The sequence below is a fragment of the Burkholderia sp. Ac-20353 genome, from assembly GCF_017104785.1.
Taxonomy (GTDB): Bacteria; Pseudomonadota; Gammaproteobacteria; order Burkholderiales; family Burkholderiaceae; genus Burkholderia.
This window is the reverse complement of sequence record NZ_JAAGPL010000041.1, coordinates 1-56,402: the sequence shown is the minus strand read 5'-3', so window position 1 is coordinate 56,402 and position 56,402 is coordinate 1. Positions and strand designations below refer to the sequence as shown.

At 66.5% G+C, this 56,402-nt stretch carries 46 protein-coding genes and 1 pseudogene; 28 read left to right on the top strand and 19 right to left on the bottom strand.

From position 1 onward, the window contains the following. Positions 1-407 precede the first annotated feature (407 nt). A complete protein-coding gene (locus G3N94_RS14885) occupies positions 408-1,328 on the bottom strand; it encodes a pyridoxal-phosphate dependent enzyme (protein ID WP_205793230.1) in 921 nt (306 codons plus the stop codon). A 155-nt stretch (positions 1,329-1,483) separates the two neighbouring features. Between G3N94_RS14885 and G3N94_RS14880 the strand changes: the two genes are divergently transcribed. Next, complete coding sequence (locus G3N94_RS14880; protein ID WP_205793225.1) at positions 1,484-2,383, top strand: LysR family transcriptional regulator; 900 nt, start codon at positions 1,484-1,486, stop codon at positions 2,381-2,383. Between the two features lie 98 nt (positions 2,384-2,481). Here the strand turns inward: G3N94_RS14880 and G3N94_RS42965 are convergent, their stop codons facing one another. Then, positions 2,482-2,610, bottom strand: a complete 129-nt coding sequence (locus tag G3N94_RS42965) for a hypothetical protein (RefSeq protein WP_277398543.1) — start codon at positions 2,608-2,610, stop codon at positions 2,482-2,484. A gap of 885 nt (positions 2,611-3,495) precedes the next feature. After that, positions 3,496-4,518 carry a histone deacetylase family protein gene (locus G3N94_RS14875; protein WP_205793224.1) on the bottom strand — a complete coding sequence of 341 codons (1,023 nt, stop codon included), beginning with the start codon at positions 4,516-4,518 and terminating at the stop codon, positions 3,496-3,498. 175 nt (positions 4,519-4,693) lie between these two features. Between G3N94_RS14875 and G3N94_RS14870 the strand changes: the two genes are divergently transcribed. Then, positions 4,694-5,650 (top strand): LysR family transcriptional regulator, encoded by a 957-nt coding sequence (locus G3N94_RS14870; RefSeq protein ID WP_205793222.1) that lies wholly within the window; start codon positions 4,694-4,696, stop codon positions 5,648-5,650. 95 nt (positions 5,651-5,745) lie between these two features. Here the strand turns inward: G3N94_RS14870 and G3N94_RS14865 are convergent, their stop codons facing one another. From G3N94_RS14865 to G3N94_RS42960, 5 genes are all read right to left on the bottom strand, one after another. Next, on the bottom strand, positions 5,746-6,801 hold the full coding sequence (locus tag G3N94_RS14865) for a porin (protein WP_241021860.1): 1,056 nt from the start codon (positions 6,799-6,801) through the stop codon (positions 5,746-5,748). Positions 6,802-6,997: 196 nt separating this feature from the next. Continuing rightward, positions 6,998-8,431, bottom strand: a complete 1,434-nt coding sequence (locus tag G3N94_RS14860) for a cytosine permease (protein ID WP_205793220.1) — start codon at positions 8,429-8,431, stop codon at positions 6,998-7,000. Between the two features lie 330 nt (positions 8,432-8,761). Next, entirely contained in the window at positions 8,762-9,424 is a 663-nt protein-coding gene (locus G3N94_RS14855; protein ID WP_205793219.1) for an SOS response-associated peptidase family protein, read from the bottom strand. Between the two features lie 249 nt (positions 9,425-9,673). Continuing rightward, a complete protein-coding gene (locus G3N94_RS14850; protein WP_205793229.1) occupies positions 9,674-10,120 on the bottom strand; it encodes a phosphate-starvation-inducible PsiE family protein in 447 nt (148 codons plus the stop codon). Between the two features lie 144 nt (positions 10,121-10,264). Further along, positions 10,265-10,390 (bottom strand): hypothetical protein, encoded by a 126-nt coding sequence (locus G3N94_RS42960; protein ID WP_277398542.1) that lies wholly within the window; start codon positions 10,388-10,390, stop codon positions 10,265-10,267. Positions 10,391-10,806: 416 nt separating this feature from the next. On the opposite strand from G3N94_RS42960, the gene G3N94_RS14845 reads away from it, so the two are divergent. From G3N94_RS14845 to G3N94_RS14815, 7 genes are all read left to right on the top strand, one after another. Continuing rightward, positions 10,807-11,853, top strand: a complete 1,047-nt coding sequence (locus G3N94_RS14845) for a Dyp-type peroxidase (RefSeq protein ID WP_205793218.1) — start codon at positions 10,807-10,809, stop codon at positions 11,851-11,853. Then, entirely contained in the window at positions 11,846-12,658 is an 813-nt protein-coding gene (locus G3N94_RS14840) for a family 1 encapsulin nanocompartment shell protein (RefSeq protein ID WP_205793217.1), read from the top strand. Before G3N94_RS14845 ends, G3N94_RS14840 begins: the two co-directional genes overlap by 8 nt. 482 nt (positions 12,659-13,140) lie before the next feature. Then, positions 13,141-16,023, top strand: coding sequence for an AAA family ATPase (locus tag G3N94_RS14835; protein ID WP_205793216.1), 2,883 nt, complete (start codon positions 13,141-13,143; stop codon positions 16,021-16,023). 146 nt (positions 16,024-16,169) lie between these two features. Further along, entirely contained in the window at positions 16,170-18,449 is a 2,280-nt protein-coding gene (locus tag G3N94_RS14830) for an FdhF/YdeP family oxidoreductase (protein WP_205793214.1), read from the top strand. 782 nt (positions 18,450-19,231) lie between these two features. Next, on the top strand, positions 19,232-19,612 hold the full coding sequence (locus tag G3N94_RS14825) for a hypothetical protein (RefSeq protein WP_205793232.1): 381 nt from the start codon (positions 19,232-19,234) through the stop codon (positions 19,610-19,612). 13 nt (positions 19,613-19,625) lie between these two features. Continuing rightward, entirely contained in the window at positions 19,626-20,357 is a 732-nt protein-coding gene (locus G3N94_RS14820; RefSeq protein ID WP_205793212.1) for a hypothetical protein, read from the top strand. A gap of 476 nt (positions 20,358-20,833) precedes the next feature. After that, entirely contained in the window at positions 20,834-21,118 is a 285-nt protein-coding gene (locus G3N94_RS14815; RefSeq protein WP_205793210.1) for a hypothetical protein, read from the top strand. A 281-nt stretch (positions 21,119-21,399) separates the two neighbouring features. On the opposite strand, the gene G3N94_RS14810 is transcribed toward G3N94_RS14815, so the two are convergent. The 7 genes from G3N94_RS14810 to G3N94_RS14780 form a co-directional block, all read right to left on the bottom strand. Beyond that, complete coding sequence (locus G3N94_RS14810) at positions 21,400-22,491, bottom strand: type VI immunity family protein (RefSeq protein ID WP_241021854.1); 1,092 nt, start codon at positions 22,489-22,491, stop codon at positions 21,400-21,402. Next, positions 22,491-22,985 (bottom strand): VRR-NUC domain-containing protein, encoded by a 495-nt coding sequence (locus G3N94_RS14805; protein WP_205793208.1) that lies wholly within the window; start codon positions 22,983-22,985, stop codon positions 22,491-22,493. The genes G3N94_RS14810 and G3N94_RS14805 overlap by 1 nt, the downstream gene beginning before the upstream one ends. Positions 22,986-23,076: 91 nt before the next feature. Next, entirely contained in the window at positions 23,077-23,271 is a 195-nt protein-coding gene (locus G3N94_RS14800; protein ID WP_205793206.1) for a hypothetical protein, read from the bottom strand. A gap of 339 nt (positions 23,272-23,610) precedes the next feature. Further along, the gene (locus G3N94_RS14795; RefSeq protein ID WP_205793205.1) at positions 23,611-24,033 is read right to left on the bottom strand and encodes a hypothetical protein; all 423 of its coding nucleotides are present in this window, start codon (positions 24,031-24,033) and stop codon (positions 23,611-23,613) included. A gap of 107 nt (positions 24,034-24,140) precedes the next feature. After that, positions 24,141-25,061, bottom strand: coding sequence for a bestrophin family ion channel (locus G3N94_RS14790; RefSeq protein ID WP_205793203.1), 921 nt, complete (start codon positions 25,059-25,061; stop codon positions 24,141-24,143). A 141-nt stretch (positions 25,062-25,202) separates the two neighbouring features. Further along, a complete protein-coding gene (gene cydB / locus G3N94_RS14785; protein WP_205793201.1) occupies positions 25,203-26,210 on the bottom strand; it encodes a cytochrome d ubiquinol oxidase subunit II in 1,008 nt (335 codons plus the stop codon). Positions 26,211-26,213: 3 nt separating this feature from the next. After that, positions 26,214-27,614: a cytochrome ubiquinol oxidase subunit I gene (locus tag G3N94_RS14780; protein ID WP_205793199.1), complete on the bottom strand. Its 1,401-nt coding sequence runs from the start codon at positions 27,612-27,614 to the stop codon at positions 26,214-26,216. A 439-nt stretch (positions 27,615-28,053) separates the two neighbouring features. On the opposite strand from G3N94_RS14780, the gene fdhD reads away from it, so the two are divergent. The 5 genes from fdhD (at position 28,054) to moaD (ending at position 32,450) form a co-directional block, all read left to right on the top strand. Further along, entirely contained in the window at positions 28,054-28,932 is an 879-nt protein-coding gene (fdhD, locus tag G3N94_RS14775; RefSeq protein WP_205793198.1) for a formate dehydrogenase accessory sulfurtransferase FdhD, read from the top strand. A gap of 6 nt (positions 28,933-28,938) precedes the next feature. After that, positions 28,939-30,153, top strand: a complete 1,215-nt coding sequence (gene glp, locus G3N94_RS14770) for a gephyrin-like molybdotransferase Glp (RefSeq protein ID WP_205793196.1) — start codon at positions 28,939-28,941, stop codon at positions 30,151-30,153. 259 nt (positions 30,154-30,412) lie between these two features. Further along, the gene (gene moaA / locus G3N94_RS14765; RefSeq protein WP_205793194.1) at positions 30,413-31,519 is read left to right on the top strand and encodes a GTP 3',8-cyclase MoaA; all 1,107 of its coding nucleotides are present in this window, start codon (positions 30,413-30,415) and stop codon (positions 31,517-31,519) included. A gap of 56 nt (positions 31,520-31,575) precedes the next feature. Beyond that, the gene (locus G3N94_RS14760; RefSeq protein ID WP_205793192.1) at positions 31,576-32,142 is read left to right on the top strand and encodes a molybdenum cofactor biosynthesis protein MoaE; all 567 of its coding nucleotides are present in this window, start codon (positions 31,576-31,578) and stop codon (positions 32,140-32,142) included. 50 nt (positions 32,143-32,192) lie between these two features. Continuing rightward, positions 32,193-32,450, top strand: a complete 258-nt coding sequence (moaD, locus tag G3N94_RS14755; protein ID WP_205793190.1) for a molybdopterin converting factor subunit 1 — start codon at positions 32,193-32,195, stop codon at positions 32,448-32,450. Between the two features lie 63 nt (positions 32,451-32,513). On the opposite strand, the gene G3N94_RS14750 is transcribed toward moaD, so the two are convergent. The 3 genes and pseudogenes from G3N94_RS14750 to G3N94_RS14740 form a co-directional block, all read right to left on the bottom strand. Continuing rightward, positions 32,514-33,938, bottom strand: coding sequence for a PLP-dependent aminotransferase family protein (locus G3N94_RS14750; RefSeq protein ID WP_205793188.1), 1,425 nt, complete (start codon positions 33,936-33,938; stop codon positions 32,514-32,516). A gap of 393 nt (positions 33,939-34,331) precedes the next feature. Further along, on the bottom strand, positions 34,332-35,312 hold the full coding sequence (locus G3N94_RS14745) for an NADPH:quinone oxidoreductase family protein (protein ID WP_205793186.1): 981 nt from the start codon (positions 35,310-35,312) through the stop codon (positions 34,332-34,334). Positions 35,313-35,427: 115 nt separating this feature from the next. Beyond that, positions 35,428-35,640, bottom strand: a pseudogene (locus G3N94_RS14740) (acyl-CoA dehydrogenase family protein); the annotation flags it as partial. Positions 35,641-35,917: 277 nt separating this feature from the next. Here G3N94_RS14740 and G3N94_RS14735 point away from each other — a divergent pair. The 13 genes from G3N94_RS14735 to G3N94_RS14675 all read left to right on the top strand — a co-directional run bounded on the left by G3N94_RS14735 (position 35,918) and on the right by G3N94_RS14675 (position 53,071). Then, positions 35,918-37,303 (top strand): SWIM zinc finger family protein, encoded by a 1,386-nt coding sequence (locus tag G3N94_RS14735; RefSeq protein WP_241021853.1) that lies wholly within the window; start codon positions 35,918-35,920, stop codon positions 37,301-37,303. Further along, the gene (locus G3N94_RS14730) at positions 37,303-38,835 is read left to right on the top strand and encodes a DUF5691 domain-containing protein (protein WP_205793184.1); all 1,533 of its coding nucleotides are present in this window, start codon (positions 37,303-37,305) and stop codon (positions 38,833-38,835) included. The genes G3N94_RS14735 and G3N94_RS14730 overlap by 1 nt, the downstream gene beginning before the upstream one ends. Continuing rightward, positions 38,832-39,923, top strand: a complete 1,092-nt coding sequence (locus tag G3N94_RS14725) for an AAA family ATPase (protein WP_205793182.1) — start codon at positions 38,832-38,834, stop codon at positions 39,921-39,923. Before G3N94_RS14730 ends, G3N94_RS14725 begins: the two co-directional genes overlap by 4 nt. Continuing rightward, positions 39,923-42,241, top strand: coding sequence for a DUF5682 family protein (locus tag G3N94_RS14720; protein WP_241021852.1), 2,319 nt, complete (start codon positions 39,923-39,925; stop codon positions 42,239-42,241). The genes G3N94_RS14725 and G3N94_RS14720 overlap by 1 nt, the downstream gene beginning before the upstream one ends. 1 nt (position 42,242) lies before the next feature. Next, positions 42,243-43,403, top strand: coding sequence for a VWA domain-containing protein (locus tag G3N94_RS14715; protein WP_205793180.1), 1,161 nt, complete (start codon positions 42,243-42,245; stop codon positions 43,401-43,403). 1,031 nt (positions 43,404-44,434) lie between these two features. Next, a complete protein-coding gene (locus G3N94_RS14710) occupies positions 44,435-45,523 on the top strand; it encodes a hypothetical protein (protein WP_241021851.1) in 1,089 nt (362 codons plus the stop codon). 244 nt (positions 45,524-45,767) lie between these two features. Continuing rightward, positions 45,768-46,808 carry a substrate-binding domain-containing protein gene (locus tag G3N94_RS14705; RefSeq protein ID WP_205793178.1) on the top strand — a complete coding sequence of 347 codons (1,041 nt, stop codon included), beginning with the start codon at positions 45,768-45,770 and terminating at the stop codon, positions 46,806-46,808. Positions 46,809-46,862: 54 nt separating this feature from the next. Next, positions 46,863-47,891 (top strand): ABC transporter substrate-binding protein, encoded by a 1,029-nt coding sequence (locus tag G3N94_RS14700; protein ID WP_205793177.1) that lies wholly within the window; start codon positions 46,863-46,865, stop codon positions 47,889-47,891. Between the two features lie 16 nt (positions 47,892-47,907). Next, a complete protein-coding gene (locus G3N94_RS14695) occupies positions 47,908-48,732 on the top strand; it encodes an ABC transporter permease (protein ID WP_205793176.1) in 825 nt (274 codons plus the stop codon). A 10-nt stretch (positions 48,733-48,742) separates the two neighbouring features. After that, the gene (locus G3N94_RS14690; RefSeq protein WP_205793175.1) at positions 48,743-49,639 is read left to right on the top strand and encodes an ABC transporter permease subunit; all 897 of its coding nucleotides are present in this window, start codon (positions 48,743-48,745) and stop codon (positions 49,637-49,639) included. Between the two features lie 12 nt (positions 49,640-49,651). Next, on the top strand, positions 49,652-50,683 hold the full coding sequence (locus G3N94_RS14685; RefSeq protein WP_205793174.1) for an ABC transporter ATP-binding protein: 1,032 nt from the start codon (positions 49,652-49,654) through the stop codon (positions 50,681-50,683). 39 nt (positions 50,684-50,722) lie between these two features. After that, entirely contained in the window at positions 50,723-51,547 is an 825-nt protein-coding gene (locus tag G3N94_RS14680) for a phosphodiesterase (protein ID WP_205793173.1), read from the top strand. Between the two features lie 318 nt (positions 51,548-51,865). After that, complete coding sequence (locus G3N94_RS14675; RefSeq protein WP_205793171.1) at positions 51,866-53,071, top strand: MFS transporter; 1,206 nt, start codon at positions 51,866-51,868, stop codon at positions 53,069-53,071. A gap of 22 nt (positions 53,072-53,093) precedes the next feature. Here G3N94_RS14675 and G3N94_RS14670 read toward each other — a convergent pair whose 3' ends face one another. Continuing rightward, positions 53,094-54,332 (bottom strand): EamA family transporter, encoded by a 1,239-nt coding sequence (locus G3N94_RS14670; RefSeq protein WP_205793169.1) that lies wholly within the window; start codon positions 54,330-54,332, stop codon positions 53,094-53,096. Positions 54,333-54,828: 496 nt separating this feature from the next. Here G3N94_RS14670 and G3N94_RS42955 point away from each other — a divergent pair. Continuing rightward, on the top strand, positions 54,829-56,402 hold a 1,574-nt coding region (locus tag G3N94_RS42955; protein WP_205793167.1), incomplete at its 3' end, for a methyl-accepting chemotaxis protein.

Genomic DNA, 56,402 nt, shown 5'->3' with positions numbered 1-56,402 from the left:
TCCGCCCCCGCTCCGGCACCGGCGGCTGCTCCCGCTCCCGCTCCGGCGCCGGCCTCTGCCGCGGCGCCCGCATCCGCCCCTGTTTCCGGGCCCGCAGCCGCTCCTGCTGCCGCTGCTGTCGCAGCCGCCCCTGCTGCTACTGCTACTGCTACTGCTACCGCTACCGCTACTGCTGCAGTTGCCCCTGCCGCGCCCGCGTCGGCCGGCACGCCTGCACCCGCGAGCGGAACCGCGGCCGCACCGGTATCGATGGCGCCAACCGACATCACGCCGGCCCCCGCGTCCGACGCCCCCATCCAGGCCGCCGCATCGATTCCGGCCGGCGCGAGCGCCGCGCACTGAGCGTCATCGGAACGAAGCCCCACCGCCGCCGCGCGCGTGGTGCGGCGCGATCCTGACGCCCGCCTTCAACGCAGCCGCTCGTGCCACGACTGCAGGTTCCCGACCGTGGCCGTCACACCGCCACAGACGATCACCGCAATGCTCGACACGGCGGCCAGCGCCGGCACCGGTACGTCGAGCGCTGCCAGCGCGGCGCCGCACGCGGGCTCGACGACGATCCGGTGCTCATCGAGAAACCGCAGCGACGCCGCCACCGCCGCTGCGTCGGACACGACGACGTTGTGGATCGCGTGCCGTGTCGCCCACTCGACGGCCGCATCGCACGGGCGTTTCGCGCCGAGCGACGTGGCGACGCTCGTGATCTCCGCCAGCTCGACGGGCCGCCCCTGCGCGACTGACCGCGCGTAGCTGTCCGCCCCCACGGTCTCGACCGCGATAACGGGCACGTCGGCCCAGCCGTTGCGCGCCAGACCTTCCAGCACGCCGCACAGCAAACCGCCGCCGCCGACCGCGAGCACGATCGCGCCGGGCTTCGGTCCGGCCGCCGCCATCTCGTCGATCATCGTCGCGTGTCCGTGCCACAGCACCGGATCGTCGAACGGGTGCACGAACGCATCGTGTGGACCGACGATCGATTGCGCGTATGCGTTCGCTTCGGCCCATGACGCGCCGCGCACAACCAGTTCCGCGCCCTCGCCGCGGATCAGGTCCCGCGCACGCGCGGATGTGCTCTCCGGCACGACGACGGTCACCGGCACGCCGAGTTCGCGCCCGCACCACGCGACCGCGATGCCCGCATTGCCGCCCGACGACGACACGAAGCGTCGCGCCCCCGCTGCGCGCCGCGCGTCGCAAACCGCGCCGATGCCGCGCAGCTTGAACGAACCGGACGGCTGCATCGCCTCGATCTTGAGCAGGACATCCTTGCCGAGCCGGCGGGAGAGCGTCTGCGAACGGATATACGGAGTCTGGATATGGAGCGGCATGGGACGATGCATGTAGGACAGGACGACCGCCCGCGGCTCGCGCGGGCCGGCAATGGAAGCGTTCATCGTACGCCGCGTCAGCCATGCCTTCCAATACCATTGGATGCCATTTGCTATGCTTCTTAGGTATATCAAACCAACAGGAACGGCCGCGCATGCGACAAGTCGAATTGCGTCATCTGCGGTACTTCGTGGCGGTCGCCGAGGCCGGCAGCGTGATGGCGGGCTCGCGGGCGGTCGGGATCGTCCAGCCCGCGCTGTCCCGCCAGATCCGCGAACTCGAGGACGCGATCGGCACCCCGCTGCTGGTCCGCCGCGCGACCGGCGTCGCGCTCACGGCGGCCGGCGCAAGCTTCCTGCAGGATGCGCAGCGCATGCTCACGGACCTGCATGACAGCCGCGAGCGCGCGCTGCGCAGCGCGGCCGGCGAACTCGGCGAGCTGCGCCTCGGCGTGCTGCCGAACTACCTGCCGTTGCCGGTCGTGTCGAACGTGCTGAAGGCGTTCCGGGATGCCTGTCCGCACGTGAAGCTGACGATCGCGCCGATGCTGTCGACCGAGCAGGCGGCGGCCATCGCGCGCGGCCAGCTCGACGGCGGGATCATGGCGTGGCGCCACGAAGAAGCGCCGCATCTGTCGGGCGTGCGGCTGCTGCGCGACCGCTTCGTGCTCGCGATGCCCGCGACACCGGGCAGCCGCCTCCACGCACCGGGCGAGCTCACCGCGCTCGCGGACGAACCGTTCGTCTGGTTCGATCCGCAGCGGTCCGCCCCGCATCACCGGTTCCTGATCGAACAGTGCCGGCGCGCGGGCTTCACGCCGCGCATCGCACAGGTCGGCAGCGACATCCCGACGCTGATCGGGCTCGTCGCGGCCGGCATGGGCTGCGCGTTCGTGCCGGAAAGCGCGTCGCCATCGTGTCCGGACACGGTGCGGCTCGTCGCGCTCGACGCGCTGGCCGACCGCTTCGACGTCGAGTTCGTGTTCGACGGTGCCACGGTCTCGCCAGTGGTACGTCAGTTCCTCGCCGCGCTGCGCGCCGCGGGCCATGCGTGATGCGACCGGACGGGCGGCCCGGCGTCGTCCGCGCAGTCGCGCGGTTCGCCCGGTTCGCGCGGTTCGCCCGCGTGATCGCACATCGCCAAGCGCAGCCGTCAACTGACGAACATCATCATCAGGTGCCGCACCAATTCGGGGACCTCCTGCACGACATGCCGGACATCCACCCCCGACACGTAGAGCAGCACCGACAGCGGGGCGAGCCACAACAGTGCAACGACCATTTCCCTCATTCTCGTTCTCCCGACGGCGAGGCGACGCCCCCCGACATTGCGTCACCGCCGAAATTGCCCCGAATGCTGGTATCCGTTCTGTTCGATCGTGCCGACGCCCGGACTTGCGCCGGCATGCCTGTCAATGTCTGTTGCTCGCTGCCGCGCTACGCTGACGCGGTTGTGCCGTACCACGCGATTCACTGCCGCCCGATTGCGCCGTTCCACGCCTGTGTGGCCGGTGCGGGTTGCAAGGACGACCGCAGTCGCTACCGTCCGCGGGATGCGGACACGCCGAACCGGCACATGCCGTGGCATGCGCCGCTCGATACTTCTTCATGCACGTTGATCGTGAGCAGATTTCGTGCCATAGGTCCGGCACTCAGCATCGAAGCGCATCATCCGCCCCGCCCGCCCGGTGCAACTCGCCGGCGCCGGCCATTCCGTTTCCTGCCTGAAACAAGTCGCCGCTCGCGTCGCGACGGAATGCCGCGCGGCAGCACCCGATCGCGGCGGACGGCAACGGATCGCGCCCGCTCTGCCAATCCCGGCGGGCATTCCTGACAAACCTGACATTGGCCGCGTGCCGAGACGACGCGGACGGCGGGCACCGTAAGCTTTCCGAAACGTTGCATGAACGAAACGTAAGCGATCTCGCCGCGGTCGGCCGCGCGCCGGCCGACACCGTTCGCCATTCATGACAACTGGCCATGCAGCGCCAGTCGAGTGGAATAGACGCCAAAAACTGCCGCTTAACGTCGTTTGAAATCGTAACAAGTCGAAATATACTTCGCGCGCATCCAACCCTCGTGCCAAAGAGCGGATGCTTTTTTGCGCCTCGGTTACGACCCCCTCGTGACCGAGGCTTTTTTCGTTTACGTCCTTACGGCGAACCGCTCACCTCTCACCGCCGAAGCCGCCAAAGAACGCGCGCGCATTCGCGTCGAGACTGTCGAGGTGATACCCGCCTTCCTGCACGATCACCGTCGGCAACCCGAGCGCACCGATCGCGTCGCCGAGCCGGCGGAACCCGTCGGTCGTGACCGCGACCTGCGATTGTGGATCGTCCTTGTAGATGTCGAAGCCGAGCGCAAGCACGAGCGCATCGGGCTGAAACCGCGCGAGCGCGCGCAGCGCGTCGTCGAGCCGTTCGAAGAACGCCGCTTCCGGCGCGCCGTGCGGCATCGGCAGGTTCAGGTTGAAGCCATCGCCCGCGCCCGTGCCCGTCTCTTCCTCATAGCCCGCGACGACCGGATAGAAGTTGGTCGGGTCGCCGTGGATCGACACGTACAGCACGTCGTCGCGGCCGTAGAAGATCTCCTGCACGCCCTGCCCGTGATGCATGTCGGTATCGAGGATCGCGACCCGCCGATGCCGGTCGCGCAGCGCCTGCGCGGCGATCGCCGCATTGTTCAGGTAACAGAAGCCGCCCGCCGCGTCGCGCCGCGCATGGTGACCGGGCGGGCGGCACAGCGCGTATGCGGCGCGCGCGCCGTGGTTCACGTCCGCCGCGGCCGCCAGCGCGTCCTGCGCCGACCAGTACGCGGCCCGCCACGTATTCGCGCCGACCGGGCAACTGCCGTCGGCCAGATAGCGCGCCGCCTTCGCGAGCACGCCGCGCAGCGGGTTCGGATCGCGCACGTAGATGTTCGACATCACTTCGTCGCCCCAATCATCGGGCATCCGCTTCCAGTCGCGATGCGCGTCCTCGAGAAAGCGCAGGTAGTTCATGTCGTGCACGGCAGCGATCGGCGCCGTGCCGCGATCGGCCGGTTCGCACACGTCGAACTCGAGCGCGCGGACCGCCGCGACGAGCCGCGCCGCACGCTCGGGCACCTCCTGCGGCGCGCGCATCTGGCCGCGCGACAGATAGGTGCGCGGATGGTGCAGCAACTGTTCGGGGTGAAAGTAGGTTTTCATCCGGGGTCCTCGGTCGGTTGTTCTGTCATGCAGTGTGTGCGGCGCCGACGGGCCGCGCCGCACGGTGAGGCACCCCTCCTTTATCGGCGAGCGCCAAACATTAGTCAAATTTCAAGTTATTATTCGCCGTATAAATTCAGCTAATGCATGGACCGACGTTCCGTCCGGAGACACGATGCGCGCCGACCTCGCCCCCTTCCTGAACGACCGCCTCGACTGGAACCTGCTGCGCACCTACCTCGTGATCATGCAGGAGCGCAGCGTGAGCCGCGCGGCAGCGCGGCTGCACGTGACGCAGCCGGCAGTCAGCCAGGCGCTGCGGCGGCTCGAGGAAGCGCTCGAGCGCCGGCTGATCGAGCGCCGCGGCCCGCATTTCGCGCCGACGCCGGCGGGCGAAGCGGTCTATCGGATCGCCAGCGACATCTACGGCGGCATCTCGCGCCTCGAGACCGAGCTCGACGACCGTACGGCCGACCTCACGGGCTCGATCCGCCTGTTGTCCGTGAGCCGCATCGAATCGCCCGTCTACGACGAATTCCTCGCCGAGTTCCATCGCGCGTATCCGCGCATCGACCTGCAGATCGACGTGATGCGTTCATCGGACATTCAGTCGTCGCTGCTGCAGAAGACCGCGACCGCGGGCCTCGGCCTGTGCCGCACGCCGCACGACAAGCTCGAGATGCGCTGCTTCCTGCGTCAACGCTATGCGATCTATTGCGGCCGCCATCACCGGCTGTTCGGGCAGACGCAACTGCGGATGGAAGACCTGCTCGCGGAGAACTTCGTGTCGTTCACGAGCGACCAGATCGGCGACAGCCTGTCGCCGCTGACCGTGTTCCGCGATCAGAAGGGATTTACCGGCCGCATCGTCGCGTCTTCGCCGAGCCTCGACGAGGTGCGGCGGCTGATCTTCGCCGGCTACGGCATCGGCTGCCTGCCGGAGCACATCGTGCGCGACGACATCGCGCAGCAGCGGCTGTGGCGCCTGCCGCCGGACGACGGGCTCGTCGACGTCGACGTGTTCCTGCTGTGGCATCGCGACCGCAAGATGAACGCGGCCGAGCAGGCGTTTCTCGAGGCGATGGAGCGGTGCATGCAGCGCTACTCGCTCGCGGACCGGCTGGGGAAGTAATGCGGTTGCGCTCGCGTCGCGGGCGCGGCGCGTGATGGGATGAGATAGGTTGAGATGTGGCAGCTCCGGGCGCGCAGCCCGGAGCCGCCGCACCATCAGAAGCGATGCACGATGCCGAGTTGCACGCCACGGGCATTCGCGCCCGGATACGCGAGCGGCAAGCCCGGGTTCGCCGCACCGGCGAGCGTATAGCCGGCCTGGTTGCGGTTGCGCAGGTACGACAGCGCGCCGTAGAAGCTGGTGCGCTTCGACAAGTCGTACTCGTACATCAGGCCGAGCTGGTCCGCGTTGTTGCCCTGCGACGCCTGGTCGTGCAGATACGCATAGCCGAGCGCCACGTAGTTCGCCGGGTTCAGCTGGTATTTCACCGACAGCCCGTAGACCCGCGAGTCGATGCCGAGATCGTCCCATTTCACCGCCGAGAAGCCGCCATAGACGGTCGCCTTGCCGATCGCATAGGACGCACCGGCCATGATCGTGCGGTCCGTCGTCGTCGCGGTCGCGTTCTTCAGCCATTGGCCGGCGACGAACGCGGCGAACGGCCCGTGCTCGTAGGTCACGTCGAACTGCTGGCTCGATCCGGCGGAGCGCACGCCGCCCGCGTCGCCGAACCCGAAATACACGCCTGCCTGGAAGCCGGCGATCTCGGGGCTCTGGTACGACACGGTATTGCTCGTGCGGAATGCGAAGACCGTCAGGTTGTCCATGCCGGACGCCTGCGTGACGCCACCGAACGCATCCTGGCCGCCCTGGTCGTTGAACAGCGGCGAGTTCTGGCGGCCCGCGCGCACCTTGCCCCACTGCCCCGCGACGCCGACCCATGCCTGCCTGTTGAACAGGCTTCCTGATTTCGCAAGCGAACCGTCGTTCGGGTTGAAGCCGTTTTCCAGCGCGAACTCGATCTTCTGTCCACCGCCGATGTCTTCCCCACCCTTCACGCCGAAGCGGCTGCCCCACTGCCCGCCCGAACCGATTGCCGCCGTGTAGCCGTTGCCGGTGTTCACGTACTGCGCGAACTCGTCGATCACGCCGTACAGCGTGACACCATCCTGTGCGCGCGCCGCGCCCGAGCACGCGAGGACGGCAGCCGCGCACGCGCAATGGACGCCGATGCGCGCGAACGGCTGGCGGAACGACGGCACACGATTCATCATTAATTTAGTCATACTATTTATTTGAAAAGACAGCACTGCGCCGGGACGACACTGGCGTGCCGTCCTGCGGTCAGAGAAGTATGGGAGACCGGCCTATGCGCATTGCATTGCATCGCATCGCCGCGATGCGCACCGTTACGCGGTGCGGCCGGCCGGATCGGGCGGCTCCGCGCGCGGCGCGGAGCCTGCGTCGTCAGTTCTTGAGTTCGCCGCCCTCGAACGGCAGGATCAGCCGTTCGGGAATGGTCCGGCGCGACACGCGCGCACCGACGTAATACAGGATCGCCGGGACGACGAGGCCGAGGATCCACGAGATGTCGGTGCCGCCGAGCGCGTCGACGAGCGGCCCCGTATAGATGTGGGTCGACATGAACGGCAGCTGCACGAGGATGCCGACCACATAGATCGTGATCGCCATCACGTTCCAGCGGCCGTAGCGGCCGTCGGGATCGGACAGCGCCGGCACATCGTAGCGGGACTTCGTGAAGCAGTAGTAGTCGACGAGGTTGATCGCGCTCCACGGCGTGAAGAACGCGAGCAGGAACAGGATGAACGCCGTGAATTCCTTCAGGAACGAGTGGCGGCCTGCGAGCGCGATCATCGTCGACACGCAGATCATCCCGAAGATGTACACGAGACGGCTCTTCGACGTCACGGCGCCCTTGCCGCGGAAGCCGCTGATGATCGTCGCCATCGACATGAAGCTGCCGTATGCGTTGAGCGCCGTCACGGTCACCTTGCCGAATGCGATGCTGAAATACAGCAGCGCGGCGACGGCACCCGTCGAGCCGAGCCCGACGATATAGGCGACTTCGTGATGCGCGAACTGCTTGCCGGCGAGCGCCGCGGCGAACACGCCGAACACCATCGCCGCCTGCGCGCCGATCACCGAACCGAGGCCCACCGCGACGAACGTTGCGATCGACGACGTCGAACGCGGCAGGTAGCGCGAGTAATCGGCCACATACGGCCCAAACGCGATCTGCCACGACGCGGACAGCGACATCGAGAGCAGGAAGCTCGCGAGCGAGAAATGCCGGTTCGCGAGCAGCGTGCCGATGTCGTGGTTCGCGAACAGCTGCGAGAACATGTAGACGAACGCGATGATGCCGATCACGCTCGCGATGCGGCCGACAGCGTGGATCGCGCGGTAGCCGAACACGGTCAGCACGACGATCACGCCCGCAAACAGCAGGATGCCGGCCGCGTCATCGACGTGCAGCAACTGCGCGACGGCCTGCCCTGCCAGCACCGAGCCGCTCGCAGAGAAGCCGATGTACATCAGGCACACGAGCACGATCGGGATCATCGCGCCATACACGCCGAACTGCACGCGGCTCGAGATCATCTGCGGCAGGCCGAGCTGAGGCCCCTGCGCGCCGTGCAGCGCCATCACCGCGCCGCCGATCAGTTGCCCGATCAGCAGCGCGACCAGCGACCAGAACACGTCGCCGCCGAGCACGACCGCCAACGCGCCGGTCACGATCGCCGTGATCTGCATGTTGGCGGACAGCCACAGCGTGAACTGGCTGAGCAGCCCGCCGTGGCGTTCCGAATCGGGGATGAAATCGATCGAGCGGACCTCGATCAGGCCTCCGCCGGCTTTTCCACTGGAATTCGTTGACACGAGGAAATCTCCAAATTGCTTAGGATCACAAATGTATCAATCGATACGGTGCGCGTGCCGAGCCGCCTTTAGTGGCTCGTTGGAGTGGAACGCCGTGGATCGCCGGCAAGCGCCAGGCACGCACGGTCAGCACGCTGGCGCGCAATCGGCACGGCTCGTGCCGATATTGCCTGCGGATAATCTTGTATATACAACTTCGATGATATTGGTGATTACCCGCGATCGGCCAAATTTCGAATTTGTCTGATCAATTCGCGCTACGAAATTAGTAATCGTCCGATGATTAGGAATCCCTTGACGAAAGCCGGGAGCAATCCGGCACGCGCGCCGCTATTTCGGATTCGGCTCGGCCGCCAGGTCGTCGGCCGGCAGCAGTTGCAGCATCAGGCGTGCGGCCTCAACGTTGGTCGTGTGCAGCCATTCGTCGTAGTCGTCGCCGCGCAGGATCACGACGCCCCGCTTCTCGTCGCCGGGCCGGTGCATCCGCGCAAACACCGGGTGCCCGTCGGCGTTGACAGTCAGCATCGACATGCCGATCAGCGAGCGGCCGTCATCGCCTTCGTAGCGCCGCCAGATGCCGGCCACGCAGCAGGTGTCCCAATCGGCGAGGCCGATCCGGTGCCATACGTTGCGGCCCGTCTCGTAGCACGGCTCGCAGACCCAGCGCGCCGGGATCAGACAGCGTTGCCCGTCGCGCCACGCCTTGCCATACAGCCGCGAGGTACCGACCGTCTCGGCGCGCGCGTTCATCGTGTCGAGCTTCTTCTTTTTCCGGCCGTGTTCGTCGACCCGCTCGGGCTGCATGAACTTCGGCCAGAAACCGAACACGGCCTTGACCACCGCAAGGCCGTCGCCCTGCGCGCAGGCGATCGGCGCCGCGTAGTCCGGATACACGTCCGGCTCCCACGGATCACGGCGAAACAGGTCGCCGATGCCGATCTTCAGTTCGCTGATGCCCGGATCTTCGTCCGGCGCGCGGTAGTTGGTGCACACGGTGGCGACCTGCGATGAGATGGGGTCCTTTCATCGTAGGACACGGCGCGCCGGTGCTTCGCGAAAAAAGCCGGATCGAGACAGCGCAAGGCAAGCAACCGAAGCGGCGGACATCGTCTACGCGCACCAACCTGTCGGCAAGCTTGCGCGACAATCGCCATGATCGACGCATGGTGGCTTCTGCGACACAGCGATGGCGGAGCCGCCGGCGGACGACGCACATTACCGCCACTGCCGGCCGGCGCCGCGCTATCGTCCGCCCGGCACGTCGTCGGCTTCGTCCGCGTCGGCCGGAAACCGGTGCTGGCCGAAACGCAGGATCAGCACGCCGACGGCGAGCAGCACGATGCCGAGCGTCGTCATCAGCATGTGCTCGGGGCTGTCGGTCACGCCACGCAGGATCAGGTCCCGCGCGAGCGACGTCATCGCGATATACAGCGGGAAACGCACGGGCAAGCGCCCGAGGCGCAGGTAGCGCACCGTCATCGCAAGCACTTCCAGATACAGGAACATCAGCAGCAGATCGGTCAGCGACACCTGCCCCGCGACGACGACCTTCCACGCCTCCTGCGCCATCGCAAACGTCGTCGCGAGGCCGATCAGCACGAGCCCGGCGAGTTCGGCCACGTGCAGGAATCCGTCGAAGCGCCGGCGAAGGCGCTCCGCCGCGTTGAGCATGGAACGGGAGGTGTTCAGTGTATTCAAGGTGGTCTGCTGCGTGAAAGTGGAATCTGAAAGCTGAATCGGTTAGTGTGAAACGCGGCTGCAGCGGCGCGCGTATCGGTATGACGGCGAAGCGCTTGAACGGATGCAGTGATGTGGTGCCAGTCCGCCGATTATCTATTCGTTGTCCCGATGATCTGTTAGCGCATCGCACCCGGTTTCGTCGATCGCCTGCTCGACCGCGCACAGCGTGCGCTGCTCGACCACGCCGACATAAATACGCATCGCTTCCGGCAGCTTCATCGTGTTGCCATCTCGTCGGATGGCCGGGCGGTCCTAATCTACTGCACGCGGCGCGGTCGCATCAAGAGCACAGATCAGGAGCACAGCTGCCGCCACCGGGCGAGGTTGGCCATTGACGGAGCGCAGAATCGGATAACAGATCGGTGCGACGTGTTCCAAAGACGCACCGAAGCTGCTAGATTGCTTGCGCAACGATGTATTTCGGCAGGCGACGCGCCACGTACTGTGCCGCTGCGGCATCGCGACGCAGCGGCAAGTCACGGCGGCGCGCAGGCGAAGGATCGCGCACTGCGCGCGCCGCCGCACCTGTCACAAGAGAGCACGGCAACCCATGACACACTCGTTCGATCCGTTTTCGCGATGCATCGTTTCGACGACTCGCGTACCGAATCGGCGTAACCAACCGGCATGCCCCGATGCAGACCAACCCACCGTCCCCGCAGAACGTCCATAGTCCCCCTACCCGCAACGCGATCTTCCTCGTTGCGACCATCAACCCGGGCGCCGGCCACGCGGACACCGTCCGCGCCTGGTGCGGCGACATCGCCGCGCTCATCCGCTCGGTCGGCAAGCGTGTGCCGGCCGGCAACCTGTCGTGCGTGTGCGGCTTCGGCTCCGACGCGTGGGATGCGCTGTTCGGCACGCCGCGGCCCGCGGCGCTGCACCCGTTCCGCGAATTCGGCACGGGCCAGCGCGTCGCCGTCGCGACGCCCGGCGACATCCTGCTGCACATCCGCGCAGACGCGACGGATCTGTGCTTCGAACTCGCGACCCAGCTCGTCGGCCGCCTCGGCGACGCGGTGAAGATCGTCGACGAAGTGCACGGCTTCCGCTATTTCGACCAGCGCGCGATGATCGGCTTCGTCGACGGCACCGAGAACCCGTCCGGGCGCGAAGCGGCCGACTTCACGGTGATCGGCGACGACGATGCCGAATTCGCGGGCGGCAGCTACGTGATCGTGCAGAAATACCTGCACGACATGGCCGGCTGGAACGCGCTGCCGGTGGAGACGCAGGAGCGCATCATCGGCCGCACCAAGCTGTCCGACATCGAGCTCGACGCGGCGGTCAAGCCGTCGTCGTCGCACAGCTCGCTGACGACGCTCGTCGAGAACGGCGAGGAAGTGAAGATCCTGCGCGACAACATGCCGTTCGGCCGCCCCGGCGCCGGCGAATTCGGCACCTACTTCATCGGCTACGCGCGCTCGCCCGCGCCGATCGAACAGATGCTCGAGAACATGTTCGTCGGCCGCCCGCCCGGCAATTACGACCGGCTGCTCGATTACAGCCGCGCGGTGACGGGCTCGCTGTTCTTCGTGCCGTCGGCCGACCTGCTCGATGCGCTTGCGACACGCGCGGCGCCCGCCGCCAACGCCGCGCCGGCGGCCCCCCCGTCGACCGAGCCGCCCGCGGACGGCTCGCTGAAAATCGGCTCGCTCAAAGGAACCCACTCGTATGAATAACCTGCATCGCGAACTCGCCCCGATCTCCACCGCCGCGTGGTCGCAAATCGAAGAGGAAGTGGCCCGCACCTTCAAGCGCTCGGTTGCGGGCCGGCGCGTCGTCGACGTCGTCGGGCCGGACGGCGTCGAGCTGTCGGGCGTCGGCACGGGCCACCTGCGCGACATCGCCGCGCCGCGCGAGCACGTCGGCGCGAAGCTGCGCGAGGTCAAGGTACTCGTCGAGTTCACCGTGCCTTTCGAGCTGGGGCGCGACGCGATCGACGCGGTCGAGCGCGGCGCGCGCGACGCCGACTGGCAACCGGCGAAGGACGCCGCGCAGCGGCTCGCGTTCGTCGAGGACAGCGCGATCTTCGACGGCTATGCGGCCGCCGGCATCGTCGGGATCCGCGAAGCGACATCGAACCGCAAGATCGCGCTGCCCGCCGACGTGCGCGAATATCCGGGCGCGATCGGCGACGCACTGGAGGCGCTGCGGCTCGCGGGCGTCGACGGCCCCTATTCCGTGCTGCTCGGCGCAGATGCTTACACGGCGCTCGGCGAAGCACGCGAACAGGGCTATCCGGTCATCGATCACCTGAAGCGAATCGTCAACGGCGAGATCGTCTGGGCGCCCGCGATCAGCGGCGGCTGCGTGCTGTCGACGCGCGGCGGCGACTTCGCACTGCACCTCGGCGAAGACGTGTCGATCGGCTATCACAGTCATACCGGCGACGTCGTTCGACTGTACCTGCGCGAAACGCTCACGTTCCTGATGCTGACGAGCGAGGCATCGGTCGCGGTGACCGCTCAGCCGCCGGCAGCCTGACGAAACGGTCCGGCGCTGCGGCGCCGGCCACCCCTCCCCGCCACGCCCTCATCCTCCACCCCGACCCCGCGTCGCCCATGCGCACGCGCCTGCCTGAATCCGTTCGTCTGACGACGTGACACACGTCGCGCACGTCCGCACGTCTGCATGTCCGCACCTCCAATCCGCGCGCATGACAAACGCCTGTCCGTCTGTACTCCTCGCGTTCGCGCGACACGCGCGCGCAGGGGTGCAATTCCTCGTCGCGATCGCATCGAACTGTGCCTTGGACAGCGCCTGTCGATCCGCTATTTTTGGATGCAGTCAACGTGATGCGATGGGCGCCTCGAAGCATGGGCGCTCACGTCGCCGAGTGTGTGCGCGTCGGGCCTGATGTCGTCCGCGCGCGCGAGCCCAAACGGCGCTTCACGCCGCGCGGCCGGCACACCCGCGCGCTGCTCCGCATCGGCCCTCGACCTCTTTACAGACAGGAGTCACGCACAATGCCCGCACTTTGCGATATCTGCCATGCCCGCCCCGCCGTGGCGCGCGCCACGGTGACGCAGAACGGCGAGCGCAAGTCGATTTCGATCTGCGACTACCACTACCGTCAGTTGATGCGGCACCAGAGCATGCTCAATCCGTTCGACACGCTGCTCGGCGGAGGAAGCGACCTGTCGCATTTCTTCGGCGGCTTCGGCGACGAAGGTCACGACGACGGCCATCTCGCGGCGGAGTTGCCGCGCGAATCGGTCGACGCGACTGACGCGTTCAGCGAACAGACACTCGAACTGCTGCAGCGCGCGGCGGAAAAGGCGCACGAACTGCGCCGCACCGAGCTCGATACCGAGCACCTGCTGTACGTGCTCGCCGACACCGACGTCTGCGCCGCGCTGTTGAAGGAGCTCAAGCTGTCGCCGGACGACATCACGCGCTACATCGACGAACACGCGCAGACTGGCACCGCGGACCCCGACGCGCCCGTCGACCGGATGACGATCTCGCCGCGCGTGAAGAAGGCGATCCAGTTCGCGTTCCAGGCGTCGCGCGATCTCGGTCACTCGTATATCGGGCCCGAGCATCTGCTGATCGGCCTCGCGGCCGTGCCCGACAGCATCGCGGGCGCACTGCTGAAGAAATACGGCGTGACGCCCGAGGCGCTGCGCCAGAAGGTCGTGAAAGTCGTCGGCAAGGGTGCGGAAGACGGCCGCATCGATACGCCGACCGGCACGCCCAATCTCGACAAGTTCGGCCGCGATCTCACCGCGCTCGCGCGCCAGGGCAAGCTCGACCCGGTGCTCGGCCGCGCGCAGGAAATCGAGAGCACGATCGAGGTGCTCGCGCGGCGCAAGAAGAACAATCCGGTATTGATCGGCGAACCGGGTGTCGGCAAGACGGCGATCGTCGAAGGCCTCGCGCAGCGGATCGTCAACGGCGACGTGCCCGAAGTGCTGCGCAACAAGCGGCTCGTCGAGGTGAACATCAACTCGATGGTGGCCGGCGCGAAATACCGCGGCGAATTCGAGGAACGCGCGAAGCAGCTGATCGACGAAGTCACCGCGAAGCAGGACGAGCTGGTGCTGTTCATCGACGAACTGCATACGATCGTCGGCGCGGGACAAGGCGGCGGCGAAGGCGGCCTCGATATCGCGAACGTGCTGAAGCCGGCGCTCGCGCGCGGCGAGCTGAGCCTGATCGGCGCGACGACGCTCAACGAATACCAGAAGTACATCGAAAAGGACGCGGCGCTCGAGCGGCGCTTCCAGCCCGTGCTCGTGCCCGAGCCGAGCGTCGAGCAGACGATCGTGATCCTGCGCGGGCTGCGCGACAAGCTCGAAGCGCATCACCAGGTGAGCTTCACCGACGACGCGTTCGTCGCGGCCGCCGAATTCGCAGACCGCTACATCACGTCGCGCTTCCTGCCCGACAAGGCGATCGACCTGATCGACCAGGCCGCCGCGCGCGTGCGGATCGGCTCGACGTCGCGGCCGGCGGCGATCCAGGAGCTCGAGGCAGAGCTCGCGCAACTGAAGCGCGAACAGGACTACGCATCGTCGCGCAAGCGCTTCGACGAAGCGAAGCGCTTCGAGGAACGCATCGCCGACAAGCAGGCGCAGCTCGACGAGCAAATGGAGGCATGGCAGCGCAAGACCGGCTCGGAAACGCTCGAGGTGACGGTCGCATCGGTCGCCGACGTGGTGTCGCGCCTGACCGGCATTCCCGTGTCCGAGCTGACGCAGGAAGAGCGCCAGAAGCTGCTGCAGATGGAAGCGCGGCTGCGCGAACGCGTCGTCGGCCAGGCCGACGCGGTGGTCGCCGTCAGCGACGCGGTGCGGCTGTCGCGCGCGGGCCTCGGCCACACGCATCGGCCGATCGCGACGTTCCTGTTCCTCGGGCCGACCGGCGTCGGCAAGACCGAGCTCGCGAAGGCGCTCGCCGAGACCGTGTTCGGCGACGAGCAGGCGATCATCCGCATCGACATGTCCGAATACATGGAACGGCATGCGGTCGCGCGGCTGATCGGCGCGCCGCCCGGCTACGTCGGCTACGAGGAAGGCGGCCAGCTCACCGAGCGCGTGCGGCGGCGGCCGTACAGCGTGATCCTGCTCGACGAGATCGAGAAGGCGCACCCGGACGTCTACAACGTGCTGCTGCAGGTGTTCGACGACGGCCGGCTCACCGACGGCAAGGGCCGCGTCGTCGACTTCAGCAACACGATCCTGATCGCGACCAGCAACCTCGGCGCCGCGATCATCATGGACAACCTGACGCAGCCCGACGCCGCGCGCAAGACCGACAAGGCGATCAAGGACGAACTGATGCAGGTGCTCAAGGGCCACTTCCGCCCCGAGTTCCTGAACCGGATCGACGAGATCATCGTGTTCGATGCGCTGTCGAAGGACGACATCCGCGCGATCGTGAAGATCCAGCTCGACCGCGTGACACGCACCGCGGCCGCGCAGGACATCACGCTCACGTTCGGCGATGCGCTCGTCGACCATCTCGCCGACGTCGGCCACCAGCCCGAATTCGGCGCGCGCGAGCTGAAGCGCCAGATCCGCCAGATCATCGAGACGCGCCTCGCGAAGGAGATTCTCGGCGACACGCTGAAATCGGGTGAACGCGTCGAGATCGACTACGACAAGGCCGGCGACGACGTGACATTCAACAAGCTGCCGCTGGCGCAGGATGCGGCGCAGCGTGCGTCGAAGGACGGCAAGGCCGCCGACGACGGCGACGCATCGGGCGACACGTCGGGCGACGGTCACATAGCGGCCGAAGCACCCGGCGATCTGCCGTCAGACATCAAGGAAGCAGCCGCGAAACCCGCGGCCCGCAAAACGTCGCGCGCGAAATCGTCCGGCGACAAGAAGGAAGCGCGGTAGCGCGACCGTCCGCGACCCGGACGGCCGCGCATACCGCGCGCCACCGGCGCCGCCCTGCTCGCGCGGGACGGCGCCGCACGCAGCCGCGACGCGGCATAACCCGAGCCCCGATCCGGCGTGTCCGGCACGGCTCACGGAGCATTAACATGACAAATCGACGCGAAGTGCCAGGTATCAGGAAGTACGACGGGCCCGCCGGCGGTTGGGGCGCGCTTCGCGCCACGGCCGATGCCGTCAGGACCCAGATGGACAGCTTCGAGGCGCCCATCATCCTGATGCGGACCAACCAGCCCGACGGCTTCGATTGCCCCGGCTGCGCATGGCCCGACAAGGAGCACAAGTCCACGTTCCAGTTCTGCGAGAACGGCGCGAAAGCCGTCACGTGGGAAGCGACGACCAAGCGCGTGCCGCCCGAGTTTTTCGCGGCGAACACCGTGTCGTCGCTGTTGCGCATGTCGGACTACGAACTGGAGAACATGGGCCGGCTCACGCACCCGCTCGTCTACGATCGCGCGACCGACACGTTCCGCGCAGTCGAATGGGACGACGCATTCGCACGCATCGGCGAGGTGCTGCGCGGCCTCGCGCCCGAGCAGGTCGAGTTCTATACGTCAGGGCGCGCGTCGAACGAGGCCGCGTACCTGTACCAGCTGTTCGCGCGCGAATACGGCACCAACAACTTCCCCGACTGCTCGAACATGTGCCACGAGCCGACCAGCGTCGGGCTGCCGCAATCGATCGGGATCGGCAAGGGCACGGTGTCGCTGGAGGACTTCGACAAGTGCGAGCTGATCATCGCGATCGGCCACAATCCCGGCACCAATCACCCGCGGATGATGGGCACGCTGCACGAGTGCTCGCGGCGCAATGTGCCGATCATCGTGTTCAATCCGCTGCGCGAACGCGCGCTCGAACGCTTCGCGGATCCGCAGGACATGATCGAGATGGCGTCGTTCGGCTCGACCCGGATCGCGTCGACCTACTTCCAGGTCGACGCAGGCGGCGACGCGGCCGCGCTCAAGGGGATCATGAAGGCGCTGCTCGCGCTGGAGGCCGAACAGGGCAACGTGCTGGATCACGCGTTCATCGCTGCGCATACCGAAGGGTTCGACGCGTTCGCGGCGGACCTCGAAGCGACGCCGTGGGACGACATCGAGCGGGCCAGCGGCCTCAGCCAGGCGCAGCTCGAACAGGTCGCGCTCGCGTATGCGAAATCGAACGCGACGATCGTCACGTACGGGATGGGCGTCACCCAGCACAACAAGGGCACGGCCAACGTGCGCCTGATCGCCGACCTGCTGCTGATGCGCGGCAACTTCGGCAAGCCCGGCGCGGGCATCTGCCCGCTGCGCGGCCACTCGAACGTGCAGGGCAACCGCACCGTCGGCATCACCGAAAAGCCGTCCGCGGACTTCCTGAAGAAGATTGAAGACGTGTTCGGCTTCACCCCGCCGCAACACCACGGGCACGACGCGGTCCAGACGATGCAGGCGATGATCGACGGCACGGCCAAGGCACTGCTGTGCCTCGGCGGCAATTTCGCGGTGGCGCTGCCCGATCCCGAGCAGTCGTTCCCCGCGATGGGCAAGCTCGACCTGAGCGTGCATCTCGGCACCAAGCTCAACCGCTCGCACCTGCTGGTCGCGAAGGAAACCTACATTCTGCCGGTGCTCGGCCGCACGGAGCTCGACGTACAGGCGGGCGGCCCGCAGTCGGTGACGGTCGAGGATTCGATGTCGATGGTCCACGCGTCGGCCGGCAAGCTGAAGCCCGCGTCCGAGTTCCTGCGCTCGGAGCCGGCGATCGTCGCGGGGATCGCGCACGCGACGCTGCCGAACAGCAAGGTGCAGTGGCTCGATGCGATCGCCGATTACGACCGCATCCGCGACATGATCGACCGGACGATTCCGGGCTTCGAGGCGTTCAACACGCGCATCCGCACGCCGGGCGGCTTCCGCCTGCCGCTGCCGCCGACCGAGCGCGTCTGGCCGACGCCGACCGGCAAGGCGATGTTCTCGGTGTACACGGGCGTGAAGGAAGACGCGGACGTGCTCGGCGCCGAGCAGGTGCTGCGGCTGATCACGCTGCGCAGCCACGATCAGTACAACACGACGATCTACGGGCTGGACGACCGCTATCGCGGCGTGTTCGGGCGTCGCGACGTGCTGTTCATGAACCCGGCGGACTTCGCGAAGTACGGGCTCGAGCACGGCGACCTGGTCGACATCGAGACGGTCACGCCGTCGGGCCGCACGCGCCGCCTCGAGAAGATCACCGCGATCGAGTACGACATCGCGCCGGGGTCGGTCGGCGCGTACTATCCGGAAGCGAACGTGCTGGTGCCGCTCGACTACATCGACAAGGAAAGCGGCACGCCGTCGTACAAGTCGGTGCCGGTTCGGGTGACGCGTTCGGCCACGGTCTGACGACGGACGGCTCGCGGCAGAGGGTCATGCCGCGAGCCTCTGATATGAAAATGGCGCGTCGTCGGACGCGCTATTTTTTTGTTCATCGAGGATCACCGGGGGACGCGGGGCGGACTCTCGGTGTTCGGCCAGTTTCGGCCGTTCGCAAGACAGCTTCAGATCGTCGACACTGCCGACAGGTAACTATCTTCGCCCGGGACCGCAGACGGGCGCTGCCCGCATCTTACGCTCTAATCTTTGTGAGATAGAAAACGCACGCTCTGGCGTCAGCGGCGATTTCACCTTGCGGGGTATCAACAAGCTGACGGACCACGTGCATCTCGCTTGGGCCACCGATTACCGCCGCGACTTGAATGGCGCGCCTGACCAAACCGGGCTGCTCGGATGCCAACGCCGCCCGCACGACAACGCGCGCGCTCTCGCTGAAATCCGGGGTGGTTTGTGAGTATTCTTCAACGACTCGCCGCAAGAGATCCACGCCTACATAACCCGGCGGTTCTCGTCGAGTCTGTCCCCAAGTGAATGAGTTTCCATGCGGCCCACGTGTCGCCAGCCAGCGCCAAACCTCGTCGCTTGGATCTCCGCCGAGTCTAATGATCTCGTTGACGATAGTGCTGTTCATAATAGGGGCTGACCACCTAGCAAAATTGGCAAATTATCGATGGGACCAAATGCGACATTTTTGACGACGGGCGAATGGATGTTTCCTGCTTTCGCGGCGATGAAAGTGTCGAAGGGTTTGAAGATCTAGCCTACACCCTGATTGCGGAATACGGCGACTGATGCAATTCTCGATGTCGTTGTCAGCATCGAGCAGCGGCGTTAAATCCGCGACCGCCAACAATGGCGAAACGTGTGAGGTATCTATGGGGCGAAAGCTGACCGAAGCCGAACTGGAACTGTACCGAAGGGTGGATGAAGTCTTGTATTACGTTTGGGACCCTATCGGGGTTGCGCTCAGCCCCGCGGCACGGGACGAGTATCAAGGATATCTGCCGAAGGTGTTTGTCATGTTGCGGGAGGGAGCGGGATCATCGCCCATCGCAGCATACTTGGACGAAGTAGCGACTGAGATGATGGACCTAGAAGCAAGACCTGAACATTCCAGGCGAATCGCCGAATTGTTGCTCGACTGGAAAATGGAGATTTACAGGACACGGTAGGTGACCTTGAGCCGTGCTGCCAAATCTCGTCCGCTTCTCCCTCTCAATGATTAGCAAGGCCAATCCAATGACAGGCGAAAACGATCGTAACGAACGCGGCGTCAGAGGCCCAGCGAGGCTCGTGGTCGAAATTTACGACCGAGAGACGGAGAGCATTGTCCAGACGCACAGCTTTGATGTTCGGGATATTTCAGATCTTTGCAGGATCTTGAGGATCGACTCCTTCGAGCCTTGGGAGTGCTATGAGTTGGACGAGCGGGATATCGAGTTGCTCAGCGAGGCCTATGACATCCGAATGGATCGCGACGGATTGGCCAAATTAAGACTCACGGAGGAACACGACGAGCATCCGTACCTGCTTCACACGAACCGCGAATTGTTGCTGATGCTCGAAGGGCGCAAGCCGTTCAGCGCTTTCGTAGACGAGGACGGATCGTCCGGCAAACCTTCAAGGCGCTTTCCCGAGGCAAAGTTCGACGCCTTCGTGGCAGCGGGCCGCTTTGTGAAACACGAGTATTTTGAGCCATCAGGGATCGAGGTGGAGCGTCAGATAAGGAGGGTGCTCTACGCTGCACCCGGAGAAGCATGGCGGATCAACGCATATTTGCTGTTGCTCGAAACGTCGAAGTGCTGTGGATGGAGCGAGGGTTTCGAAAGGCTAGAAGGATCCCTACTCGGCTATTCCAGCGAAGAAAACGATATGCATGTATTGCTGCAACAGAAATACCGCGGGAGCATCGGGTAGACAGGAGACGCGGCATTTGTCTCGGGATCGCCTCAGCATCTGCATGGGCGATGCTACGAACGTCTGCTTACCGAAAAATCGAACGTCCGGCTCGACACGGATACGGAAGTTGGCGGCAGGTGCTGCAGTGCACGACCGGCACCCAGCGCCGAACTTCCGAGTTCGGCCAGAAGCGGTCAATCGACAGCATCGGAGAGATCGGTAACAATCAGTCCAGTTCTCACGGGGCTGGGAAACGTACATCGCCAGCAAGCAATCGAGACGCAACTAGAACAAAGTGCTTGAGACAAGGGGGCACGAATATGCGATCCAGTCTTCACTCGTACATTTCGATTGCTGCGACATTTATTCTTTGCCTGTGTCTTGGTGCTTGCAAGCAGGAACAGGACAAGTGGCCTGCCCTATTGCAAAACGTGACGGCGAGTGGCGGTTACTGGGGCGCGTGCCCGCCTAAGAACAGGACCGGACAGGAAACGTTGAAAACCATGGGGCGGCTTGGAACATCGCCTGAACTTGACGCCCGATTGAATGCCGGTTTCCCTCCTGGATCGGATGCTCAGAAACTCGAAAGTACCCTTGCTGAACAAGGATTTCGCCTTGACGGTGTCTGCACGACAGACCGGTCGATTCACGCTGCCGACTTTTTCCGTAAAGGCGAGGGCTTCCTGTCTTACGGTGTGTCCGCGGAAGTCTATTGGAAAGTGGATCAAATCGGCCGACTCGTGTGGGCGAAAGGATTTGTCATGTTTGTCGGCTTATAGACATCGTCGGATTGTTGACAACAAAGACCGTGGTTGGTCGATCGAATGACCGCTTGCAAAATCACTAAAGGGCCGCTTCGCTTCGGCAACAGCCACCGAAACCACCCGTCGACGCCATTCTCGGTGCTGGTCGAGGGGCAAGTGCGGCACCTGATCGCGAGCAAGCTCGTCGACCGGACCGAGCTACTCGGGGCGCTGCCGACGACGGCACGGAGTTTTGTTGATACCTCTACGCGTCTAAGCGGTCCTGCGCACTGTTACCTACTGCATTGCGCGATGCATCAAAGACGATCGTGCAACACGGTCGCTGTTGATAAACGCGGCAGCTTCAGTAGCTTCGCCTTGTAGTCAAGCAGCTCGCTGTCGTTCACGTCGAATCGCCGCAGCCAGGCATCGCTTTCGGCCGTCGTATCAAAATACGGCGCAGTAGACCCCATCAAGCCTCGTTGAAGGCGCCAAACGGTCTCGGCTCGAACGGCCTTCAGCGCGTTGTTGAGAACGACATAATTCGCCGGTGCCACTGACGGCCCCTTGCCCGCTTCGTCGGCAGAGGCCCCGGACTCCGGCTCCGGACCGGCCTGAATCACAACCCCACCATTCACGTCGTATAGCGCGAACCGATCAGGCGGTAGCTCGTTTCGCAACGCGGAGATCCCTCCGACCTGCTCCAACAATGCCTTGTTCAAGCAGGTGAGCCACGAAACCGTTTTGATTTTGGATCTCAGGTGCGTTGCGTTCAACAGCGGATTCCCCACATCGAGCGCGATGTAACGTCTCGCCAACCAGTACTCTGTCGGGGTGTTGGCTTCAGCTTCCGGCAGGCTCAAATTCACCGCGAAACCTGCATAACCGTTGTAGACGTTCAGCCGCTTCGCGAAGTCGACGAACAACTGCTGAAACGCCTGCGGATAGGCGACCAAAAACGGGACGGGAACCGAGAAAGTCAGCGTGCTGGCGCCGCCTTCCGGCATCGTTTCTTCATAGTCAAAAATCCCGAAAACGCGGAACTCCCACAGTCCAGCATCCTCTGCTTTCTCGCCGGACGAGAGATAAGCCGTGACCCCCGCGTCACCCCGCGGCCGAAACACATTCGGATCGACCTGTCCGTCCTTCAGCTGCACGGGCTTTCGACCGTCTTGCGTCAACCAGCGAAGGCGCGAACCAGCATAGGCCGAATACGCTGCGAAGCACTTCGCAATCTCATCCTGCACGCTTTCTTGATACGCATTAGGAAAGAAAAGTGCCGCGCGCACGACCATCGCAGCGCCGATGTAGTCGTGACGTTGCTTGGGAAGTAGCATGCCCCCTTTCAACAGGGCGTCAGTCTGGGCTTTCTTCGCCCACTCGATCAATGCTTGTTCGTCCATGGTCATCAGAGTACCGGAATCAGGGCAGGTGATGCAGACGGCGCGATACCAGCGGGCGGCCGCGGGCCGAAGACACTTCGCGAACGCGTTGTAGCGGGATCGAGCTCGTCAAAAGGACTCCAAGGCGCGGCCTTCGACGCGCCATCTGAAGCGTCGCGAGGAGCCGGCCCGAACACCGGGACCTCGCCGGTCTCGGCCTGCTTCCTCTCATCGTCGTCGGGACACCCACAATCCGCCGGCGTCAACAGGACAGCAGACGCGTGGGGGCCGGCGATGTCTTCGTCCTGCTTCTGGTGCCGCGTCGAATACGAGTCGCCCTTGAACTTCATCTCGACCACCGCATCGAGGTTATCCTGCGTCGGCTCCTTAGCGGGATCCTTGACGATTACCACGTCGGGGATCCGAACGTTGCCGATACCGCGCTTGTATTCTCCCACCCAGTTGTCTTCAATCCATTGAGGTAGCCAACCATGCGTTTTGTTCGGCGTGCGCGAGCTCATGATCGGCGTAGGCGGTCGAACGAATTGAGGTACACCCTACTCGTCTCGCCCTCTCCCTGCGCCGTTCCTCCGATCGACCACTTCGTGTCGCTCACGTTTCGGTTCCCCCCGTGCCTTGAAACATAATCGAAGCCGGCTCGGCGAAGTCGTGCCACTGCGTGAAGCCGTTCACGTCCGTTTGACCCGAGATCGTGGCACCGCCAGGCGACTGGCACGACAGGGGAGCATGCCGCGAGCCGCTGATATGAGAATGGCGCGTCGTCTGACGCGTCATTTTTTTGTTCATCGGGGATCACCGGGGGAACGCTGGGCGGACTGTCGGTGTTCGCCTGCGGATTCAACCCGTCCGCGTGTCGCCGTGCCGTCAAAACATTGTGGCTGTAACAGTCGTTCCATAGTCGACGGTCGCTGCCATTGCCCCGTGGCCCCCGCGTTTCTCAGGGCGGGGGAACGCGCACGCCGGCAACGGCTGGGCCAGCAGCATCGACCTGGGCGAGTCAGGATTGCGGTCGTCCGGCTTGGACCGGGTTCCGAGCGGCACGTTGCTGGTCATCGGGCCTCTCGGACTGGACCAGCAATCCGCCTCCGCAGCCTTGCGGCACCTTGTCCCGCTATTGGGGCGGCCTTACTGCCATTCACCGGGATGACAGATCACCCAACCCGGATGGTAGCTATCCATGTCCGTATGACCCCAGCACCAGCCGTGCTGATGAATGGTCTTCATCAGCTGTTCGCGTTGTGCGCAGGCGCTTCCCGGAGCATATTGCCCGTCAGGCAATAGTCCCGGTGACGGGCCGTTCCGGCATTTGTCATCGACCGCTTCTTCCTGATGCATCAGTGCCTGGACGGCGGGTGGAATGGTGCGGGCTAACGTGGCCTTGTATTCGATGCAGGCTGGCGCCTTGGGATCGCTGGACTTGCGGGCACATTTGGACTGGAGTTTGTCGATGTTTCTCGATACTTCTGGCGGGTACGTCTCGGCGTGCGCTGTAGCAATACATCCAGCCAGCAACAGGCAGGCGGCGGCAAGTGATCTGATCAAAATCATTTCGCGTAGGACACGATGCGTTCGGTAGCTCAGGAATCGGCGAATTATGGCATGCGCGCGTTTTCAACGACCCGGCCAGCAATGGCGTTGAATTGATCTTCGTATAGTCAGGTCAACTGGTAGGTGTCGCTCGGAGCGACCTCCTTCGGAAGCTCATTGCCACACAGTTCGAGCACCGAGCGCTCGATCGTCCGCGTGATCGCGTCGAGCGCCAGCGCATTCGGCGCGAGGCCGAACGGTTCGGCGACTTCGTTCGCGATCGCCTCGAGTGCGATCAGCGTATACGAGATGAACACGCAGATCAGCGGCGTGAAGAACTCGGTCGAATCGACCAACCCGAACGGCAACATCACGCAGTACGCATAGACGGTGCGATGCAGCAGCACGCTGTACGCGAACGGGATCGGCGTCGATGCGATCCGCTCGCAGCCGCCGACCGCGTTGCCGAGCCGGTTGAGCTGCTCGTCGAACATCCAGCGCGTCGTGCCGGCATCCGGCGCGCCCGCCAGCATTCGCGTCAGACTGCCGCGAACCTCGTCGAGCAGTGCGACCGGCTTGTAGCATTTGCGGGCGAGCGCGTCGGTGCGCGCGCGCCCGAGGATGCGCGTCAGGTCCTCGGACGGATCGGTGTGGCGCAACTGATGCTTCAATGCGTAGACGAATGCGATCAGCAGATCGGTCGTCTGGTTGCGCACGGCGTCATCGACGTGCTCGGGCAGATAGTGCCGCATCTGCGACGTCAACGCGCGCGACGCGATCAGCACATCCCCCCACAGGTGCCGCGCCTCCTTGAAGCGCTCGAAGCTCGCGTTGTTGCGGAACGCGAGGAAGATCGCCAGCGCGAGCCCGAACAGCGTGAACGGTGCGGTGTTGAGCGGAATCTTCTCTCCGAAGATCCGGCCGTTCGTGAAGACCGCAGTCGTGCTGACGATCGCCATGAAAACCAGCTGCGGAATGATCGATTGCAACACCGAGCCGTTCCACACGAACAGCATCTGCAACCAGTTTTGTTTCGGTCTGACGATCATGATCTGTCTCAGCGGGACGCGGCGCGGCCGCATTGCCCTTGCGTAACGAAACCGGCCCCGCATCGCGGGGCCGGATTGATGGTGCGGCAGGACCCGGCCGCTTCGGCACGGGTCCCGCCACGATGCCTGCGCCCGCCGGCGTCAGTGGTGGTAGCCCTCTCCTTCCCGCACCTTGCCGCGAAACACGCGGTATTGCAGCGCGTTGTAGACGAGGATGATCGGCAGCACGATCACCGTGCCGACCAACGCAAAGAGCTGGCTCGAATGGCTCGACGACGCATCCCAGATCGTCAGCGACGGCGGCACGATGTTCGGCCAGATGCTGATGATGAGGCCCGTGTAGCCGAGGAAGCAGATCGCGAGCGTCAGCAGGAACGGCGTCGCTTCATGCTGGCGCCGCACGGTGTGGAAGATGCCCCACACGCATGCAAGCACCAGCACCGGCACCGGCAGGAACCACCCCAGGTCGCCGCTGCCGAACCAGCGATGCGCGACGGCCGGCAGGCCGATCACGGTCCACAGGCTGACGACGCCCATCACGCCGAGCAGCACACCCGTCAGCGGCTTCATCAGCAGGCGCATCTTGCGCTGCAGTTCGCCGTCGACCTTCAGGATCAGCCAGCCGCAGCCGAGCGTCGCATAGGTCGCGACCACGCCGATCCCGCAGAACAGGCTGAACGGCGACAGCCAGTCGAACGGGCCGCCGACGAACCGGCCGTCGGCAATCTTGATGCCCTGCAGCAGCGAGCCGAGCACGACGCCCTGGCAGAACGCCGCGAGCGCGGAGCCGCCGATGAACGCAAGGTCCCACATGTGCTGGGTGCGGGTGGCCTTCGCGCGCAACTCGAATGCAGCGCCGCGGAAGATCAGCCCGACGACCATCAGAATCAGCGGCAGATAATTCGCCGGCAGCAGCGTCGAGTACACAACCGGGAACGCGCCGTACAGCCCCGCGCCGCCGAGCACGAGAAACGTTTCGTTGCCGTCCCAGACCGGCGCGACGGTATTGAGCATCACTTCCCGCTCGGCTTTCGCGTCGAAGAACGGAAACAGCAGGCCGATGCCGAGATCGAAGCCGTCCAGCACCACGTAGATGAACACGCCGAGCGCGATGATCGCGGCCCATACGACAGGAAGATCGATGTGCATGGCTTACTCCGCTTCGGTAACGTCCAGCGGCGTGGACAGTGCGCTCTTGCGCAGCCCCGGATGCCGGTGCAGTTCGATGTACCCGGCGTTCGCGGCCGGCCCGTGGTTCATCAGTTTCAACATGTAATAGACACCCGTTCCGAATACGAGGAAATACACCACGACGAAGATCAGCAGCGACACGCCGACCTGCTGCGCATCGAGCGGCGCGACCGAATCCACGGTCCGCAGCACGCCATAGACCGTCCACGGCTGCCGGCCGACCTCGGTCGTGATCCAGCCGGCGAGCAGCGCGACGATGCCCGACGGCCCCATGCACAGCACGAACCACTGGAACCAGCGCGTTTCATAGAGTCGGCCTCCCTTTCGCAGCAGCAGGCCGAGCAGCGCGGTGAGCAGCATCAGCATCCCGAGGCCGGCCATGATCCGGAACGTCCAGAAGATGATCGACGAGTTCGGGCGGTCCTGCGGCGGGAATTCCTTCAACCCGCGGATCTCGCCGTTCCAGCTGTGCGTGAGGATCAGGCTGCCGAGGTGCGGCACCTGCACCGCGTAGCGCGTAACTTCCGCCTTCATGTCGGGCAGGCCGAACAGGTTCAGCGCGGTGCCGCCCTTCTCGGTTTCCCACAGCCCTTCGATCGCCGCGATCTTCACTGGCTGGTATTCGCGCGTGTTGAGGCCGTGTGCGTCACCGACGACGATCTGCACCGGCGCGAGCAGCAGCAGCATCCACAGCGCCATCGAGAACGTGCGCTTGACGGGCTCGTCGCGGCGGCCCTTCAGCAGATGCCATGCGCCGCACGCGGCAACGATGAAGCCCGCGACGATGAACGCGGCAATGGTCATATGCACGAGCCGGTACGGAAACGACGGATTGAAGATCACCTTGAACCAGTCGACCGGGACAACGATGCCGTTCTGGATCGCGAAGCCCTGTGGCGTCTGCATGAAGCTGTTCGACGCGAGAATCCAGAACGTCGAGATCAGCGTGCCGACCGCTACCATCAGCGTCGCGAAGAAGTGTGCGCGCGGGCTCACGCGGTTCCAGCCGAACAGCATCACGCCGAGGAAGCCGGCCTCGAGGAAGAACGCCGTCAATACTTCATACGTCAGCAACGGCCCGGTGATGTTGCCGGCGATGCGGGAAAACCCGCTCCAGTTGGTGCCGAACTCGTAGGCCATCACGACGCCGGAGACGACGCCCATGCCGAAGCCGACCGCGAAGATCTTCGACCAGAACTGGAACATCGATTTGTAGGCGGCGTCGCCCGTGGCCAGCCAGCGCCACTCGAGCACCGCGAGAAAGCTCGCCATGCCGATGCTGATCGCGGGGAACACGATATGAAAGGACACCGTGAACGCGAACTGCAATCGCGCCAGGTGAAAGGCGTCGAAGATTTCCATGACCGATATGTGCCCGTGATAGTGGAGACGTGCGTCCGATGCGGACCATCCCGCGATGGTCCGGCAGCCGCGTGGTGCGGCCCCGTCGACACGCGCGTGCATCGCATCCGGCATCGAAGCGTGATCGACGATAGCGCGATTCGAACGTCGCTCGCAATCAAACGCTGGCACCCGCGAACTGTGCTCGTGGCGCCCCGTTCGATGTGTACATCGAAACCGTGCGTGGGGCCGCCGAGGCCGTCAGCTGTACTGCTTTTCCGGTCGCCGTGCTGTGCACGCACATCGCGTCCGATCGCCCGTACGCTGTTGCCTGGTTCGGGTTCGCGGCAACCGGCGCAGGTCATCGGCGCTCGCCGCCGCCCCCGTCATTCGCCGGCGTCGCGCATCTGCTCAGGCATCTGCTGCGGCGATGCACGCCGGCATCATCGCGAGGACACTCATGCAGCCACGCCCCATGCTGACCGAGCCGACCGGCAGCGTTGCGCGCGACGTTACGCGCCATCGTCCGGACGGGCTCGAACGGGTCGTTGACCGCGTCGTCGACGAATGCCCGGTCGCGCTCGTGTTCAACGACATCTCGCATGCGGTGATGATGGCGACGCCGATCGATCTCGACGAATTCGGCGTCGGCTTCGCGCTCAGCGAAGGCATCGTCGAACGTGCGTCGGACATCTACGATATCGAAAGCGAGTACACGCTAAACAGCGCGGCAATCGGCGCAACCAACGGCGCGACCGACGGCGCGGTGGTGCACCTCACCGTATCGCAGCGCGCGTTCGTCGCGCTGAAGGGCCGCCGCCGCGCACTCGCCGGCCGCACCGGCTGCGGCGTGTGCGGGATCGAAAGCATCGCGCAGCTCGACCTGCATCCCGCGCGCATCCGGAATGCCGGCGCGGCGGCCGGGATCGGCGCGGAAGCAGTCGCGCGCGCCGCGCGTGCACTGCCCGCGCATCAGGCGCTGATGCGCGACACGGGCGGCATTCACGCAGCTGCATGGTGCGACCGTGACGGCACGGTCGTCGAAGTCTTCGAGGACGTCGGCCGGCACAACGCGCTCGACAAGCTGATCGGCCGGCTCGCGCGCGCCGGAACGGATACGCGCACGGGCTTCGTGTTCCTGTCGAGCCGCGCGAGCTACGAACTGGTTCGCAAGGCCGCGCGCGTCGATATCCCGATGATCGCGACGATCTCCGCGCCGACATCGCTTGCGATCGACGTCGCGCGCGAAGCCGGCATCCGCCTGCTCGGCTTTTGCCGCGGCAGCGGTTTCGTCGAATACGTCGACGGTGTCGACGCCCCTGCAACCGTGGACGGGTAACCGGCAATGATGCGCTCCATCGATTTCGACACCGCACAGCAGCACTTCGCGCACGCGTTCGCGCAACCATTCGTCTGCACGTCCATCCCGATCGCCGATGCGGCGGGCCGCATCCTCGCCGCACCGTTGACCGCCGTGCTCGACCAGCCGCCGGCCGACCAGAGCGCGATGGACGGCTATGCGGTACGCCACGCCGACCTCGCGAGCGGCGAGCCGTTGCGCGTCACGCAGCGCTGCTACGCGGGCGACGTGCCGCTGCCGCTCGATCCGCGCTGCGCCGCGCGCCTGTTCACCGGCAGCCTGATCCCGCCGGGCGCGGATACGGTGATCATGCAGGAGAACGCACGGGAGCAGGACGGGTACGTGAGCTTCGACGCGAGCACGCGCGCCGGCACGCACATCCGCCGGCGCGGCGAGGAACTGCGCGCGGGTGACGTGATGATGGCGGCGGGCACCCGCCTGCACGCCGCGCACGTCGGCATCGCGGCCGCGCAAGGCATCGCCCGGGTCGACGTGCATGCCGCGCTGCGTGTCGGCATCCTGACGACCGGCGACGAGCTCGTCGCGTGCGGCGAGCTGCGGATGCCGCAGCAGATCTACAACAGCAACGCGCCGATGCTGGCCGCGCTCGTCGCGGGCACCGGCGCCGTCGTCGCGCGGGCCGCGCATGCGCGCGATACGCGGCACGCAGTCGACCACGCGCTGCGCGACCTGATCGCGCACTGCGACCTGCTCGTCTGCGTCGGCGGCGCGTCCGTCGGCGACAAGGATCTCCTGCGCCCCGTGCTGACCGAGATCGGCGCGTCGTTCGTGCTGTCCGGCGTCCGCATGAAACCCGGCAAGCCGGTCGCGCTCGCACGGCTCGACGGCAAGCCGGTCGTGCTGCTGCCCGGCAACCCGGGCGCCGCGCTAACGACGTTCGCGCTGTTCGTGACGCCACTGATCCGCTGCCTGCAGCGGCGCGACGAACGCCTGCCGATCGCGCCATCGCTGCCGTTCAACGCCGACATCGAGCCGGACGACGCACGCGACCGCTTCTTGCGGGTGCGTTGCCGCGTCGCAGCGAACGGGCAGCCCGTGCTCGATACGCTGCGGCAGCAAGGCGCCGGAACGCTGCAGTCGCTCGCGGACGCGAGCGGTCTCGTCCGGCTGCCCGCAGGCCGCGCAATTGCGCGCGGCGACGCGCTGCCGTACTACGATTTCGCGCGATGGCTCGCGTGACGACAGCGGCACGCGTGGCCATGCTGCAACGCGGCGCCATCCCGGCCGCTGCATTGCACGGTTTTCGCGGTGTGCGCACCGCGTGCCGCCAACCAACTGTATTCCTGCAAATCGGCCGGGATTGTGCCTCTGCTTCGAGCACCCGGCGATCTATCCTCCGGCAAGGAGCCTGCCTCGGCCTGCGCGCGTCCTGTCCGCACGACACGCGCACCGTCGGGCGCTCCGCCTTTCTCAACCTGCGCAGGCCAACGGAACGATCGTGAACGTCATCGATTTCGTCACGCCGACCGACTCCGCATCGAACCGCGGCGCGGCGGCAGTCGCCCTACCCGGCATCGCCGACATGCTCGAGCGTCCGCTGCGCGATCTGCGGCTGTCCGTGATCGATCGCTGCAATTTCCGCTGCACGTACTGCATGCCGCGCGACAGCTTCGACAGCGATCACGCGTTCATGCCGCCATCCGAACGCCTTTCGTTCGATGAACTGAGCAAAATCGCGCGCGCGTTCGTCGCGCTCGGCGTCGAGAAGATCCGCATCACCGGCGGCGAACCGCTGTTGCGGCGCGGGCTCGAAGCGCTGATCGAATCGCTTGCGTCGCTGACGACCGTGAGCGGCAAGCCGGTCGAAATCGCGCTGACGACGAACGGCTCGCTGCTTGCCGCGAAAGCGCGCACGCTGCGCGACGCGGGCCTCGCCCGCGTGACGGTGAGCCTCGACGCGATCGACGACGCGGTATTCCGCCGGATCAGCGACGTCGACGTCCCCGTGTCCCGCGTGCTGGCCGGCATCGACGCCGCGCAGGCGGCCGGGCTCGCACCCGTCAAGGTCAATGCGGTGATCGAGCGCGGCGTCAACGACAGCCAGCTGCTGCCGCTCGTGCGTGCATTCCGGCACACGGGCGTCGCGTTGCGCTTCATCGAATACATGGACGTCGGCGGCGCGCAGTCGTGGTCGGCCGACAAGGTGGTGACGGCCGCGCAGATGCGCGACACGATCGCCGCCGCGTATCCGCTGCTGCCGATTGACGATGCCGAGCTGCACGCGGGCACCGCGATCCGCCATCGCCACGCTGACGGCGCCGGCGAAGTCGGTTTCATCGCCAGCGTGTCCCATCCGTTCTGCGGCACGTGCACGCGCGCCCGCGTGTCCGCCGACGGCCAGCTCTATACCTGTCTGTTCGCGACGCACGGCACCGACCTGAGGCCGTGGCTCGCCAACACCGTGCCGCTCGAACCGTTGAGCGCCGCGATCCGCGACCGCTGGCTGCGCCGCGACGACCGCTACTCGGCGTTGCGCGCGGCCCGGCCCGCGCGGCGGCCGGGGAAAGCGTATCCGACCGTGCGCATGTCGCTCGTCGGCGGCTGACACGCTATCGAAGGATGCCGAACGACGCAGGAAGCGCCGCCCTCTGGAGAACAATCATGACGTCATCGATCGATTCGCCCGCCGTACCGGACGACCCCGCACATGCCGATCACCGCTGCGGCGACGACAGCGCGCTGCGGCCCGTTCATGCGCCGCCGGCAATCGCCGCCGGCTTCGAGGTGCGTGTCCAGTACGCGTCGATCGACGTCGACGCGGAGATCATGCCGATCGCGCGCAACCCGCGCGTCGGCGCGGTCGTGAATTTCCTCGGCGTCGTGCGCCAGACCGGCGATTTCGACGACATCGTCGCGCTCGAAATCGAGCACTATCCGGGCATGACCGAGCGGTCGCTGTGGAGCATCGTCGAGGAAGCGTCCGCGCGCTGGACGCTCGAAGCGGTCAGGATCGTTCACCGGATCGGCCGGATCGCACTCGGCGAGCCGGTCGTGCTGGTGGTCGTCGCCGCGCCGCATCGCGCGTCGGCGTTCGACGCGTGCGAGTTCCTGATGGACTTCCTGAAGACCCACGCGCCGTTCTGGAAAAAGGAAATCCGGCACGACGGCACGGCCGAATGGGTCGAGGCCAAGGCGCGCGACGACCAGGCGATGCGACGGTGGGGCTGATACGCCCGCCGCCTTTCTTTCCGCCTTTTTCCTTCAGGCAACGAGCCACCATGAGACTGACGATCAAGTACTTTGCGAGCATTCGCGAACAACTCCGCATCGACGAAGAAACCGTCGAGATCGATGCGGCCGAACTCACCGTCGACGCGTTGCGCGACTCGCTCGCCACGCGCGACGAGCAAACCGCCGAAGCGCTGCACCGGGATCGCCCGGTGCGCGTCGCCGTCAACCACGAGATGGTGAACGGCACGTTCGTCGTGCACGAGGACAGCGAGATCGCGTTCTTCCCGCCCGTCACCGGCGGTTGAGCGACGCCGCTGGGTGTGGTGCGACGTGCGATGCGCGCCGTGACGCGCATCGCTTTCCACCGTTCAGCGCGCGCAGATCGCCGCGAGCTTGCCGACGGTGATCACCGCCTGCTCGATCTGGCTCGACCACGGGCTGCTGTAGTTCAGCCGGATGAAATTCCGGTAGCTGTCGGAAATCGAGAACATGTAGCCGGGCCCGATCGTGATCCCCTGCTCGAGCGCGAGCTGATACAGCCGCATCGCGTCGACCTTCGCCGGCAGTTCGATCCACAGCACGTAGCCGCCGGCCGGGCTCGAAATGCGCGTGCCCTCGGGAAAGAACCGCGACACGATCGCGCGCATCAGGTTCGCCTGCTGCGCATACGCCTTGCGGATCCGGCGCAGATGATGCTCGTAGCCGTCGCGTTCGAGATACTCGGCGATCGCGAGCTGCGGCAGCGACGGCGTCGCCAGCGTGTTCAGGAATTTCAGCTTCTCGACCTGGTCGCGGTAGCGGCCCGGCAACGCCCAGCCGATCCGGTACGCGGCGGTCAGGCTCTTCGAGAACGACGAGCAATGCAGCACGAGCCCCTTCCTGTCATAGGATTTCAGCGTGCTCGGATGCGTATCGCCGAAATACAGTTCGTTGTACACGCCATTCTCGATGATCGGCAGCTCGGCCTTCGCTGCGAACTCGACCAGCTCGCGCTTGCGCTCGTCCGGCATCTGGAAGCCGAGCGGGTTCTGGAAGTTCGGCATCACCATGCACGCGGCGATCGGCTGCGACTTCGCGATCGCCGCGAGCGCCGCGATGTCGATCCCGTACTCCGGATGCGTCGACACCTCGATCGCCTTCATCCCGAGACGCTCGATCGCGTGCAGCATCGCGTAGAAGGTCGGCGACTCGACGGCAATCACGTCGCCGGGTTTCGCGACCGCCTGCAGGCACAGGTTGATCGCCTCCGTCGCGCCGACCGTGATGATGATCTCGTTCGGATCGACCGACATGCCGTTTTCCAGGTAGCGGCGCGCGATCTGGCGCACGAGCCGTGGATGGCCGGGCGGCAGCCCTTCCGTCACGCCCCACAGCGACTTGTCGCGGCCGGCCGCGTACGCATAGCGGTTCAGCTTCTCGAACGGAAACAGGCTCGGGTCCGGATACGGCGAGCCGAGCGGCACCGCGTCGTCGACGCCGATCGAGCGCAGCGTCGACAGCACGAGGCGGCTCACGTCGACCGATGACGAAATCGCGATCGGTTTCGACGGGCGCAGGTCGCGCACCTGTCCGTTGCCGTCGTCGCGACGCAGGTTGACGAAGTAGCCCGACTGCGGCCGGCTTTCGAGCAGGCCGCGGCTTTCGAGCAGCAGGTACGCGTGCAGGACCGTCGTGATGCTGAGCCGATGCTGCTGGCTCGCCTGCCGCACCGATGGAATCCGGTCGCCGTGCCGGTACACGCCCTGGCGGACCAGGCGCTCGATGTCGTCCGCAAGCTTTTCGTAGAGTTTCATCGCGCGCTCCCTGCCGCGGCCGGCTGTCGATGCGTCGCGATCCTGCCGTTCGGTTTTGCCTGTTCCATCATGGTGGGCTCTCGTGAAGATGCATCCGCAAGCCCGATCTCCCGGGACCTGCGGCGCTGTGCTTTAGATGATGGAAGAGTAAAAGCAGAACAGTCGCCCGCGAGCGCACACATTCATCGTGCCCGCAAGAGTACAGTTTAGGCAAACAGCCAAGGTGTGTACGAACTGTATGTCTTATGAAATACCCGATGGGGTCGGCGGTGTGGTCGGATGAAGGGCCGGATGACTGGCGGGAGATGCGCCGGATAGGCGTCGGAGGCTGCGCGACAAAAAACAAAAACCGCGAGACGTCGCCGGCTCGCGGTTTTCGGGATCCCGCCGACATCACGCGTCCGGCAGCACCACCACCTTGCCCTTGACCTGCCGGTTCGCGATCCGGGCGATCGCGTCCGCCGCGCCGGCGAGCGGCACGCGCTCGGTAATCACGGGGCGCACCTTGCCGGCCGCGAACCATTGCGCGAGCAGGCGCAGGTTGGCCGCATGCTGCGCCGGATCGCGGCGCACCGCGTCGCCCCAGAACACGCCGAGGATGTCGCGCTCCTTCAGCAGCGCGAGGTTCAGTGCAATCTTCGGAATCTCGCCGGCGGCGAACCCGACCACGAGATAGCGGCCGCGCCATGCGGTCGCGCGCAGCGCCGTCTCGGTGTACGCGCCGCCGACCGGGTCGTAGACCACATCGGCGCCACGTCCGCCGGTCAGTTCGTCGACGCGGCGCCGCAAGTCTTCAGTCGCATAGTCGATCGTCTCGTCCGCGCCCGCGGCGCGACAGAGCGCGAGCTTGTCGCCGCTCGACGCCGCCGCGATCACGCGCGCGCCGAGCGCCTTCGCGATCTCGATCGCCGCGAGCCCGACGCCTCCCGCCGCGCCCAGCACGAGTAGCGTCTCGCCCGCTTGCAGGCGCGCACGCTGCTGCAACCCGTGCAGCGACGTGCCATAGGTGAGCACGAACGCGGCGCCCTCGTCGAACGCCATGTCAGGCGGCAGCGCAGCGATCTGGCGCGCGTCGGCGACACACTGCTCGGCGAACCCGCCGTGTCCGGTCGATGCGATCACGGCATCGCCGGGCTGCCATCCCGTCACGCCGTCGCCGACCGCGTCGATCACGCCCGCGAATTCCGCGCCCGGCGAAAACGGCAGCGCCGGTTTCATCTGGTACAGGCCCTGGACGATCAGCGCATCGGGAAAATTGAGCGAGGCCGCCTTCACGCGGATCCGCACCTGGCCCGCGGCCGGCTCCGGGACGGCGACGTCCTCGATCCGCAATTGGTCGATCGGACCGAAAGCGGTACATAACAAGGCTTTCATCAGTTCGTTTCTCCTTGTGCGGCATCACGAGCCGCTTCCTGTTCGTGCAACTGGTGCAACGGAATCCTGCCGCTGCCCGATTTCAGTAGCGCATTCGGCAGCGCATTCACGAACCCGACGAGAGCGTCACGTCGAGCCATAGCCACGCGACGACGAGATGGCCGAACGCCTGGATCCCGTGCGTGCCTTCGTGGATCGGATTCAGGCGGTTGTCCCGATAAAGGCGCTCGACCGCGTAGTCGCGCGTATAGCCGTAGCCGCCGTGCACCTGGATCGCGAGGTCGTTCGCGGCGAGGCACCACTGCGACGGCCAGCTTTTCGCGATCGGCTTCAAATGCTGGCGAACAACTCATGTCGACGATCGACAAACGCCGGCGAAAAATTTAGCACGGTCGTTCGCGAACCGCAACGCGCGATTCCGTCGGTTCACGCGCACGCGCCTCCAGCACCGTCGTCCCGGTATCATCTGAACATTGGCCCGGCGGGAACACCGATGGATGAGCAGAACCTCGACGCCGTGGCAGAATCGCCGAAACGATCACACCTGATCAGAGTCATGCGTTGAAAGGGATTCGCCGAATCACGCCGGATCTCGCCGGGAGACAATGCAGGCCGCCTCTCGCCGCGCTTTCAGCTCAGCCCTGGTCGGACGCCGACACATGGATATGCAGCTAACCGAACAACAAGTCCTGGCGCTGGCGCCGGACAGCGGCTCGGCCGCGAATGGCAGGAAGCTGGCGCAACCGAAGCAATGGCCGATGCTCGGGCGCAACGCGCGTGCGGTCTGGGGCGAATGCCAGGGCAGCGGCAAGAATCCCTATCAGGTGCGCGTGGACTTCAGCGATTTCGCGAGCAAGTGCTCCTGTCCGAGCTTCAAGTTCCCGTGCAAGCATGCGCTCGGCCTGCTGATCCTGGCCGCCAGCCAGCCCGCTGCCGTGGCCGACGCCGACGAGCCCGAATGGGTCAGCGACTGGCTCGACAAGCGCGCGGACAATGCGGCCCGCAAGGAGGCGCGCGCGGTGGCCAAGGCCGACGCGCCGGTGGACGAAGCGGCGCAGCACAAGCGCGCCGAAAAGCGCGAGAACCGGGTGCGCGACGGGATGGCCGGGCTGCAGGTCTGGCTGGAGGACCTCGTGCGCAATGGCCTCGCGCGCTTGCCGGCGCAGGGGCCGGCCTTCTGGGAACAGATGGCGGCACGCCTCGTGGACGCGCAGGCACCGGGCCTGGCCGCGCGGGTACGCGCATTGGCCGATATTCCGGGAAGCCGCGAAGACTGGCCCGAGCGTCTGCTGGCCGAGCTTGGCCGCCTCGCGCTCGCGGTGCGCGCATACGAGCGGATCGACGTGCTCTCGCCGGATCTGCAACAGCAGTTGCGCCAGCTGATCGGCTTCAGCGTGCGTGAAGAAGACGTGCTCGCACACGGCGAAGGCTTGCGCGATCGCTGGCACGTGATCGGACAGGTCGCCGACACGGACGAGCGCGTGCGGGTGCAACGCACGTGGCTCGTCGGCGAGGCCAGTGGCCGGCCTGCGTTGCTGTTGCAGTTCGCCGCGGGCAATCAGCCCTTTTCCGCCATCTGGCCGCCAGGCACCGCGTTCGACGGCGAACTGGCGTTCTGGCCGTGCACCGGATCGCGGCGCGCAATGCTCAAGGGTGCCGCGACCGCATTGCCGTTGCCTGCCGCGTTTCCGCGTGCGGATGATTACGCCAGTTTGCTCGACGAAGCGGCCAATGCGCTGGCGGCCAACCCCTGGCACGATCGTCTTGCCACCGTACTCGACGCGATCGTGCCCGCATACACGGGCAGCGCATGGCACGCGGTCGATTCGACCGGACATGGCCTGCCCCTGCACGGCGGCGACCATTGGCTCTGGCTGGCCGTGACCGGCGGGCGTCCTCATCCGGTCGCCGTCGAGTGGGACGGACGCGCGCTTCGGCCGTTGGGCCTGTACATCGACGGGCGCTATCAAGGCCTGGCAGGAGACGCGTGATGCAAGAGCTGATTCGCACCGCGCTGGTCGGCACGGCCAACGTATCGCACGATGCGCCGACGCTGGCAGAGATCGACGCGCTGTTGCCGGAAGGCACGAGGGAGCAGCGCCTGTTATGGCAGGCCGGCAGCGTTGCCGTCCATCACGAAGCCGGACGCCTGCCGCGGACAGCGTCACGGCCGGCGGCCGCGCCGGATGAAACCTTGCCGGAAACACCCGCTGCGATCGCATCCGTGCTCGCGGCCGCTATCGCCAACGAGATACCGGGGCTGGGCGAATGGCTGGCGCCGCGCGTCGCGCAGGCTGGCTGCCGGCTGCCGCCCGCGCTGCTGCCGCTCGTTCTCGGCAAAGCTGCGACATTGACACGCTGGCGCGACGCCCTCGGCGAACGCGGGCGCTGGCTTGCGTCGCACAACCCGGACTGGGATGCGCGGCTGACGAAATTCACGCCGAGCGACCTCGATGAAGCCGCCCTGCTGCGTACCTGGGACGAAGGCGACACGGCCGCACGCGCCGACGCACTCGTCGCACTGCGCGGCATCGATGCGGCGAGCGCGCGCGAACGGCTGGCCACCGTCCTGCCGAAGGAAAAGGCCGACGCCCGCCAGCAATTTGTCAGTGCGATGGCAGCAAACCTGGGCATGGACGACGAGCCGCTGCTCGAGAGCCTGCTCGACGACCGCGCACAAACGGTGCGCGCGGCGGCGGCAAGCCTGCTCGCCCGCCTTCCGGCCTCCGCCCTGATGCGTCGCATGACGGCGCGGGCCGACGCGTGTGTCCGATGGCAGGCGGCCACGCCCGCGAGCGGCACCGTCGCCAGGGTCGCCGCCTTCCTGGGCAAGCGCACCGCGCCGGCGCTGACCATCGATATCCCCGACGAACTGCCGAAGGACTGGGCACGCGACGGCATCGTCGATGCAACAGCGCCCGGAGAAGGCAGACGCGCATCTTGGCTGCGCCAGCTGCTGTCGGTGGTGCCGCCCGCGCGCTGGAGCGATGCCGCGGGCGCTGAAGCGGACGCGCTGATTCCGTTGATGGCGGACAGCGACTGGGCCGAATCCCTGCTGTCCGGCTGCGCCACCGCCGCGTGCGAGGTGGGTGACTCCGCGTGGTCGGCAGCGTTCCTGCGCTGCGCGCTGAGTCGAAGCAAGCCGCCGGCGCAGTTGAGTGCACTGATCCTCACGCTATGGAAGTCTTCGCTTCCCGCCGTTCGCGAAGGCGAGCTGTGCCGCCAGCTTGCGCTCGGCAATGTCGACATGGCGGCCATGCTCGCCCGTCACCTCGATGCGCCGTGGCCGCCCGAGGTCGTCCGCACCTTTGCGCGCACGTTCTTCGCCGACGACAGGCAGCGCCGCACGCCGGAGGACCTGATGCAGCGCTACGACCTCGCCGTGCTGTCGCCCGTCATCGAACTGTATGCCGGCTGGCTCGGCAGCGTCTTTGCCGGCCAACCCCGAATGCTGGAGCTGGCGCGTGAAATCGTCACGCTCGTGCAAGCCAAACAAACCGTGATCAAGGAGATGCCGCTGTGAGCGCCAACCTCAATACCGTGCTGCGCCAGCATGCCGAAACGCAATATGCGGAAGAACTGGCGGAACTCGCGCGCCACGACACGCGTGTGCGGCCCGCGAACTGGAAGCTGTCGCCGTGGGCGGTCAAGACCTACCTGCTGGGCGGCAAGCTCGACAACGGCTTCGAGATCACGCCGAAATACATCGGCAGCGGCCGCCTCATCGAGATTGCCGTCGCCACGCTGGCAACCGACCGCGCACTGCTGCTCTACGGCGTGCCGGGCACCGCGAAGAGCTGGGTGTCGGAGCATCTGGCGGCAGCGATCAGCGGCGATTCCACGCTGCTGATCCAGGGCACGGCCGGCACCGACGAGACCGCGTTGCGTTACGGCTGGAACTACGCGCGCCTGCTGTCGGAAGGCCCGTCGGAGCAGGCGCTGGTGCCGAGCCCGATGCTCAACGCGATGCGCGAAGGCAAGCTCGCGCGGCTGGAAGAGATGACACGCGTGCCAAGCGAGGTGCAGGACACGCTGATCACGCTGCTGTCGGAAAAGACGCTGCCCGTGCCCGAGCTCGGCATCGAAGTGCAGGCGCAACGCGGTTTCAACGTCATTGCAACGGCCAACAACCGCGACCGCGGCGTCAACGAGATGTCGTCGGCGCTGATGCGCCGATTCAACACCGTGATCCTGCCGACGCCCGACACCTTCGACGAGGAAGTCGCGATCGTCAGCCGCCGCGTGGACGAGCTGGGCCGCGCGCTGGCGTTGCCGGCCGAAAAGCCGGCGCTGGAAGAAGTCCGCCGCGTGGTCGCCGTGTTCCGCGAATTGCGCAACGGCCTGACCGAAGACGGCAAGACGAAGCTCAAATCGCCGAGCGGCACGCTGTCGACGGCGGAAGCGATTTCGGTGCTCGGCCACGGCATGGCGGTTGCCGGCTACTACAGCGACGGCGTGTTGCGCGCGGCCGACCTCGCGGCCGGCCTGACCGGCGCGATCGTCAAGGATCCGGTGCAGGACAAGCTGGTCTGGATGGAATACCTGAAGACGGTCGCGAAAGAGCGTGACGGTTGGAAAGACTTTTACCGCGCCTGCATGGAAGTCGCCTGATGGCGGTTCGCTACTACGGCATCCGCCACCATGGCCCCGGCTGCGCACGAGCGCTGAAGGCCGCGCTCGCGGCGCAGCAGCCCGATATCGTGCTGCTGGAAGGGCCGCCCGAGGCGAACGATGTGGCCGCGCTGGCCGGCGACGCCGCGATGCAGCCGCCGGTCGCGCTGCTCGTCTACCCGGGCGAAGCACCGCGGCTGGGCGTGTTCTACCCTTTTGCGGAGTTCTCGCCGGAATGGCAGGCGATTCGTCATGCGACGGCGCACGACGTGCCGCTGTGGTTCATCGATCTGCCGGTCGCGCACGGTTTCGCCGAAACCCTCGCGCGCGAACAGGCTGCCGCCGAAGCGGCATCGGCAAACGATGCGGGCGACGTCGGGCTCGCGAAAGAGACCACTGAAGTCGATGACGTCGACGGCGATGCCGCGGAAGCGACCACGGAAGCCGCCGGGCCGGAGACGCCGGACGACGCGCTGCCGTCGGGCTGGCGCATGGATCCGGTCGGCGAACTGTCGCGCGCGGCGGGCTATGACGATCACGAGCTGTGGTGGGAAATCGAAGTCGAGCAGCGACGCGACGCCGGCGAGCTGTTTGCCGCGATCGAGGAAGCGATGACGGCGTTGCGCGAACATGCGCCTGCACCATCGTTGCGCGAAGCGCGACGCGAGGCCCATATGCGCACGCGCGTGCGCGAAGCCCTGAAGGCCGGCTACCAGAACGTCGCCGTCGTCTGCGGCGCCTGGCACGTGCCGGCGCTGACGCAGGCTGCCAGGATCAAGGACGACACGGCGCTCCTCAAGGGTTTGCCCAAGACCAGGACCGAAGCGACCTGGGTGCCGTGGAGCGACGATCGCCTTGCCTTTGCCAGCGGATACGGTGCGGGCGTCGAGTCGCCCGGCTGGTATCGTCATCTGTGGCAAAGCCCGGATCGCGCCGGATTGCGCTGGGTGACCGAGGGCGCGCGCCTGATGCGAGCGGAAGGGCTGGACGCATCGTCGGCCAGCGTGATCGAAACGGTGCGTCTGGCTGACGCGCTCGCCGCGATGCGCAACCTGCCGCTGCCGGGGCTGGCCGAGCAGCGTGACGCGATGATGGCCGTGCTTTGCCGCGGCGAGGCCGAACCGCTGGCATTGATCCGCCGCAAGCTCGAGGTCGGCGACCGGCTGGGCAGCGTACCCGCGTCGGCCGTTGCCGCCCCGTTGCAACGCGACCTGGAAGCGTGTCAGAAGCGCGTACGCCTCAAGCCGACGACGGAAATCAGGCAGATCGACCTCGACCTGCGCGAAGACGGCGGCCGGCAACGCAGCTTGCTGCTGCATCGGCTCGATCTGCTCGACGTCGGCTGGGGCACGCTGCTGCGGGACAACAACCGCACAGGCACGTTCCGCGAAACCTGGGAACTGCGCTGGCAGCCGGAGATGATCGTCGCGCTGATTGCCGCCAGCCGTTACGGCAACACGATCGAGGATGCAGCAACGCATCGCCTGTGCGAGCGTGCGCGCGCAGGCGCCGAGCTGCCCCGGCTGACCGGGATGCTCGACCAGGCCGTGCTTGCGCGGCTACCGGTCGCCATCGATGTGCTGCTTGCCTGCGTGCAGACGCAGGCGGCCGTCGCGGCCGATCTTGCGCACCTGATGACCGCATTGCCGCCGTTGGCGCGTGTGGCCCGGTATGGCGACGTGCGAGGCACGGCCGCCGCCGACCTGCACCCGATCATCGAAGGGCTGGTCGAGCGCATCGTCGTCGGTTTCGCGGCAGCTGCAAGCCATATCGACGAAACCGCTGCCGCCACGATGCTGGAGCACATGGATGGCGTGCAGCGCGCACTCGATACGCTGGACACGGCGGCATTGCGCGACAGCTGGTTCGATTGCCTCATCGACCTGACCGCGGACGCCGCCGTGGCGCCCGCGGTACGCGGCTTTGCATTGCGCCTCGCCTTCGACCGCCAGCGCATCGGCGCGGACGAGCTCGCACGCCAGGCCGGCCTGGCACTCGCCACCGCGATACCGCCGGCCGAATCCACCGGCTGGCTGACCGGGCTGCTGCGCGGCAGCGGCCTGCTGTTGCTGCAGCACGATGCGCTGTGGCGTGTCATCGACGCTTGGCTCGCGGGCCTCGCGCACGACGTCTTCATCGAGCGCTTACCGCTGCTGCGCCGCGCGTTCGCCGATTTCCAGGCTGCCGAGCGGCGCGAAATGGGTCGCAAGGTCCGACGGCTCGACGCGCCAGCCACTGCGGCAGCCGCTGCAGCCGAACTCGACCACGCACGTGCCGCTCGCGTGCTGCCCGTGCTCGCCGCCATCCTGGGGAAGTGACATGAGCGTCAACACCGATCTCGAAACCGACCGCATGCAGCGCTGGCGCCTGGTTCTGGGCAGCGAGGCCGACGAAAGCTGCGGCGCGACGTTGCCCGCCGAACTCGTCCGCGCCGACAACGCGCTTGCCGCGCTGTATGACAGCGAACGTACGGGTGGCCTGGGCGCCAGCAACCCCAACGTGGCGCGTTGGCTTGGCGATATTCGCGAGTTTTTTCCGACATCCGTCGTGCAGGTCATGCAGCAGGACGCGCTCGAACGGCTGAACTTGCGCAAGATGCTGCTGGAGCCAGAACTGCTCGAAGCGGTCGAGCCGGACGTCCATCTCGTCGCCAGCCTGATGTCGCTGTCGCGCGTGATGCCGGCCAAGACCCGCGACACCGCGCGCCGGGTGGTGCGCCGCGTGGTCGACGAGCTCGAGCGGCGGCTCGCCGAGCCGATGCGTCACGCGATACGCGGCAGTCTCAACCGTGCGGAGCGCAACCACCGGCCGCGCCTGAATGAAATCGACTGGCATCGCACCATCCGCGCCAATCTGTCACGCTATCTGCCTGAACAGCGGACGGTGATCGCGGAAAAGCTGGTCGGCTATGCGCGCAAGCGTTCGGCTTTGCGTGATGTCGTGCTGTGCGTGGACCAAAGCGGATCGATGGCCGCGTCCGTCGTCTACGCGGGGGTGTTTGCCGCCGTGATGGCGTCGCTGCGGGCCGTCCGCACCCGCATGATCGTGTTCGATACCCATGTCGTCGATCTGACCGATGAAGCGGGCGATCCGGTCGACCTGCTGTTCGGCGTCCAGCTTGGCGGCGGCACCGACATCAACCGTGCGTTGGGCTATTGCCAGCAGGTCATCGACCGCCCCGAACAGAGCATTCTCGTGCTGATCACCGATCTGTACGAAGGCGGCAACCAGCAGGAGATGCTGCAGCGTGCCGCGGCGTTGAAGGCGGCCGGCGTCAACGTCATCTGCCTGCTGGCGCTGGCCGACAACGGCGCGCCCGGGTACGACCATCAGAACGCGGCGAGTTTTGCCGCGCTCGGTATTCCCGCGTTCGCTTGTACGCCCGACCGTTTCCCTGAACTGATGGCCGCGGCCATCCAGAAGCAGGATATTGCGCTTTGGGCAGCGCAGCAGGGTTTTGTCACGAATCGCGCGGAATGATCGGACGGGTTCGATCGACGATCGCCGCCCAGGCCCGCACCCCGCATCCCCCCGGATGGCAATCGCACCCGATCGAATACGGCGGAAACAAAAAACCCGCGAGCGCTTGATTTCTCGCGGGTCTTTGGAACGTCATGAAAGCGATCCTGGTGCCGGGGACCGGACTCGAACCGGCAAGCCAGTTAAGGCGGCGGATTTTCATCACACTGCTTCTTTCGAAGTCGGCATCGTCTGAACAATGCCGTTCGTGCGCTGGACTATGCCTTCGCCATCGCGCGCGGGCCGCAGCCCGTGCGCCTTAGGCGCCCCCCGTCTAGTCTCTACACCTTCCTCGCGCGAGCCGCGAGGCTTGGCTCGGCGTTGCCTCGATGCATCGCATCAGGGGTTTCGCCGAATTTGAAGGGTTCTGCACCAACCGTTTCCGGCCGGGCACTCAAACTTTTAAGTCCGCTATGTTTACCAATTTCATCACCCCGGCAAGGGCGGACGGGATTCTACCACTGCTCGCCCGGGCGTTCGTCATTTGAACCTGTCGCGTCCCGCCGGATCGTCGGGCCGATGGTCGGGCCGATTGATCCCGGCGTCTGCCCGTCGATGCTACCTGCCCCGTATCACTTGTCATCCGCGCCCGGAACCGCGACGCGGCACAGCGCAGCGTCTGTCCCGATGCCGCCGCATCGTTCGCATGCTCCGCGCCGCTCGCCTTACATCCGGACAATGAAAGGCTTCGATTTCGCTTGATGCCGACACACGCGATCAATCCGTCCGATTCCGCAATTTTCACCGGATTTTCGATGCGCGGAACAGATCGATCCATTGAATTAAGCCATTCTTAAGCCAGATCGTGATAAACGCCGCCTGCCCCGCCAGTCAACGGACGCACGCATGTGCAGCATTTCACCGAAACGAAATATATCGGTCTTAGGCTGACCTGCACCAAGGTAACAGACGGTAATAAGTCAACCCGATTCGTCAGGCACGAGTCTATTTGTTAGGAAAACATAATGTTAAGAAAGCACCTGTTAATCGCAATGTCAGCATCGGTCTTTCTTGCCGCGTGTGGCGGAGACGACGCAACTTCTACTCCCGGCGTCGCACCGACCAACACTGCCACGGTTCCGAACACCGCCACCGCCTCCGGCTACTCGCTGTCGGTATTCGCAAAAGCGCCGACGTCCACGCAAAAGCCCGACTCGATCGTCCAGTTCAACAACACGATCTTCATCGGCTACCAGAAGGCCGGCGACGTGAAGGACGGTTCGGTGCCGGGGCTGACCAACGACATCGTGCAGTACGACCTGAACGGCAACGTGCTCAAGACCTACACGGTGCCGGGCCACGTCGACGGCCTGATGGCGCGCGCGGACACGAACGCGCTGTGGGCGATGTCGAACGAGGACGGCAACCCGGTACTGACGATCATCGACCTGAATGCCGGCACGCAGAAGACCTACTTGCCGACCGTCAACCCGACCGCGCACGGCGGCGGCTTCGACGACATGCAGATGCTCAACGGCAAGATCTACGTGAGCGCGTCGAACCCGACGACGCCCGGCGCCGCCGCACCGACGGTCGTCCAGCTCACGCTGAACGCGAACGGCACGACGTTCGACGTCGCGCCCGTGCTGGCCGGCAATGCGCATGCCGTCGACCTGACGCCGTCGGTCGGCGGCTCGGCGAACCCGACCTTCAACCAGCCGGTGACGCTGAGCCTGACGGATCCGGATTCCGAAGCGATCGATCCGTCCGGCAACCTCGTGCTCGACAGCCAGGCCGACGGCAAGCTCGTGTTCATCCACAATCCGGGCCCGAGCCAGAGCGTCGGCGTATTGACGCTCACGCTGTTCAACGACAAGGACGGCCCGGTGTATCCGGTCGACGATACGCGCTGGGTGCCGGCTCCGGGCGCGCAGGGCAAGACCTTCATGCTGTTCACCGACGCGAGCAACACGACCTATCGCGTCGATGCGCCGTTCAGCCAGGGCGATGCGTACAGCGCCGGCCAGGGCCAGGTGATGAAGCTCGATACGACGACCGGCCACCTGACGCCGGTCGTGACGAGCGTCGGCAGCGCGTCGGCGCTTCAGGACCCGCACGGCGTGCTGTTCGTCGCGCTGTAACCTCGGCATGCGCGCGCCGCGTGTCGGCCCTCGAGGCCGGCAGGCGGCACGCGCTCCGCACCTTCCCACCTGCCCCGCCCACGACAACCGGTTCCGCCGCTACAATCGACACCCTGCAGCGCGCGCGCTTTCGTCACACGATAGCGCACCCGGCCCTCCGATATGCCCCCATCACACGTCATCGGAAGGTCACAAACGTTTTCGATAATCAGGTCGCCGAAAACGTTTACATCGCACTGCCCTCATGACCCCGACCATCAAGGATGTCGCCGCCCTCGCCGGCTTTTCGATCGCTACCGTGTCGCGCGCGATCAATGCGCCGCACACCGTGAGCCCGGCGACGCTCGAAGCGATCCGCACCGCCATCGACACGCTGAAGTTCCGCCCGAGCCCGCTCGGCCGCCAGTTGCGCGGCGAGCGCACGCGGCTCGTCGGCGTCGTGCTGCCGACCCTCGCGAACCCTGTGTTCGCCGACTGCCTGCAAGGGATCGACGAACTCGCGACCGCGGCCGGCTTCAAGCTGATCCTGATGACGACCGAATACGACGCGGCGCGCGAGCGCCACGCGATCGAGACGCTGCGCGAGCAACGCGTCGAAGGGCTGATCCTGACCGTCGCCGACGCGGACACGCATCCGCTCCTCGACATGCTCGATCACGACGGCTCGCATTACGTGCTGATGCACAACGACACGCAGCGCCGCCCGTCGGTATCGGTCGACAACCGCCGCGCCGCGTACGACGGCGTGCGGCTGCTGACCGCGCGCGGCCACCGCCGCGTGCTGATGCTCGCCGGCTCGCTCGCCGCATCGGACCGCGCACGGCAGCGTCATCTCGGCTATGCGCAGGCGCTCGAGGAAAGCGGTGTCGCGCCGCTGCCGCCCGTCGAGATCGACTTCAATGCGCCCGAGCTGCCCGACGCGGTGCTCGCACACCTGACCGCGCGCGCGACACGCCCGACCGCGCTGTTCTGCAGCAACGACCTGCTCGCGATGGTCGTGATGCGCGGGCTGCGGCGCGCGGGCTTCTCGGTGCCAAACGACATCTCGGTGCTCGGCTTCGACGGCATCGCGATCGGCGAACTGCTCGCGCCGCCGCTTGCGAGCGTCGCAACGCCGAACCGCGACATCGGCCGGCACGCATGGGAGCGGCTCGTCGAATACATCGGCGGCAAGCGCGTCGAGCGTAAGTCGCTGATCCTGCCGCACACGGTGCGCGACGGCGCGACGGTCGCGTCCGTCGATTCTGTCATCGCGTCGGCCGACCTGCGCGCGCGCGAAGCCTGACCGGGGCGGCATACGCGCCGCCGCTCACCCACACGCTCAACCGGAGACCCCCACGTGACCTTTCGCCTGTCGTCCCTGCTGCGCGCATTCGCCGCGCCGCTCGCCTGCGCTGCGCTCCTCGCCGGTGCGTCGTCCGCCTACGCGGAAGACACCGCGATCTGCTACAACTGCCCGCCTGAATGGGCCGACTGGGCCGCGCAGATCGCCGCGATCAAGCAGAAGACCGGCATCCGCGTGCCGTTCGACAACAAGAACTCCGGCCAGGCGATTGCGCAGCTGATCGCCGAACAGCAGAGCCCGGTCGCCGACGTCGTCTATCTCGGCGTGTCGTCGGCGTTCCAGGCGAAGGACAAGGGCGTGATCGCGCCGTACCGGCCCGCGCACTGGAACGACATCCCGGCGAACCTGAAGGACCCGCAGGGCTACTGGTTCGCGATCCACTCGGGCACGCTCGGCTTCTTCGTCAACAAGGACGCGCTCGAAGGCAAGCCGGTGCCGCGTTCGTGGGCGGACCTGCTGAAGCCCGAGTACAAAGGGATGGTCGGCTACCTCGATCCGTCGAGCGCGTTCGTCGGTTATGCGGGCGCGGTTGCGGTCAACCAGGCGCTCGGCGGCAGCCTCGACAACTTCAAGCCGGCGCTCGACTGGTTCCGCAAGCTGAAGGCGAATGCGCCGATCGTGCCGAAGCAGACCGCGTATGCGCGCGTGCTGTCGGGCGAAATTCCGATCCTGCTCGACTACGACTTCGACGCGTATCGCGCGAAGTACAAGGATCACGCGAACGTCGAGTTCGTGATTCCGAAGGAAGGCACGATCGCGGTGCCGTACGTGATGAGCCTCGTAAAGGGCGCGCCGCACGAAGCGAACGGCAGGAAGGTGCTCGATTTCGTGCTGTCCGACGAAGGCCAGAAGCTGTGGGCCAGCGCGTACCTGCGTCCGGTGCGTGCGCAGGCGATGAGCGCCGACATCGCGTCGAAGTTCCTGCCCGCGAGCGACTATGCGCGCGCGAAGGCCGTCGACTTCGGCAAGATGGCCGCAGGCCAGCAGGCGTTCGGCCAGCAATACCTGCAGGTCATGCAGTGACGGCAGGACGCCCGCGATGCTCGACCTGACCTTCCCGCTGCGCTGGCGCATCGCGCTCGTCGCGCCCGCGCTCGCGGTGTTCGCCGCGTTCTGGCTGCTGCCGATGGTGTCGCTCGCACAGGTGTCGGCGAACGGCGCGTTCGTCACGCAATATGCGTCGCTGCTCGGCAATGCGCGTTACATGAAGAGTCTCGGCGAAACGGTCGCGCTGTCGGCGGCCGTTACGCTCGCGACGCTCGCGCTGTCGACGATCTCGGGCCTGCTGCTCGCGCGCCGCGAATTCGCCGGCAAGCGCGTGCTGCTCGCGCTGCTGACGTTTCCGCTCGCGTTTCCGGGCGTCGTCGTCGGCTTCATGGTGATCATGCTCGCGGGCCGGCAAGGGCTGATCGGGATGCTGTCCGCGAAGCTCACCGGCGACAAGTGGGTGTTCGCGTATTCGGTCGCGGGGCTGTTCGCGGGCTACCTGTACTTCTCGATCCCGCGCGTGATCGTCACCGTGATCGCGGCCGCGTCGAAGCTCGACCCGTCGCTCGAGGAAGCCGCGCGCTCGCTCGGTGCGTCGCCGTGGCGGATCCTGTGGGACATCGTGCTGCCGGCGCTCGCGCCGGGCCTGATCGCGGCCGGCGCGATCTGCTTCGCGACCGCGATGGGCGCGTTCGGCACCGCGTTCACGCTCGCGACCGACCTGAACGTGCTGCCGATGACGATCTACACCGAGTTCACGCTGAACGCGAACATCGCGACGGCCGCCGGCCTGTCGATCGTGCTCGGCATCGTCACGTGGGCCGTGCTCGCGCTCGCACGCCAGTTCACCGGCCACACCGCGGCTGCGGCCGCCTGAGGTTCACCCGATGCATTCGCTTTCCGATTCTTCCGCGCCGTCGCCCGCCCCCGCCCCCTCGCGCGCGAACGGTGCCGCGCGGCGCACGCCGCGCGTGACCGGTGCGCGCGCAATCGCCGCGCTGCAGTGGCTCGTCACGCTGCTGCTGTGCGCGTTCCTGATCGTGCCCGTCGTGATGTCGGTGCTCGCCGGGCTGACCGTCAACTATTTCCGCGGCCTGTCGAGCGGCCTCACGCTGCGCTGGCTCGAACAGGTGTGGGAGCAGTATCACGGCTCGGTCGCTCTGTCGCTGTACGTCGCATTTGCGACGCTCGCGATCGTGCTCGCCGTCGGCGTGCCGGCCGGCTATGCGCTCGCACGCAGCAAGAACCGCGCCGCGCGCGTGATCGAGGAAGCGCTCGTGCTGCCGGTCGCGCTGCCGGGGCTCGCGTCCGCGCTCGCGCTGCTCGTCGTCTATGGCGGCTTCAGCGCGTTCCGGATGAGCCTGTGGTTCATCGTCGCCGGCCACGTCGTGTTCACACTGCCGTTCATGGTGCGCGCGGTCGCAGCCGTTGCGGCAGGTGCCGACCTGCGCACGCTCGAGGAAGGCGCGGCAAGCCTCGGCGCGTCGTTCGTCACACGCTTCGTCACGATCGTGCTGCCGAACCTGCGGCCCGGCATCGTCGCGGGCGCGCTCGCGGTGCTCACGCTGTCGATCGGCGAATTCAACCTCACGTGGATGCTGCATACGCCCGACACGAAAACGCTGCCCGTCGGCCTCGCCGATACCTATGCGTCGCTGCGTCTCGAAGTCGGCAGCGCGTACACGATCCTGTTCCTGCTGATGACGCTGCCGCTGCTCGTCGCGATGCAGTGGCTCGGCGTCGATCCGTCGGGCACGCGCACACCGAAGCGCCGCAAGCGCTGATTTCGTATTCCTATGAAACTCGATTCGATCCCGATCACTCTGACCCGCTGCGCGAAGACGTTCCGCGGCACCCGCGTGCTCGAGCCGCTCGACCTGACGATCGGCGCGGGCGAAACGCTCGTGCTGCTCGGTCCGTCGGGCTGCGGCAAGACGACCACGCTGCGCCTGATCGCGGGCCTCGACACGCCGGATGCCGGCGGCACGATCGCGTTCGGCGACGACGACGTCACTGCGCTTCCGATCGAACGCCGGCAGGTCGGCATGGTGTTCCAGAACTACGCGCTGTTTCCGAACCTGACGGTGCGCGGCAACGTCGGCTACGGGCTGAAGATCCGCAAGACCGAGCCGCGCGTGCTGCGCGAGCGCGTCGACGATCTGCTCGCGATGATGCGGCTCGACGCGCATGCGGACAAACCGGTCGACCAGCTATCCGGCGGCCAGCGCCAGCGGGTCGCGCTCGCGCGCGCGCTCGCGGTGCGCCCGCGCGTGCTGCTGCTCGACGAGCCGCTGACCGCGCTCGACGCGAAGCTGCGCGATGCGCTGCGCCGCGAGATGAACGCGCTGTTGCGCGAACTGGGCGTGACGACCGTCTACGTGACGCACGACCAGGCCGAGGCGATGGAGCTCGGCGACCGCATCGTCGTGATGAGCGCGGGCCGCATCGAGCAGATCGGCACGCCACGCGACATCTACTACCGGCCCGCGAACCGCGCGGTCGCGCAGTTCATCGGCACGCTGAACCGGGTTGCGGGAGAATGGCGGGACGGTGCACTCGTGACGACGGGCGGCAGGCTCGTCACGCCGCACGCCGCCGACGAATGGTTCTTCCGTCCCGAGGACGCGCAGCTCGCGGACCCCGCGCACGCGCCGCTGCGCGGCGCGGTCGGCGCATGCGCATTCCTCGGCGAACGCACCCGGCTCACGATCGAGCACGCTGCGCCCGACGCGCTCGTGATCGACGTGCCGGGCCGCGTCGAACTCGCTCGCGGCACGGCTGTCGGCATCACGGTCGCACCCGAAGGGCTGATCGCGCTCGCTGCGTGACACACGCCCCACGATAACCATTCGATCCGAGGAATGACGATGCTGCTTGCACACATCAGCGATCTCCACATCAAGCGGCCGGGCCAGCTCGCGTACCGGCGCGTCGACACGGCCGCCGCGCTCGCGCGCTGCATCGCACGGCTGAACGCCCTCGAGCCGCGCCCCGACGCGGTGCTCGTCACCGGCGACCTGACCGATTTCGGCCACGACGACGAATACCGCCATCTGCGCGAGCTGCTCGCGCCGCTCGAGATTCCGTACTACCTGATGGTCGGCAATCACGACGATCGCGCGGCATTGCGCCGTGTGTTCGGCGACCGGCCCGAATGGCAGGACGGCGAGTTCGTGCAGTACGCGCTCGATGTCGGCGTGGTGCGAATACTCGCGCTCGATTCGCAGGTGCCGGGCACGAGCGCCGGCGACCTGTGCGACGCGCGTCTCGGATGGCTCGCAGCGCAGCTCGACGCCGCGCGCGAGCGGCCCGTGATCGTCGCGCTGCATCACCCGCCGTTCGCGTCGGGGATCGGGCACATGGATGCGCTGCGGCTCGCGCCCGCTGCTGCCGCGAAGCTCGATGCGCTGCTGCGCGGCCATCCGAACGTCGAGCGCGTGCTGTGCGGCCACGTGCACCGGACCATGTTCGCGCGCTTCGGCGGCACGATCGCGTCGGCCGTGCCGGCGCCCGCGCACCAGGTTGCGTTCGACCTGCGCGACGGCGCGCCGTCGGCGTTCCGGCTCGAGCCGCCGGCGTTCGCCGTGCATCGCCATACGCCGGATGCGGGCCTGGTCACGCATCACGTGTACGTCGACGAAGGCGACGGGCCGTATCCGTTCTACGAACCGACGGGCGAACTCGTCGACTGAACGGGCAGATCGTTGCGTGCCGGATGCGTCCGCTTCGGCACGAACGGATTCGATGACGGCAGCGCTGCCCGCTGCAAGATTGGGCACCGAATCCGCGGCCGGGCGGCGTGCCGTGTGTTCGGCCGCAGCGCCCGATACCGCGAGCCTGTCAGGATTCGCGGCCGGTCCGTTGACCCATGCGACTCCGCATCGCCGCGCGCCCGGCAGGATTCACGGTGCTCCGGTATGATCGGCACCCATCGTTCGACGCTTGGCGGGCACGGCCATCCGCGACCGTGCCCGCGCAGGCGTCGCCGCCCTCGACTGCCCGGTACCGCCATGTCTTCCGCTGCCACCGACCAACCGACCCACGACGCCGCGTCGCCCCACTACTCGCGCAGCCTGCTGTTGCTGCTCGCGACGATCGCGGGCGTGTCGGTCGCGAACATCTACTACAACCAGCCGCTGCTCGACAGCTTCCGCGAGGCGTTTCCCGACCGCGCGGCGTGGATCGGCGCCGTGCCGACCGCGACACAGCTCGGCTATGCGGCCGGCATGTTCCTGCTCGCGCCGCTCGGCGACCGTTTCGACCGCCGTCTGCTGATCCTGCTGCAGCTGGCCGGACTGTCGGTCGCGCTGATCGCGGCGGCCGCCGCGCCATCGCTCGCCGTGCTCGCGGCCGCGAGCCTCGCGATCGGCGTGCTCGCGACGATCGCGCAGCAGGCCGTGCCGTTCGCCGCCGAAATCGCGCCGCCCGCCGCGCGCGGGCAGGCGGTCGGCACCGTGATGAGCGGGCTGTTGCTCGGGATCCTGCTCGCGCGCACGGCGGCCGGCTTCGTCGCCGAGTATTTCGGCTGGCGCGCGGTGTTCGGCGCGTCGGTTGCCGCGCTCGTCGCGCTCGCCGCGGTGATCGTGCTGCGGCTGCCGAAGAGTTCGCCGACGTCGACGCTGCCGTACGGCAAGCTGCTCGGTTCGATGTGGCACCTCGCGGTCGAATTGCGCGGGCTGCGCGAAGCATCGCTGACGGGCGCCGCGCTGTTCGCCGCGTTCAGCGCGTTCTGGCCCGTGCTGACGCTGCTGCTCGCCGGCGCGCCGTTCCATCTCGGCCCGCAGGCGGCGGGCCTGTTCGGCATCGTCGGTGCGGCCGGCGCGCTCGCGGCGCCGTATGCGGGCCGCTTCGCCGACAAGCGCGGGCCGCGCACGATCATCTCGTTCGCGATCGCGCTGCTTGCACTGTCGTTCGTGATCTTCGCGCTGTCCGGCGCGAGCATCGTCGGGCTCGTGATCGGCGTGATCGTGCTCGATGTCGGCGTGCAGGCCGCGCAGATCTCGAACCAGTCGCGCATCTATGCGCTGAAGCCCGAGGCGCGCAGCCGCGTGAACACGGTGTACATGGTGTGCTATTTCATCGGCGGCGCGCTCGGGTCATCCGCCGGCATCGCCGCGTGGCGTACGTTCGGCTGGATCGGGATGTGCGCGACGGGCCTGCTGTTCTCCGCGCTCGCGGGCTGGTGCCACTATCGCGGCGGCAAGCGCGGCAGTTGAACGCGTGCCGCGCGCGCCGCCGTCATGCGTCGGCGGCCGGGCGCGCGGATGCCGACGTGGCGGTCGCTGCGGGCGGCCGGACGTGGGTTGGCGTGGAGGTCGGTGCAGGCGATGATTCGGAGGCCGATATGGAGATCGTCGCCGGCGTCGGCGCGGACACTGATGTGGATGTCGTTGCCGGCGTCGGTTCGGACACTGACGTCGACGTCGCTTCCATCGTCGACACGGATGTCGTCGCAGACGTCGGCATTTGAGCCGACATGGATGGCGCTGCGGTCGCCGGCGCGGACGCGGACACCGACGCCGGAGCACTCGCTGCAGCCGCTTGCGACACGCGCCGGCGCGCGGGGTCGAACACGAACGACAGCCCGACGCTGCCGAGAATCGCGAGCGTCGCGACCACCGTCGCCATCGTCACGGGTTCGCCGAGCATCAGCGCGCCGAGCGCGACCGCGACGATCGGGTTCACGTACATGCAGCTGCTCGAGATGATCGGGCTCGTGTGGCGGATCAGGTAGCCGTACGCGACGTACGCGGCCATCGTGCAGAACACCATCAGGTACACGAACGCGAACACCGGCACCACCGCGAGATGTTCGATGCGCTCGCCGAGCAGCCACGCGACGAGCGTCGACATCAGGCCGCCGAGGCCGATCTGCAGCGACGTCGACAGGAACAGGTCGGACGGCAGCTTGAGCCGCGTCGACAGATGCGCGCCGCCCGCCCAGAACAGCGCGCCGGCCAGCACGGAGATCGTGCCGAGCGCCGAATTCGTCTCAGCCGCGCCGCCCGAATTCAGCACGACGATGCCGACCATTCCGAGCGCGACGGCCGCCCACTCGCCCTTCGTCACGGGCCGCCCCGCGACGGCCGCAATCACGGTCGCGAACAGCGGCACGGTGGCGACCATCACCGCGGCCGAGCCGCTGCTGACGGTCCGCATTCCGAGCGCGATCGTGCCGGACGACAGCGCGACGAGCATCGTGCCGATGATCGCCGCATTGCGGACTTCGACAAGCGTCGGCCATTCCGGCTTGCGCCGCAGCGCAAAGATGAACAGGCCGATCCCGCCGAGCAGGTTGCGCAGCCCCGACAGCAGCAGCGGCGGGAACGACTGCAGCGCGAAATGCAGGCCGCTGTAGGTCGAACCCCAGACGAAATAGATGAACACGAGCGCCAGCGCGACGCGTCCGCCGCGGCTTTGCGGCAGGCGGATCGGGTGGCGGGCGAAGAAATCGAGGAGCCGGTCGAGCGGGGTCATCGATCAGCCTGCCCGCACGGCGTGTCGCGTGCCCCGTTGAAGAACGCCGGAACAACCGGCAAACGGCCCGGACGGGGCCAGGACGGCGGGGGCAAACGTGCGGAACGACATGACAGTGCGAACGGCGACGAAGTAAACCGGCGGGGCCGGCGACAGAGGGACATGAAAACGTGCGCAAACGCTTTGGCTGCGCATGCTCGGCATTATGGCACCACGGATTCGAAAGGATCTTCAGGCCTGGCTGAAAGGTGATCGACTGACGTTTCGGCGCGACAGTTTCGGTGCGGCCGGCGAGGTGTGGCCGGCGAGGTGCGGCGCAACCAACCGAAGCCCGGCACTTTTTTACCCGCGCGGTCCATTTCCCCCTCAAGGTCGCGTCCGCACCTGCCGTTTACCCGACCATAACCCTGATCGCATCATGGTTTTGTCAGACGAAAAGATTCGTCGCACGCGTTCCGGGATAGCGGGTTTCTCGTTTCGATATGGATGACAGGGTATGGGCAAACTGACAGGCACAATCAGGTTCAAGATCACGCTCGCGTTCGGCGCGTGCGTAGTCGTGATGGTCGCGATCGGGCTGATGGGAATGCGCGGGCTGTCGACATTGAGTTCCGACATGAGTTCGATGTATACGGAAGGCGCCGTGCCGCTCGAAGATCTGGCCGGCGCTCAGGCAGCGTCGCTGCAGATGCGCGTCGCGCTCGACGAGCTTGTCTCGCAAACCGACCGGACCGCCGCGAAACGCACGGCCGAACACATCCGTGAGCTCGACAAGAAGCTCGCCGCCTCGTGGAACGATTACTACCCGTCGCGCGTGACCGCCGACGACGAGCGCAGGGTCGCGGACCGGATCGCGGGCCAGCTCGGCGATTTCCGCGCGCTGACCGGCACCGCGCTTTCATCGGCCGATGCGGGCACCGTCGACGCAGCCGGCGCGACGCTCGACAAGATCCGCCCGATCGGCGACGCACTGGCCGGCGGCATCGGCGAAGACATCACGATCAACGCGAACCAGATCAAGGACTCCGCCGCGCAAGGCAACGACACGTTCCACCGGCTGCTGTGGGCGTCGATCGTCGTGCTCGCCGTCGGCGTGGCCGCCGCGACCGGCGCGTGGCGCTACCTGCTGCGCGCGATCACGCAGCCGCTCGACGCGGCGATGAATGCGGCCCGGCGCATTGCGGACGGCCAGCTCGAAACCGGGCTCGACATCCGCTCGAACGACGAATTCGGGCACCTGCTGATGGCGCTGCGCCAGATGGACACGCAGCTCGCCGACATCGTGCGCGGCATCAAGGCGTCGAGCGAATCGATCCTCGTCGCATCGGGCCAGATCGCGGCCGGCAACATGGACCTGTCGTCGCGCACCGAGGAACAGGCCGCGTCGCTCGAAGAGACCGCGGCGAGCATGGAAGAGCTGACCGCGACGGTCAAGCAGAACTCGGACAACGCGCGCCAGGCGACGACGCTCGCGACGAGCGCATCGCAGGTCGCGGACAACGGCAGCGAAGTCGTCGAGCGGATGCTCGCGACGATGGCCGAGATCAGCGCGAGCTCGACGAAGATCGCCGACATCACCGGGCTGATCGAAAGCATCGCATTCCAGACCAACATCCTCGCGCTGAACGCGGCCGTCGAGGCCGCGCGCGCGGGCGAACAGGGGCGCGGCTTCGCCGTCGTGGCCGGCGAGGTGCGCAGCCTCGCGCAGCGCGCGTCGAGCGCCGCGAAGGAAATCAAGGACCTGATCCAGCGCTCGGTGACGACCGTGCACGAAGGCTCGACGCAGGCGGAGGCGGTCGGCCGCACGATGGGCGACGTCCGGCAGGCGATCCGCCGCGTCGCGGACATCAACGCCGAGATCTCGGCCGCGTCCGACGAGCAGAGCCGCGGCATCGAGCAGGTGAACATGGCGGTCAGCCAGATGGACGAAGTGACGCAGCAGAACGCGGCGCTCGTCGAAGAGGCGTCCGCGGCCGCGCAGTCGCTCGAGCAGCAGGCCGCAGAACAGAAACGCGCCGTCTCCGTGTTCAAGCTCTCCGGCGACACCGGCGCGCCCGCGCCGGCGGCCCC

Excerpts from the sequence above, each read along its gene's own strand:
- G3N94_RS14885 (WP_205793230.1), bottom strand. The coding sequence starts at position 1,328 with ATGCCGCTCCATATCCAGACTCCGTATATCCGTTCGCAGACGCTCTCC.
- G3N94_RS14745 (WP_205793186.1), bottom strand. The coding sequence starts at position 35,312 with ATGAAAGCCTTGTTATGTACCGCTTTCGGTCCGATCGACCAATTGCGG.
- G3N94_RS14845 (WP_205793218.1), top strand. The coding sequence starts at position 10,807 with ATGCAGACCAACCCACCGTCCCCGCAGAACGTCCATAGTCCCCCTACC.
- G3N94_RS14835 (WP_205793216.1), top strand. The coding sequence starts at position 13,141 with ATGCCCGCACTTTGCGATATCTGCCATGCCCGCCCCGCCGTGGCGCGC.
- fdhD (WP_205793198.1), top strand. The coding sequence starts at position 28,054 with ATGCAGCCACGCCCCATGCTGACCGAGCCGACCGGCAGCGTTGCGCGC.
- G3N94_RS14780 (WP_205793199.1), bottom strand. The coding sequence starts at position 27,614 with ATGGAAATCTTCGACGCCTTTCACCTGGCGCGATTGCAGTTCGCGTTC.
- G3N94_RS14795 (WP_205793205.1), bottom strand. The coding sequence starts at position 24,033 with ATGATTTTGATCAGATCACTTGCCGCCGCCTGCCTGTTGCTGGCTGGA.
- G3N94_RS14880 (WP_205793225.1), top strand. The coding sequence starts at position 1,484 with ATGCGACAAGTCGAATTGCGTCATCTGCGGTACTTCGTGGCGGTCGCC.
- G3N94_RS14680 (WP_205793173.1), top strand. The coding sequence starts at position 50,723 with ATGCTGCTTGCACACATCAGCGATCTCCACATCAAGCGGCCGGGCCAG.
- G3N94_RS14720 (WP_241021852.1), top strand. The coding sequence starts at position 39,923 with ATGGCGGTTCGCTACTACGGCATCCGCCACCATGGCCCCGGCTGCGCA.
- G3N94_RS14705 (WP_205793178.1), top strand. The coding sequence starts at position 45,768 with ATGACCCCGACCATCAAGGATGTCGCCGCCCTCGCCGGCTTTTCGATC.
- G3N94_RS14715 (WP_205793180.1), top strand. The coding sequence starts at position 42,243 with ATGAGCGTCAACACCGATCTCGAAACCGACCGCATGCAGCGCTGGCGC.
- G3N94_RS14675 (WP_205793171.1), top strand. The coding sequence starts at position 51,866 with ATGTCTTCCGCTGCCACCGACCAACCGACCCACGACGCCGCGTCGCCC.
- G3N94_RS14825 (WP_205793232.1), top strand. The coding sequence starts at position 19,232 with ATGCAATTCTCGATGTCGTTGTCAGCATCGAGCAGCGGCGTTAAATCC.
- G3N94_RS14735 (WP_241021853.1), top strand. The coding sequence starts at position 35,918 with ATGCAGGCCGCCTCTCGCCGCGCTTTCAGCTCAGCCCTGGTCGGACGC.
- G3N94_RS14730 (WP_205793184.1), top strand. The coding sequence starts at position 37,303 with ATGCAAGAGCTGATTCGCACCGCGCTGGTCGGCACGGCCAACGTATCG.
- G3N94_RS14840 (WP_205793217.1), top strand. The coding sequence starts at position 11,846 with ATGAATAACCTGCATCGCGAACTCGCCCCGATCTCCACCGCCGCGTGG.
- G3N94_RS14670 (WP_205793169.1), bottom strand. The coding sequence starts at position 54,332 with ATGACCCCGCTCGACCGGCTCCTCGATTTCTTCGCCCGCCACCCGATC.
- G3N94_RS14830 (WP_205793214.1), top strand. The coding sequence starts at position 16,170 with ATGACAAATCGACGCGAAGTGCCAGGTATCAGGAAGTACGACGGGCCC.
- G3N94_RS14750 (WP_205793188.1), bottom strand. The coding sequence starts at position 33,938 with ATGAAACTCTACGAAAAGCTTGCGGACGACATCGAGCGCCTGGTCCGC.
- G3N94_RS42965 (WP_277398543.1), bottom strand. The coding sequence starts at position 2,610 with ATGGTCGTTGCACTGTTGTGGCTCGCCCCGCTGTCGGTGCTGCTCTAC.
- G3N94_RS14695 (WP_205793176.1), top strand. The coding sequence starts at position 47,908 with ATGCTCGACCTGACCTTCCCGCTGCGCTGGCGCATCGCGCTCGTCGCG.
- moaD (WP_205793190.1), top strand. The coding sequence starts at position 32,193 with ATGAGACTGACGATCAAGTACTTTGCGAGCATTCGCGAACAACTCCGC.
- cydB (WP_205793201.1), bottom strand. The coding sequence starts at position 26,210 with ATGCACATCGATCTTCCTGTCGTATGGGCCGCGATCATCGCGCTCGGC.
- G3N94_RS14800 (WP_205793206.1), bottom strand. The coding sequence starts at position 23,271 with ATGAACAAAAAAATGACGCGTCAGACGACGCGCCATTCTCATATCAGC.
- G3N94_RS14805 (WP_205793208.1), bottom strand. The coding sequence starts at position 22,985 with ATGAGCTCGCGCACGCCGAACAAAACGCATGGTTGGCTACCTCAATGG.
- G3N94_RS14865 (WP_241021860.1), bottom strand. The coding sequence starts at position 6,801 with ATGAATCGTGTGCCGTCGTTCCGCCAGCCGTTCGCGCGCATCGGCGTC.
- G3N94_RS14710 (WP_241021851.1), top strand. The coding sequence starts at position 44,435 with ATGTCAGCATCGGTCTTTCTTGCCGCGTGTGGCGGAGACGACGCAACT.
- G3N94_RS14685 (WP_205793174.1), top strand. The coding sequence starts at position 49,652 with ATGAAACTCGATTCGATCCCGATCACTCTGACCCGCTGCGCGAAGACG.
- G3N94_RS14870 (WP_205793222.1), top strand. The coding sequence starts at position 4,694 with ATGCGCGCCGACCTCGCCCCCTTCCTGAACGACCGCCTCGACTGGAAC.
- G3N94_RS14790 (WP_205793203.1), bottom strand. The coding sequence starts at position 25,061 with ATGATCGTCAGACCGAAACAAAACTGGTTGCAGATGCTGTTCGTGTGG.
- glp (WP_205793196.1), top strand. The coding sequence starts at position 28,939 with ATGATGCGCTCCATCGATTTCGACACCGCACAGCAGCACTTCGCGCAC.
- G3N94_RS14810 (WP_241021854.1), bottom strand. The coding sequence starts at position 22,491 with ATGACCATGGACGAACAAGCATTGATCGAGTGGGCGAAGAAAGCCCAG.
- G3N94_RS14875 (WP_205793224.1), bottom strand. The coding sequence starts at position 4,518 with ATGAAAACCTACTTTCACCCCGAACAGTTGCTGCACCATCCGCGCACC.
- G3N94_RS42960 (WP_277398542.1), bottom strand. The coding sequence starts at position 10,390 with ATGAAGCTGCCGGAAGCGATGCGTATTTATGTCGGCGTGGTCGAGCAG.
- G3N94_RS14690 (WP_205793175.1), top strand. The coding sequence starts at position 48,743 with ATGCATTCGCTTTCCGATTCTTCCGCGCCGTCGCCCGCCCCCGCCCCC.
- G3N94_RS14760 (WP_205793192.1), top strand. The coding sequence starts at position 31,576 with ATGACGTCATCGATCGATTCGCCCGCCGTACCGGACGACCCCGCACAT.